Genomic DNA, 57,671 nt, shown 5'->3' with positions numbered 1-57,671 from the left:
CTTCAAGATATTTTCCAAGAATGGAAACCCTATTAAATAATCAGCTTCAAACAACCTGGGAAGTTCTTCCAAATGTTGCGAGAGATATGGATTTTGTTGTAACCGTGAGAGATAATAATCCTCTGGGTGGTCAGAGTGAACAGGATCTTGTGAGCTTATCCGTTGTCGCAGGTACAGGGCCATTTAAGGTGACATCTCAGGATCAGGACGGAATTGTATGGAACCTGGGCGATACAGAAACAATAACCTGGGATGTTGCAGGTACTGATGCCAATGGTGTTGATGCCGCTGAAGTTGATATTCTGGTATCTACTAATGGCGGTATCTCATTCGATCAAGTGTTATTGGCCAACACGCCCAATGATGGTTCAGAGGATATCACAGTACCTGCCGGGATAGTTGGTTCCAATTGCAGATTGATGGTCAGAGCCTCAGACAATATTTTCTTTGCTCTAAATGAAAAGTTTTTTAATATTAATGCTACCTGTCAATTTGCAGAAGAAACATCAAATACGAGTATACCCGATGGTTCTGGTTTTGTGGGGCCTAGTCCTGGTACGCCGGGAGAATCTACTATTTCAATGTCACAGGATGATATAGTTTCCAGTTTATCGGTTCAGGTTCAACTATCGCATACAAATTTTCAGGATATTGACATTGAACTTGAAGGACCCGGAGGTCAGGTAGTAAAGCTTTGGAGCAGAGACCTTTGTAATACGGAAGAAATAAATTTGACTTTTGATGACGGAGGTATTCCACTATATGTATCAAATTGTGACGATACCCTTACAGGTTTCTTTGAGCCTGTAGAATCACTCTCTGCCTTTGAAGGCACAGAGACAGATGGTACCTGGACCTTAAGAGTTACAGACTTCTTCATAGGTAATACGGGAACTATAGAGTACTGGGCCCTTGATATTTGCTCTGCAACAACCTTAGACAATCAAATCTTTGAACAGGATTTCTTTAGCGTCTATCCTAATCCGGCTACAGATGTCTTAAATATAGATTTTGTTGATAGTTCTAACGCAAATATTCAATTGATAGATTTGAATGGACGTTTGATCAGGCAAACCAGTAAAAATAATAACAACAATACTTTTAGCCTAGGTGTAAGCGATCTGAATACTGGTATTTACTTTGTAAAAGTTATTCAGAATGGTTCAGAACTCGTTAAGAAAGTGATTGTGAAATAATAGTGAGGATTATATATTTTATAAAAGCCTGTAGGAGTTTATCCCTACACGCTTTTTTATATTAAAGTTTTTTTGAATTTATTTTATGAAATTCAGTATAGCTTTATTGAGTTCATCGGAATGGGTAAAAGACAATCCGTGTGGACCACCTTCAATGAGCTCTAATTGACAATTTTCTATTATATCGCAAGCTTTCTTTCCTGATACCTCGAAAGGTACTATGGCATCATCATCACCGTGTATTACTAAGCTTGGGATGTCAAATGATTTTAGATCTTCCCGAAAGTCTGTTTTTCCAAAAGCATCTACACAATCCAAAGTACCTTTTAGAGAAGCCTGCATAGCGATACTCCAGTTTAGCTCAACCTGAGCTAAGCCTACTTTGTCATTTAATTTTTCAAAGTTGACAAAGTTTTTTCCAAAACTTTTAAAGAAGTCTGCCCTGTCTTTGCTTATGCCTCCTTTCATGCCATCAAATACAGATGCATCTACAGCGTTTTTGTTGTTATCTGTCTCTAATAGAAACGGGGTAACAGCACTAATTAAAATAGCCTTGCTTACATTATCTGCTCCATATTTTCCGATATATCTTGCAACTTCGCCACCACCCATAGAAAATCCTGCCAGAATAATATTTTTTAATTCGAGTTGGTCGATTATATCTTTGAGATCGCTAGCCATTGTGTTGTAGTCATAGCCTGTAAAGGGTTTTGAACTTTGACCAAAACCTCTTCGATCATAAGCTATAACCCGAAAACCGGCATTGACTAAAGCATTGATTTGTGTATCCCACATCCTGTGGCTTAATGGCCATCCGTGAATTAAAATTACAGGTTGACCAGAACCGTAATCTTCGTAATACAATTCAATACTGTTGCTATTTTCTTTTGAGTTTGTTTTGATAAATCCCATAATTATTTTTGATACAATTTATATAAAATCGAAGAGGATTAAAATATAAACATCGGATTTAACAATTTTTTCAAATCAAAGCGCATTAGACGATTGTTTTTCAAAAAACTCTTATTTTAGCTTTAAATTCTACAACTTTGAAAAAGGTACTACAATTCCTATATAAGAATCAAGCCAATATTTATAAAATATCTTTGGTGGTCTTAACCGTATTCTTGATAGTCTATTTTTTTCCTAAAGGCTATAAATTTAAATACGATATAGATAAAAACACACCTTGGCCTTACGAGAATCTCTATGCCCAATTTGATTATTCCATATTGAAATCTAATGAAGAGTTAAAAGAAGAACGTGATGATATTGTAAAAAACCATTCTCCATACTACGAATTTGATCAGAATATTTACAGAAATGCAAAAAAAAGTTTTTCCTCTGATATCAAGAATATATTACCAGATTCTTTAGAGCAATATAATCCTAAGAGAGTCAAACAATTTGTCAAGAAGACTTTTGATGATTTATATCAATTTGGTCTTCGAATAGATGAAGATCGTTTTCCCGAAGACAAAGTCGTTATTTTAAAAAAGGGACCTAAAGTAGAAGAGGTTTTACTTTCGGCCATTTATAAACAAGACGATCTTAAAAATTATATTAATGCTGCTGTCGAAAACAGTCCATACAAAGACCTAAAAGAAAATATTATGGAGCTGTTTTTTAAAAACACAGAAGTCAACGTGTTTTATAATGCAGAATTAACAGAGAAAAGCTTAAATCAGAAATTAGACAATATATCTCAAACACGTGGCACGGTCAAAAAAGGAAGCAAAATCATTAGTAAAGGTGAAATTGTAGATTCTGATAAATACCAAAAATTAGTTTCATTAAAAGCTGAATACGAAAGCCAAGACTGGGATGATAGTTCGTTAAATACTGTCATTGTAGGCTACGTATTACTCGTATCATTAGCTTTTTTAATGTTATTATTATTTATCAAAAAATATAGAGAAGATATATATGAAGACAATAATAAAATTACATTTATCTTTTTTAATATTCTTTTTATAGTTGGATTATCTTTAGTTGTGTTACATTTTAATCCTGACTATGTCTATGTGGTTCCTATATGTATTTTGCCCTTGACACTAAAGGCATTTTTTGATCCGCGTTTAGGTTTGTTTACTCACGTTATCACTGTATTGATCTTAGGATTTATTGTGCCAAATAGTTTTGAATATATGTTCTTACAAATTATTGCTGGTATTGTAACTATTTTGACGGTGTCTGAACTTTACAAAAGGGCAAATCTTTTTATATCAGTATTTCAAATTACCCTGGTTTACCTAGTGTCTTACTTAGCTTTTAATTTGATTCAAGAAGGAAGTATATATGAAATAGAGGGTCAAAAATTTATATTATTCTTGCTTTCCGGTGTTGGATTATTGTTTGTCCAACCCTTAATTTACAGCTATGAAAAAGTATTTGGTTTAATATCTGATCTTTCTCTTTTAGAGTTGTCTGATACCAATTCTAAAATTTTAAAACAATTAGCTGAAACTGCGCCAGGCACATTTCACCATTCTTTAAATGTAGCTAACCTAGCAGAGGCCTCTGCAAATGAGATTGGAGCCAATGCGCTTTTGGTTAGGGTTGGCGCATTATATCATGATATTGGTAAGATGAAACAACCTACCTATTTTAGTGAAAACCAGAAAACTTCGGTTTCAGCACATGATGAGCTAGAACCCTTAGAGAGTGCCAGAATTATAATAAACCATAGAGCTTATGGTATTGAAATGGCAAAAAAACAAAAACTACCGGACAGAATTATTGACTTTATCAGGACCCATCACGGCACTTCCTTGGTGTATTATTTTTATAAAAACCAACAAGAAATTGACGGGGAATCTGCAGATGAAAACAATTTTAGATATCCGGGGCCAAAACCTTTCAATAAAGAAACGGCGATATTGATGATGTGTGATAGTGTCGAGGCGGCCAGTAAAAGTTTAAAAGAACCTAACACCAAAATCATAAATAGCTTTGTCGAAAAAATTATAGATAAACAAGTAGAAGATCGTCAATTTTTAAATGCGGATATTACTTTTAGAGAAATTGAACAAATCAAGAAAATACTAAAAGGGAAATTGAAAAATATTTACCATTTAAGAGTAGAATATCCTGAATAAAACCAACGATTATGGCAAAATTAATTAAACTTTATCAAGACAATCCATCTCAGAAACACATCCAAGAGATTGTGAAAGTGCTGAAGGATGACGGACTCATAATATATCCTACGGATACCGTTTATGGCTTAGGTTGTGATATCAATAGCAAAAAAGCTCTTGAAAAAATTGCTCGAATCAAACAAATTAAACTCGAAAAAGCTAATTTGTCTTTTGTATGTGATAGTCTAAGTAATTTATCAGAATATGTCTCGCAAATCAACTCAAACACGTTTAAGATTTTAAAAAGAAACTTGCCTGGACCATATACTTTTATACTCCCAGGAAATAACAATCTACCTAAAGTTTTTAAAAAGAAAAAAACCGTTGGCATTCGTGTACCGGATCACAGCATTAGCTTAGAGATTGTAAAAGCCCTTGGCAATCCAATAGTATCAACATCTATAAAAGATGACGATGATGTGATTGAATATACTACCGACCCAAGTTTGATTTTAGAAAAGTGGGACAAGTTGGTTGATATAGTGGTGGATTGTGGCTATGGAGATAATGTACCCTCTACAGTTATAGATCTCACTGCTGATGAGCCATTATTAGTAAGAGAAGGAAAAGGTTCTATTGAAATTTAGGCTGTTGTCTAGCGAGCTTCAGGTCAAAGTTTTAATTTCTGAAATCATTTTTTTTGCCAGGTTTTTTGCTTCTTCTTGAGATAGGGCTTCTGTGTATATCCTAATGATGGGCTCGGTGTTTGATTTTCTTAAATGAACCCAAGAATTCTCAAAATCTATTTTAACCCCATCTATAGTATTGAGATTTTCTTTTTCATACATTTTCTCCACCTTTTTTAATACGCGGTCAACATCTATTTGTGGGGTTAATTGGATTTTTTCTTTTGCCATAAAATAACTTGGGTAAGTTTTTCTTAAATCTGAAACTTTCATTTGCTTTTGGCTTAAGTGGGATAAAAATAAAGCTAAACCTACTAAACTATCTCTGCCATAATGTAAGTCAGGATAAATTATTCCGCCGTTACCTTCGCCACCAATAACTGCATTGGTGTCTTTCATTGTTTTTACCACATTAACTTCTCCAACAGCACTTGCTGTATATTGGCTACCATGTTTTTCAGTAACATCCCTAAGAGCTCTAGAGGATGATAAGTTACTTACAGTATTGCCTTGACGTCTTGACAGTATATAGTCTGCTACTGTAACAAGTGTGTATTCTTCACCATACATTTCTCCTTTTTCATCCATAAATGCTAACCTGTCTACATCTGGATCTACGGCTATGCCAAAGTCAGCATTATTTTTAATCACAGATTTGGATAAATCTGTTAAATGTTTTTTTAGTGGTTCTGGATTATGCGGAAATTCGCCCGTTGGATCGCAGAATAATTTAATGACTTCAACATTTAGTTTTTCTAAAAGTGGTACAATTGAAATTCCACCTGTCGAATTAACTGCATCTAAAACAACTTTAAACTTTTGTTGTTTTATTTTTTCAACTAAAACATCTTCTAATTTCAGGATTTCCTGGATGTGTAAATCAATATAAGAATTATGATTTGATCTATTGCCAAGATTTTGTACTTCAGAAAAGTTATAACCTCCTGTTTCTACTAAATTGAGGATGTCTTTGCCGTCCTTATCGTTTAAAAATTCGCCTTTTTCATTAAGTAATTTTAAAGCATTCCACTGTACGGGATTGTGACTAGCTGTAACAATGATGCCACCATCTGCATGTTCGAGTTTTACGGCCATCTCTACAGTAGGCGTAGTTGACAATTCAAGGCTTACGACATCTATTCCTAGACCTATTAAACTGTTAATGACAAGTTCTTGAATCATTTTACCTGAGGGTCTGGCATCACGACCAATTACAACTTTGTAAGTTTCTTTTTTACGGTAAGATTTTAGCCAAGTACCGTAGGCTGAAGCAAATTTTACAGTATCGATTGGGGTTAAGTTGTCACCCACGTTACCGCCAATGGTTCCTCTAATTCCTGAAATAGATTTGATGAGCGTCATACATTAAATTTAAAAAATGATATATGTCAAAACTTAACCAAAAATACATAATTTATAAGGATGAAACCTATTTTTTGTTCTACTTTTAAGTTATGAATTATTTAGCTCACATATATCTTTCAGGATTCAACGATGATATTAAAATTGGTAATTTTATAGCAGATTTTATATACGGGAATCAGTATCAAAAATTCCCAACCGATATTAAAAAAGGGATTATTCTACACCGTGCTATTGATACTTACACCGATTCACATTATATTTTTAGACTAAGTAAAAAGCGTTTATTTCCTAGCTTTAGACATTATAGTAGTGTTATTGTAGATATGTTTTATGATCATTTTTTAGCTAAAAATTTCAACACTTATTCTGATCAAGACTTAAATCAATTTGCAGAGTCATTTTATGAAATTTTATATCAAAAAATGGATGATTTACCTGAAAAAGTCCACCAAATATATCCTGTAATGGTTAAATACAATTGGTTAGTTAGATATCAATACATTAATGATCTAAAACATATACTCCGTCAAATGAACAAAAAAACCAAGTTTCCCACACGTCTTGATGATTCTGTAGTTTTACTGATAGAGCATTACGATAGCTTTGAAACTGAATTCTTTGACTTTTTTGATGATATAATAAAAGAACAATCAAAAATGCTAAAAGCTTTAGATATCAATTAAATAAAGGTTAATGCTAAAGCTGAATGTAAGAAAAGAATTATTAAAATATATCTTTGGATAAAAAAGTTATGTTTGGACTATTTAAGAAAAAATCAAAATTAGATCAGCTCAGAGACCAATATGCAAAACTTCAAAAGGAAGCTTTTGATTTGTCTAAAACCAATAGGCAACTTGCAGATCAAAAAACCGCAAAAGCTGAAGAAGTTGCTAAAGAAATAGAAAAATTAAAGCAAGAAGAGGATTAAACCCGCATTATCTCTACAAGTAAAGTTCTCAATATATCACCGTCTTTAACTTGTGTAGTGTTTATCCCTTTGCTCTGTGCATCGGCGTTTCGTATTAAATCTATGGCTCGTGTAGTATCTTTCATACTATAATTCTGTGAAGCATAGATATAGTCTTTTACAAAATAAGGTGGAACACCCAAAACTTTTGCGGCATGAGACTCACTTTTATTATTCAGCGCATGATAAGTCAATACTTTATTAAAGAAGCTAAACATAAGACCTAAGCTTAAAACGAGCGGATGATTTTTAGAATTTTGGGTAAAATACTTAGCTATCTTTTGAGCTTTAAATTCATCTTTTAAACCAATGGCATTTATTAGTTCAAAATTATTGTAGTCTTTGCTGATACCGACATGTTCTTCGATATGTTCAGGTTTTATAATTGAAGAAACCGGTAAAATTTGTTTGAGTTTTTCTAATTCTTTATGAATATTAGAAATATTATTACCAAGAAATTCTAATAACATTTTAGAGGCTTTTGGCTCTATACTATAATCAGACTTCCTTAAGCTGTTATTCATCCATCTAATGACATGCTTTTCGTAAATCCGACCAGTTTGATAAAATTCATATTTCTTTTTTATAGTTTTAAACACCTTTTTTCGTCCATCTACTTTTTTGTGTTTAAAACACAATACCAATATAGTTGTGGATTGCGGATTTTCTACATAAGTTTCAAGCTTTTCAAGGTTTTTAAGTTGTTGAGCTTCTCTGACAATAATCACTTGATATTCAGCCATCATAGGATATCGTTTGGCAGTATTGATTAATTCTTCAACATCTGTATCTTTGCCATATAAGATGGTTTGATTAAACGCTTTTTGTTCTGGAGTCAGTACATTTTGCTCAATGTAATTGGATATTAAATCTACAAAATAGGTTTCATCCACGCCAATTAGTACATATATTGGTTTGTAATCCTTTTGTTGAAGACGTTTTAGTAAAGCCTCAGCGTTTTCCATATTATTCAGATTAAACCATGCAATTTAAACATTATAAAAGAATGCAAAATCTTAATTTTCCAAAATATGAATTTAGGTATCAAAAACACAGTGGTAAAATTAAGATTTATTCACGTTTAAGAAAAAAATTTATCGTTCTAACACCTGAAGAGTGGGTGAGACAACATTGTGTTAACTTTCTTATCGAAGACAAAGGTTGCTCTATATCCTTAATGAATGAAGAAAAAAAAGTAGAAATTAACGGTATGTCTAAGCGCTATGATATCGTGGTATATGAACCTCAGGGCGATATTAATTTGATAGTAGAGTGCAAATCTCCTGAAGTTAATATCAATCAAGAGACTTTTGACCAGATAGCGCGATACAATTTAAGTTTAAATGCAAAGTATTTAATGCTAACCAATGGATTAAATCACTACTTTTGCCAACTCGATTATGAAAACCAAACCTATATTTTTCTCAAGGAGTTTCCAAACATCAACTAAATTTTGAGTATTGCTGTCGTTATATTAAATTGGAATGGTAAAAAACTACTTGAAACTTTTTTACCCAGTGTAGTTAAATATTCAAAAGAAGCTCAAATTTATGTTGTAGATAACGCTTCGACAGACGACTCATTGTCTTTTTTAAACACCAAATATCCCAACATTAAAACCATATCTAATACTTATAATGCAGGATATGCCGGTGGATATAATCAAGGCTTAAAACATATCAAAGAAGACATCTATATTTTGCTTAACAATGATGTTTTAGTGAGCAAAAATTGGTTAAATCCGATTATTAAAACTTTTAAAAACCAAAAGGATGTAGCTATTGTACAGCCTAAAATACTGGATTACAATAAACCGGAATATTTCGAGTATGCTGGTGCAGCTGGTGGATTTTTAGACCTTTGGGCTTATCCATATTGCAGAGGTAGAATATTTGATACCTTAGAGAGAGATAACGGTCAGTATGATGAGGATGTACATATTTTTTGGGCGAGCGGTGCCTGTTTGGCAATTAAACGTAAAGTATTTTGGGCTATTGGTGCTTTTGACGAAAAGTATTTTGCACACCAAGAAGAAATCGACTTATGTTGGCGGGCTTATAATCATGGATTTAAAGCATGGTATACTCACCTTTCCTGTGTTTATCATCTAGGAGGAGGCACTTTAAATGCTTTTCAACCTCAAAAAACATTTCTAAATTTTAGAAATTCAATTTTTAATATTGCAAAAAACATGACATCTCCCTGGTTTGTTTTAATTGTACTGGGTCGCTTAATCCTGGATGCCTTGGCTTGTGTGAGATTTCTGTTTAAAGGTCAATTTAGGCATATTGGTGCAGTCTTAAGAGCACACTTATCTTTTTACAAACACAGCCCTAAAATAATTAAGAAGCGAAAAAAACATTTTAAAAACCTAAAATATTACTCTATTTTTTCAATTGTTTTTGAATATTTCATTTTAGGAAAAAAACAATATGACAAATTGATATAGTTCACACTAAATTAATGTTAATCCTCCGTACGCATTAGCCTTATTTAATTATTTTTGTTGATTATTCATCCTAAAATATTAGAATTTATGAGAATTTTTGTTAGCTTAATTATGTTATCCATTGTTTTAACATCTTGTGTTTCCAAGAAAAAATTTGCTGAAGTTGAGAATAAGTATAAAGATACTAAAGCCATGCTTGATAACACGGCGATGAAATTAAATGTCTGTCAAGACGAGAAAAAGTCCATGAAAGCCTCTTATGAAGATCAGATTAAAACACTTAAACAAACTAATGCTGCTTTAATTAATACACAAGGCGATTTAACTACATTGACACAAAAGGGTGCAGAAAACTTAGAGAAGACACTTGAAAGTATGAAGGAAAAAGACCTTCAAATCAAAACTATGCGCGATGCTATAAATCGAAAAGACAGCGTTACTCTAGCATTAGTTACAAGTCTCAAAAGTGCAGTAGGTAATATGGACGATGAAGACATCCAAATCAATGTCGAAAAAGGCGTTGTATTTGTATCTATTTCTGACAAACTATTATTTGGTAGTGGTCAATATCAACTTACAGAGCGCGCAAAAGAAGTCTTAGGTAAAGTTGCTAAAGTCATCAAAGCTAAACCAGATTTTGAATTTATGGTTGAAGGACATACTGATAATGTGCCTATTTCTAGAGAATGTTTTGAAGATAATTGGGATTTAAGTACAAAAAGAGCAACATCTGTCGTACGAGTACTTCAAAATGAATATGAGGTAGATCCAAGCCGAATGGTAGCAGCCGGAAGAGGAGAATATATCCCATTAGAATCTAATGATGACAAATTAGGAAGAGCTAGAAACAGACGTACAAAGATAATCGTATTACCAAAACTTGATCAGTTTTATAATATGATAGAACAAGGCATGAAAAAACTTTAAAAAATTCCTATATACCAAAACCTCAGTTCACTGAGGTTTTTTTATGCCGTTATGTCAGGTGTTGATATATAAATTTATGTTTCTTTGAAATAATCTTAGCTTAACAATAGCGTGGCTTAAGAGGTATCTAACTCCTGTGTTAATCAAATTTATTATTGAATTACCCCACAATGCACAATCATTGTGGTTAATTGTTTAAATATTTAAAATAAAAATATGAAAGTACTTGTTATTGGTGCCGGAAACATGGGTTTAACCTATTCTGAAGGTATGGCACAATCTTCTTTACTCAATAGGCGTAAGCTGATGATTCACGATGTGTCTAAAGAAACCATTGAATTGCTCAGAAAAGAAGAACAATTTGACGTTTATGAAAAAATTGAAGATTGTCTGCCTAATGCTGACATCGTTTTTATTGCGGTAAAACCCTATCACTGTGAAGATTTATTTGAGAAAATCAAACCTCATCTAAACGACCAGCAAATTTTTGTATCCCTCATGGCTGGCGTAACAATCAATAAAATTCAAGACTTGCTAGGTGTCAGTAAAGTGGTGAGGACAATGCCCAATTTACCTGCTAAAGTTGGTAAAGGTGTCACATCATTTACAGAATCAGATACAGTCTCTCGCGTAGAACTTTTAATGGTTCGAAACCTATTAGATACTACTGGAGAGTCTATTCATGTTAAAGATGAAGACTTTATCAATAAGTCTACTGGAATTTCCGGAAGTGGTCCAGCCTACATTTTCTATTTTATGCAATCTATGCTTGAAGCAGCAAAAAAAATGGGCTTTTCTGATAACGATTCAAAAGTCCTGGTAAGCAGTACTTTTGAAGGCGCAGTCACTCTTTTTAATGATTCCGACCTTACACCCGAAACATGGATGGATAGAGTAGCCTCAAAAGGAGGTACAACTCGAGCTGCACTTGACTCAATGGATGACAACAATGTAAAAGAACTTATTAAAGATGCCGCTTATGCCGCTTTTAACAGAGCTGTAGAATTAGGCGAATAAAAATCACAATTATGTTTAAAAAGAGAATTGTTGTAAAAGTTGGTACCAATGTGATGACAAATAGAAATAATCGTATCGTTGGTCCAATACTTAAAAACTTAGTCAGACAAATTGCTTATCTTTATGAGCGGGATATCATTACAATATTAGTATCTTCGGGTTCAGCTATTGCCGGTAAAGAAGTTTTGGGTAGAAGTGATGAAGAAAATCCTTCTGTTAGACGACAAATTTATTCATCAGTAGGTCAACCCAGAATGATGCGTCATTATTACACGATGTTTCACGATTATGGTATGCGATGTGCTCAAGTTTTGGCGACCAAAAGAGATTTTGCTCCTGGTAAATACCGTCAAAACATGATTAATTGTTATGAAGGGCTTTTAAAAGAAGGCATTATTCCAATTGCAAATGAAGATGATGCTGTATCTCTATCTATGTCTATGTTTACAGATAATGATGAACTAGCAAGTCTAGTTGCAGATTTGGTAAACGCAGATACCATGATTATGCTCACAGATATTGATGGCTTATATACCGGACATCCAAAACACGATAGTTCAAAACTTTTAAACGAAGTAAAAGTCCACGAAAATGTTGAAAAATACGTTCAGGAGTCTGAAAAAGGTGAAGGCGAAGGTCGTGGTGGTATGGAGTCCAAATTAAGGATTGCTAAGGAAACTGCCTGTAAAAATATACCAACTTATATTGCTAATGGTAAAGATGAAGACATCATTTTAGATATTTTAAATGGCAAAAAAGTTGGCACTAAATTTTCTGTTTAATTAAATACAATACAAATTATGAAATTATTAGATACCAAAACTAAAAACAATGTTTTACAGTCTATGATGAATATCATAGAAGATAAACGCCAAGATATTATAAAAGCCAACAAAAAAGATTTGGAGGCATTCAATAGAGATGATCAAGCTCTATATGATCGACTTGTCGTTGACGACAAAAAAGTTGATGGCATGATACAAGCCATCAAAGAAGTGAAAGAACAAGACGACCCTGTAGGAAATGTGATTTCAGATACCACACTGGAAAGTGGTTTAAAAATTGTCAATAAAACCGATCCTTTCGGTACAATTTTAATCATTTACGAATCTCGACCAGATGTAACCATTGAAGCGGCTGTATTAGCCTTTAAAGCCAATAACAAAATATTGCTTAAAGGTGGTAAAGAGGCGGTAAACTCCAACATCATCTTAGAAGAATGTTGGCACAAAGCACTCGAAGAAAACGGCTTGTCTAAAGATTGGATAAAATTGATGCACATCAATAGGCAAGAAACACAAGAATTTTTAAGAAATCCAACTGAAAAATTAGACTTAATTGTCCCAAGAGGCGGAGAGCGTTTAATAGAATTTGTAAAAACACATGCGGCTTGCGCTGTTTTAATTAGTGGTCGTGGTAATAACTTCCTATACATATCTGAACACGCCAATTGGGAAAAAGCAGTAAAAGTAGTCGTAAATGCAAAAACAGATAAAATTTCCGGATGCAATGCTTTAGATAAGGTATTAATTAATGAAAATTTACCTGATTTTGAGGCTAAAATTGCAGACCTAGCAAATGTGATGAAAACTCATAAAGTAGAAGTTGTTACAGATGGTAAGATTTCTGATATCCTTAAAGACAAATCTAAAATCGATAATGAAGAGGTATGGTCTGAAGAGTTTTTAGCTTTAAAAATACTAATATCATCAGTCAAAAGTTTTGATGAAGCTGTAGAAAAAATTAATACCTATTCAGGTAAGCATTCCAGCGTAATTATTACTGAAGATGCAGAAGAAGCGGCTCAATTTATGGAACAAATTGATTCAGCAGCAGTTTATCACAACGCCTCGTCTCGTTTTACAGATGGCGGTCAAATGGGTGTTGGTGCTGAGTTGGCTATTTCAACAGATAAATTACACCACAGAGGACCATTAGGTCTAAAACAATTGGTCACCAACAAATATTATGTTTATGGTGATGGCCACGTGAGAGCTTAGACTCTGTTAAATTATAAGTCTAATAGCGGTCTCAAAACAGATTCTGAACTAAATTCAGAATGACAAAATGTTTTAAGACCGCTATTTTTATTTTCCCTTAAATTTAGGTTGTCGTTTATCAACAAAAGCATTGACACCTTCCTGATAATCGTCGGTTTGAGCAGAAGCAATTTGATATTTAGACTCTAAAGCGAGTTGGTTTTCTAAGCCATTTTCAAGACTTTGATTCAAGGCCTTTTTGATATAGCTCAAAGCTTTTGTGGGCATATTGGCCAGACGCTGGGCTAGTTTTTCAACTTCTTTTTCAAAGGTTTCAGAAGAATAATAGGTATAAATCATGCCCATGCGTTCAGCTTCAAAAGCATCTATTTTATCACCGAGCATGGCTAGAGCTGAAGCACGCTGAAAACCGACGAGTCTTGGGAGAAAATAAGTGCCACCGCTATCCGGAATCAGACCAATTTTACTAAAGGCTTGAATAAAACTGGCTTTTTCGCAAGCTACGACAATATCACAACACAAAGCTAAATTGGCACCAGCACCAGCAGCAACACCGTTAACTGCAGCAATCACGGGTATTTCGATGTTTCTGATACGGGTCACAATAGGGTTGTAATGTTCTTCTAGAATTTTTTTAAACCCTGGATTTTCATCAGGATTGGTCACTTCTTGTAAATCTTGACCCGCGCAAAAGGCTTTACCTTTACCAATCAAAACAATAGCTCTTGTATTTTTGTCCCTGATACAATCATCAAGATGTTTTTGAAGTGATAAGGCCATCTCACGATTAAAGCTGTTAAACTTTTCAGGACGGTTGAGGTAAAGATAAGTTATATTTTGATTTTGTGATTTTATGATGCTTGACATGAAGTAAGTTTTAGTTTTAAAAATACAAATACAACCTCAAACATGAAACTTTATGAACTCTTTTCTAAAGAATTACTTTCCTTAGCTTTCATCAATTTTTCTTTTAATTCTTCATAATTTGAGGTGACTACAGAATAAGATTTACTTTTATTTTTCAACTTAAATCGCACAGCAGTACCAAATTTTGTATTAAACAACATATCACCTTTGAGGTTATAACGCCATCCTATACCATTTATCATAGAAGGTTTGTGTAGGTCTATACTAGATTGGTCTATATCTTCAAGTTCGAATTGCTTTTTAAAAACACCAATCCCAAATTTAATCGATAAAATTTGATCAGTTAAATTTATTTTCATGTCGTAGAATAGGAGGAAAGCGGTTAAAATTAAAATTGCATTTAAATAAATAAAAAATACTGGCATTTTGTCACTCTTGTCGTTTGTGATGTTATCTCCAAAAAAACCAAAAGTTAAAATGATAGCTAATACAATTATACATACCACCCAAACTACAATGGTATTTTGCTTTTCATAGAAAATTGTTTTTGCCATTTTTAATTTGATTTGCTTCTCACAAAAATGGAAACAATAGCTGTGGTTATTATACCAAAGACAGGTCCAAACATTAAAGATTGAAGCATATAGTTTTGTGTATTAAAGTATTCGAGTGCCTCGGTCTTTGTCATCATTTCGATTTCGACACTTTTTTCTATAGCATTACTAAAAAAATCCGGAGAAATATATTCTACAGAAACATAAGTACTTAAGGGCGATAGTAAGCTTATCATTAAAGTTAAAATGAGCCCACTTATAAAGGCATTTTTATAACTCATCTTTCCGTTATAAAACTTTTTCTTTTTTTCCTTTAAAGCTAAAACATAAATTATAATAGCTGGAATGGCGTAGAGATTAGTATAAATAGGATGATGTTCAATATATTCATGATGCAAGCCGGTTATTTTCTCGAGATAAATCCACAACAGACTCATTAAAATAAAGATGATAGTCCACTTAAATTCGGTTTTAATTTTAAACATGTTGGTTGGTTTCAAAAATTAATATTTAAATATAAGATATTTTTCTTATTGCTTCATACAACACTATTTTCTAAAATAATATCTTTGCGCTCAAAATCACCTTTATGTCTATTATTGAAAGCATTGTCATTGCTATTATAGAAGGCTTAACAGAATTTTTACCTGTTTCTTCTACAGGCCATATGATTTTAACTAAGGCCGCATTAGGTATTACCGAAGACGGTGGTTTTGTAGACACATTTATAGTATCGATTCAAATCGGTGCGATTTTGGCTATTGTTGGATTGTATTACAAGCGTTTTTTACAAGGTATCACCATTTATATAAAATTGATGGCAGCTTTTATTCCAACAGCTATTATAGGGTTATTGGCTTATGATGTTATTAAAAGTTACCTTTTTAATCCAACAGTAGTTGCCTTGGCTTTAATCATTGGTGGTGTTATACTGATACTTATAGACAAAAAAGTAGTTACCAAAGAAACACAAGTTGTTGATTTAAGTCGGATTCCTATAAAAAATGCGGTTTTTATAGGCTTGTTTCAGTGTTTGTCAATGGTTCCGGGAACATCACGAGCCGCAGCGACTATTGTTGGTGGTGTGTTTAATAAATTTAATAAAACCCAAGCCACAGAGTTTTCATTTTTGTTGGCTGTCCCAACTATGATTGCGGCAACAGGTTACGATTTGTATAAAACGCCAGTTTCTTTTACGAGTTATGAAATTTTAGTCTTATGCATTGGTGTGATAGTAGCCTTTATCAGTGCTTTTATAGCAGTTAAAATATTTATCAAGTTAGTCGCGGCTTATGGGTTTAAGCATTATGGGTTTTATAGAATTGGAATTGGTATTATTTTTTTACTAGTAAGTTGGGTCATGGGTGTAGATTTAGGGATTTAATCACTTTGTATCTAAAACAATTTGTCGTGTGGTCATTAACCATACCAACTGCTTGCATAAACGCATAACAAGTGGTTGAGCCTAAAAATTTAAACCCATTTTTCTTTAAATCTTTGCTCATTATATTAGAAACTTCAGTCTTAGCAGGGACATCAGATGAAGATTTGAAAGCATTCTGGATAGGTTGATGGTTTACAAAACTCCATAAAAATTCAGTAAGACTTCCGTATTTATTCTGAATGTCTAAAACACAATTGGCATTATTGATAAAGGCTTTGATTTTTAGTCGATTTCTTATGATACCTTTATCTTGAAGCAGTTCTTCGACTTTTTTATCTGAGAAACTTGCGACTTTCACAATGTCAAAATTTTGAAAAGCTTTTTTGTAATTTTTTCTTTTTTGTAAAACGGTCAACCAGCTTAAACCGGCTTGCGCACTTTCTAAGCATAGCATTTCAAATAATTTTTGATCGTCATACACCGGAACACCCCATTCTGTGTCGTGGTAATGTTCTTCTAGAGAATGTTTTGTAGCCCACTGACAGCGGGTTAAGTTTGGCTTTGCTTTCAATACTTCTATTTATAGAATTCAAACTATCTTTGACTCAAATTTAATGTTTTAAAACTATGTCCACGGAAATTCCGAAAAAAATGTTGTCTTTAGATCCTTTTTCACAATGGCTAGGTGTTGAAATTTTAGACGTCAAATTAGGCTATTGCAAATTAGGATTGCGTATTCGACAAGAAATGCTCAATTCTATGCAAAAAGCTCACGGAGGCATAACTTACGCTTTGGCCGATACGGCCTTTGGTTTTGCTTCTAACACCCACGGACGATTTTCAGTTTCTATTGAAACTTCTATTAATCACATTGAAGCTTTGCACGAGGGAGACTATATCATTGCCGAAACTCAATTGGATATCAATAAAAATAAACTGGGTTTTAATTACGTCAACATCACTTGTCAAGATAAAATCGTTGCTATTTTTAAAGGTGTGGTTTACCGCACTTCTAAAGCATGGCAGGCTGAATAATCTAATCTGTTATACGTTCTAAATACAAAAGAAAAGCATAATCTCTAGCCGTTTCTTTTAAACTTTCAAAACGCCCTGAAGCACCACTATGTCCGGCTTCCATATTGGTATGAAACCACAATACATTGTTATCGGTTTTTAGATCTCGAAGTTTGGCGACCCATTTTGCAGGCTCCCAATATTGCACTTGCGAGTCGTGTAAGCCCGTTGTAATAAACATGTTGGGATAATCTTGTTTTTGCACATTATCATATGGTGAGTAGGATTTGATATACTCATAATACTCTTTTGTATTAGGATTACCCCATTCATCGTATTCGCCAGTTGTCAATGGGATACTTTCGTCCAGCATTGTTGTGACGACATCCACAAAAGGGACTTGGGCTACAATACCGTTGTATAATTCTGGAGCCATATTAGCTACCGCACCCATTAGTAATCCACCGGCTGAGCCACCCATAGCATATAAATGTTCGGGTGAGGTATAATTTTCTTTAATTAAGTGTTTTGAAACAGCAATAAAATCTGTAAACGTGTTCTTTTTATTAAATAGCTTACCATCTTCATACCATTCTCTGCCTAAATATTCACCACCGCGAATATGTGCCAAAGCAAACACAAATCCACGATCTAGTAAAGACAATCGGCTATAAGAAAAATAAGGATCTATGGTTGCACCATAACTGCCATAGCCATATTGAAGTAATGGATTTTGACCATCGCGTTGCAAGCCTTTTTTATAAATAATAGAGATTGGAATTTTTGTGCCATCATCTGCGGTTGCCCAAAGTCGCTTAGTTTCATAATCGTTTTGATTAAAATTGGGGTCTTGTACAGTTTTTTGTTTTAAAATGGTTAACTGCTTGTTTGTCATATCATAACGCATCACTGAAGGCGGAACGTTCAATGACGTAAAGGTAAACCTTAATTTATCTGTGTCAAACTCTAAATTAGCACTAGTGCCAACCGTATAAGTTTCACTCTCAAATGGAATAAAATAGTCGGTTTGTTCATTCCAAGACATCACATGGAGTTTGCTTAACCCGTTATGACGTTCAGTAGTCACCAAGTATTTTTTAAAAATATCGATATTTTCTAACAATACATTGTCACGATGTGGAATTTCGGTTGTCCAGTGATCTAATGATGTATCATCAACAGGGGTTTTCATCAACTTAAAGTTAGTGGCTTTATCATGATTGGTTAAAATGTAAAAGGCATCATCAAAATGTGCTATATTATACTCTAATCCGCTTTGTCTGGGTGTAAAGTTTATAAACTTGCCATCAGGTTTATCTGCATTCAATATGCGGTAATCATCGGTTGTAGTACTACTTGAGCCTATAATGATGTATTGTTGAGACTTACTTTTATAGACATAAGTATTAAACGTTTCGTCTGTTTCTTCATAAATGAGAACATCATTCTCGGGCGAAGTCCCAAGCTGGTGCTTGTATATTTGATAAGACCTTAAAGTTTGAGGATGTTTTCTAGTATAAAATACGGTCTTGTTATCATTAGCCCATGCACTACTACCCGTGACATTTTTAATTTCATCTGATAAAATTTCACGGGTTTTTAAATTTTTAAATTTTATGGTATATTGTCTTCGTCCGACGGTATCTATAGCATAAGCTGCAATTTGATTATTTGGACTCACATTTAAGCCACCTAGGTTGTAGTAAGAATGTCCTTTAGCCAATTGATTGACATTAAAAAGCACTTCCTCCTCAGCATTTAAAGTCTCTTTTTTTCTTGTATAAATGGGATAATCTTGACCCGTCTCATATTTTGTAATGTACCAATAGCCATTAAATTTATAAGGCACACTTTCATCGTCTTCTTTAATTTTAGATTTTATTTCGCTAAACAAACTATCCTGTAATGGTTTGAGTTCAGAAGCTTTAGTTTTGTAATATGCATTTTCTGCTTCAAGGTATTGAATCACTTCTGGGTTTTCGCGTTCGTTTAACCAATAATAGGGATCAATGCGTTTATCCCCGTGTTTGATGAGTGTAGTGTCTTTTTTGGGTGCTTTTGGAACTTGAGTTGAGGTTTGCAATTCATTTGTGTTTTTACAAGAGCTTGCAAAAATAATACAACAGAGATAAAGTAGTATTTGATTTTTCATAAGATTAAGTGTATTAGATCACAAGATAATCATATCCATTTAATTCTTAAAAGCATTAGCGGAATCTTTGGTTGTAAAACTTACAAAAGCTTATGGCTTTTGACGTTTGTCTAAACTAAAAAACAATGGTTTTAAGCTTGTTGTAAACCAAAACAGCAATAATACTAACTTAGAGCTTGACATTGAGTAAGTTATACTGTTTGATACGTGATTTTAATAAATGCAAGATAAAATATATTCCGAAGTATATAATACCTCGACAAATTCGGACAATTGTTTAAATTGAAAATTTTAATAACTTTAAACGATATATTATATGAAAAAATAAAGAAGAAAACCCGCCTATCCCGGCGGGCAGGTTCACATCAGAATTTAAGTCAAAAGTAGTCTTAAAGGCTTTAAAAGAGCGTTATAGTTTATTGGAACTAGCAGAGCGTTTTGAATTGCACCCAAAAAAAATAGTCAATGAAGTGTAAGCTTGCAGAAGCAAGAGTTTTAGAAAAATCAAAGGATGTAACTGTAATATGTCCAAACCGTAGTGAGGTAATAGATATTACCGAAATGATGAGGCATCAATTAAAAGTTTAGAAGGTAAAATAGAAAGTTTTGAAGAGGCTAATAACTTATTAGATATTTATTTTGAACGTAAACCAGGTGAGCTTGATTATTAATAAGGTTTTAATAGGTTTTGCCTCATAGTTAATTTTTGCACCTTTAAATTTATATCTACAATCATTTGATTCAACGTCTAAAACTCTTAATAAAAAAGTAATACAAGGCTACATATAATTTGTTATGTTTTTAGTAGATTGTTTTAATAGTTATAACATTTGTAATTACTTTTACACTATTAAGTAAAATTAATCAATCATTTAATGAAAAACATACTGGTTATTATACTGTTCTTTTACTTTCAAATTTGCTTCTCGCAAATCAAGAAACTTAATATAGATAGCATAGCCAATTATATACTTACTCAGAAACAAATTAACAGCTCCAATTTAAATCCAAACCAAGAAGAGGCTTATTATATGGCGTATAAAAAAATGAGCCCTTCTGAACAATTTGAAAGACTGCTTGAGATTTCTAAGCAGCTAAAATTCAAAAAAAATTACAAAAAATCTATTGAAGTTTTAAATTTTGCTTTAAAGCATTACCCCTACCCATCTTCTAAAATAAATACTTTGCATCTATTAAAAGCGTCCAACTTCAATGCTCTTGGTCTCTACGATAGTGTAAGTTTCTATTTAGATAAAGTAAAAACGTTTTCAACGTTCCAGCAGGAGTTATCTTATAAAAACCTTAAAGCTGACCTTCTAACTAATCGAGGCAATCATGTGGAGTCTATAAAAATCTATCTAGAGCTTCTAGATGACCAACGGAAAATGAGTGAAACAAAATTACTCAGTATATCAAAAAGCCTGGGTGTAGCCTACCTTAAAATTCAGAATTTTGAAAAAGCAAAATTCTATTTTAAAAAATTGCTTAATCATGAAAAAGATACAAATACTATATATAGAGCAGAAGATCATATCAACCTTGCTGTATGTTACAAAGAGCAAGATTCTTTAGATAAAGCAGGGTTTCATTATTTAAAAAGTCTTGCCATTGCTAAGGCAAATGATAATGATTTTTTAAGCGCTCAGGTTTTTAGCAACCTTGGTAACCTCGAAGTTCGAAAAAAGAATTTTGTAAAGGCTGAAGATTATATCGATATGTCTCTCCAAATTTGTAAAAAACATGAATTAAAGATAGGCATCATTATTAACAAAGTTAACCTGAGTAATCTTTACATCCAAAAAGGAGACTACAAAGAAGCCTATAAAATAATCAACAAAATAGATGTGGATTTTGTGAATAAAAGCGCACCAGATTTAAAAACTGAATTTTATAAAAATCGAAGTCTTATTTATGAACAGTTTAATGATACTGAATCAGCATTGGTAGATTATAAATATTATATAAAATTAATCGACAGTGCTTATAGTAGAGAAAGTCTTTATAAAATTAAAAACATCGAGCTAGAAAGCTTCGAAAAGCAAAAGCTAAAAGAAATTGAAATTTTAGAAAATTCCATTAAAGACAAACAGACAAGGCAGGTTTACTTGTTGATATTAATCTTTTTCTTGATGCTAATTTTAACACTCTCCTACTTTGTATTCAAATTAAATATAAGAAAAAAAACACTTAAAAATAAAGTCTTATCTCAACAAGTTGAACTAAAGAACAAAGAAGTTTTAGCCATGGTACTAAAACATAACCAATATAAAGAAGCAAGAAAAAAATATGTTCAAGAAATAAATCAGTTAATTAATAATAACTCAAACAGAGAAAAAATAAAAAAATATTTAAAATCAATAGACTATGAAAACAACCACTTCAACTGGAATGAATTTGATATCTACTTTAAAGAAACACACAAATCTTTTTTTGATAATCTAATAGAAAAGTACCCAGAGCTTACTACTAACGAATTACGAATCTGTGCTTTATTAAAATTAAATATGAATTCTAAAGAAATTTCAAACCTTACTAGCCGATCTAGAGGTTCTATAGACAATATAAGAAGTAGTATAAGAAAAAAAATGCAGTTGGAACCAGATCAAAATTTGAGTGTTTATCTAAATAGTTTTGATAATTAAGTGTTTGTTCCTAAAACATGAGAAAATTATGAGATGAGTATGAGATTAATATGAGCTATTTTTATTCTGAAAAATAACCTTAGGTAATACTTTTGTTTAAAAATTTAAACTTCAAGTTTATCGTTATGATTTCACTTTACTTAAAATTAATTAGCACTCTAAATTGTGCTTTTAAATTAACAAAAAACAATCAGCGTTCCAATCTTTTTATGAACCTGATACTTTTTGCTTTTCTACCTTTTTTTGGCTTTGGACAAGCAACAACCCAAACGAACGAAGATAATTACGTACTTGTTGCCCTGAAGTCAGGCACTAACAGTACCTGGACAGTCCCGGCCGGTGTAGAAAAAATAGACTACCTTATCGTTGGTGGTGGAGGTGGTTACGGAAATCGAGGCGGTGGTGGCGCAGGTGCTTTTTATGAAGCAACTGATGTGTCTGTCACCCCAGGAGCATCCATTAACTACACTATTGGTGCTGGAGGTGCTTCTGGTAATTCTACTTCAGCTGGCAGTAATGGTGGACATACCACATTTAATGGCATCACAGCCTACGGCGGTGGTGGTGGAACGGCTACAGAGCAATATAATTTAGGTAGTTCAGACATGTCTAACCGACCGGTCTATAAATCTTCTTTCACAAACGGTGAAGGTGGTTCTGGCGGAGGCGGCATGGCTTCTCCAAAACATAATTGGAATGGTAGATCAGATGGTGGCTCGGGATCAGAGATTACCAACTTAGGCTCCGATGATCGGGGTGGTCTTGGCGGAGATGCAGGAACAGCAGGATCCAACTTATTTAGAAATAAGGGTGGAGACTCACAAAGTATCTTTTTTGTATTTGGTGATAATACAGGTAGAAGTTTTTGGATTGGCGCTGGTGGCGGAGGAGCCGGAGAGCCCGGGCGAGATGTTGCCTGGGTTGGTAATGGAGAATTTCAAAATGGTGTTATATCAAGTGATGGTTCAGTAATCACCTTAACCAGTGCTAACGGAACAGCAGGATTCGTGCCAGGTGCAGGAGGTAAAGGTAAAGCATCTACGCTATTATCTGCGACGAGCGCCAACGAACTTGGAATTGGTCAAGTTGATGGAACAGAAGTATATTTCGCTGGTGGTGGAGGTGCCAGAGCTAATTATAATTCATCAGGATTAAACCTCAACCAATTGACTAAAAGAGATTTGGTTGGATCGCCTGGTCTCGGCTCTGTCGGTGCTAACACTGGTGGTGGCGGTACCTCTGCACCAGGAAAAGATGGTGTGGTTTTAATTCGTTATCTGGCCCCGCCTTCAAATCTAAAAATTGCTCCTCGTACATCAGATTTTGATTTAAGTTGGACGGCTCCTAATAATGCAACAGGCCTTACCGGTTACGAGTACTCAACAGACAATGGAAGCAGTTGGACTGCAACAGGCTCTACATCTAATACCACTACAGTAGCTCCGGGTGATGTATGTAGTACCTATACTTTTCTAGTACGTGCAGTTTATGGTTCAAATAAATCAGCTGCAGCTAGTGTTACGGGGAAGGGTTGCAATGACATCACCATTGTGGCCTCAGGTGGTGCGGATGAAGATTCAGGCTGGTCCGCAGTAAATGGCATCATCGCTGCCACACAAGATGTCTCTATCAACGCATCCGATGTAGAGAGCTACTTAACCAGTGGTGATTTAACGATTGAAGCAGTCAATATCACAGTTGATGCCACTGTGAGTACCTCAAGTTCAAATAACTTCACGCTTGAAGCCACAAACGATGTGTTGCTAAACGAGTCCCTCACTTTCACTGCGGCAGCAGGCACGCTCACCATTAAATCTGGGCGTCATATTCGCTTAGGTACTGAGGCAGATGTAACGTCTACCACTGCCGCTCTAAACGCTCAATTTTGGGCTGATACAGATCAAGATGCAGACGGCATTGTTTACATTGAAAGTGAAAGCATCGATACCAATGGTGGCCATCTGACGTTTGGTGAAAATGGTCAAACAGCTAGTGTTGGTGGTGAGACTATATTAGTTGGTGGAGACGTTTTCTTTCAGAGATCCACGTCAGTACAAACCTTAACTACGAGTGGTGGCGCAGTGAATATCTATGGCGAAACAATTGTTGCCAATACAAATGGCTTAACAATAGATAGTGGTAATGGCAATGTTACCCTGCACGGCTTGCTGAATTCGGGCAACCAATATTCATTTACATCCACTGTTGATAATTACAGATGGACTAGTGCACGCGTTGATGCAAAAAACGGTACTGGTGGTGGTAGTACTTTAAATGATAGCTACTTGGTCACCATTACATCGCGACTCGAAAACTCAATCGCAGGTCTCACTGCAAACTATCAATCTGCCTGGATTGGAGCCTATCGCGACCGAAATACAAATATAGGAAGTAACGATACCTTTTGGTACTGGGCTGACGGACCAGAAGCAAATCAACATTTCTACACGCAGAGCAACGGTAGCACCGTTGCAGGTTATTACTCTAATTTTATGAGTGGTGAGCCTAACGGTACAGGCACTAGTGGCGAGTCTTTTGGGCAGTTTTTTGGTGCAGAGGGCTTTTGGAATGACCTTAAGGATACTGGTGGTAGTGGAGAATTCACAATTAAGGGATATGTAAGTGAAAGCAATCTTGCCCCATCGCCGGTTGTTATTAATGCTGGTTCGGGTGATGTTTACTTTGGTGGTGGTGTGGGTACGGCTAAAGAGCTGGCTTCTCTGAATGTGACCTCAAGCGCCACGACCGTAATAGGTAATGGCTTGGTGACCACTGGGGCGCAAACCTTCAGCAGTTCACTGACGGTCAACAGCGCTGGTTCAACGGAGCAGGTCAGGATTGCCGCGGGTAGTGGTAACGATATTTCTGCTGGTGGTGATATCGAAATCTTTGGTAAACAAATCGACCTTGGCGCCGACTTGAATACAAGTATGGCAAACGGAAATATCTTGCTGCAAGCGCCCACGCTGATTGATGCCTTAGGTGCTCACCGCATTTTAAACGCTGGCTCGGGGAACATTACGTTAACAACTGATGAGGTTGAAAGTGGAGTTAACACGCCTAATCGTTTGATAATTGAGACAACAGGTACCTTTACTTTAGAACCGTCTTCCACCGCTTGGCCCTCAAGTTTTGTAGTGGGCACTTTCTTTAATTTTGATGGTGCTGTCAGTTCAGGGAATTTTGTTGGTGCAAGCGGAGTGCCAGAGTCTGCTTGGTTACAGATTAACTCGATCGCGTCATTGGGCGGGTTAACCCTCGGCCGTGCTGGAAGTACGAGCGGTATTGCTATAGATTCGCCTATACTTATATCTGGACCGATCTCAGTCTTTGGAAGCGTTATCACGGTGAAAGAAAATCTAACATCAACAGCCACATCTGGCTCTGGAATTAGTATAACCGGCCAGCGCATTTTTCAAGTAAATGGTATTGATGTCACAACATCTGGTGCAGATATCAGCTATACAGCGGTAAATTTTGTTTCCACTGCAGCAGAAGAAGATCTAATATCGCTAGATGGAAGTGGTGCTAATCGTGCTCTTGTTAATGCCAACGGCGGAAACATAATTTTGACGGCCAATTATGCAACTGGTGGTACAGCCGGAAATTCGGAACGCTCTATAAGATTAATGTCAGCTGATCTTATGACCTCTGGAGCAGGAGAAATTAGCTTAACTGGTGATGCAACCAATAGCGGTAACACCACTCAAACTGCTTGGGGAATGCAAGCAGATGATGCAAGAATTATTACCGATGCAGGCAATATTACCATGACCATGACTGGTGGTGCAGTCAGTAGCAATTCTAGAGGATTGGCTTTAGACGGGCAGAATATGCAGCTATTATCTTCTTCAGGAACCATAACCGTTCGTGATATACAAGCTGCCGACTTGACTGGGAATTATAACGGCCTCTACCTTCGACCTAATGCAGCCAACACTATCCTTTTTGGTGCTGATGGCTCAGAAGTAGCTAGTAGTAGCTCAGATATTATCATCGAAGCCGACCGTATCACTTTTGATGAGCAACCTACACGATTTAACACAAGTGGAACGCTAAGCATCCGACCTGTTGGTGCTAGTTTTGAGGCGAATATAAACACGGCCAATGTAAATGTGGAAAGTACGGCTACGGGCTTAACCATTGGTAAACCAGGAAGTGATGATACCAAAACGACCATCGGTAGAGACCATTCCATAAACGGACCAATACATATTTACAGTTATGATATAGATATTGATGCGAAGTTAGAAGCTGTTAATGACCAAATTTTACTTTCATCCGCAGGGGCTTATAATACAGAGGGTACGCTTGAACTGTTAGCGAATGCTAATTTGATAGCAGATGAATTGCTTATTCGTAATTTTCATCGTGCTTATGTAGGTTTTAATTCATCTGTAAATTTTGTAGGTGATGTTTCTGTCAATAAACTGGCGAGTGATGGTGCTGATTGGTTATTTGTTAATAACACTAAGGCATTGTCTATTGAGACTATAGCTGGTGTAAATGGTGTGAGCACTTCAGGATTCACACGTGTCTATACCGAATCAGGTGATTTAACGCTTAATGCACCACTATCATCTACTCTTTCCGGTTCGACTGCGGTTCGACTGTACGCTGATCGAGACGAAGTAGCTGGAGAAACTGGCGATGGCCACATTAAAATCACCAACACTGGTGAAGTAAATATAGAATCTGACGCGCGTGCCCTATTCTATTCAGGAAATAAAGTAAACAGTACAGGGCTTATTGATGAAATAGGTGGTATAGCAAATTCCCGTACGTCAATAGATGCAACTTCAGACTTAAACAGCATCAACCCTGCTTTAGGCAATACTGGTAAGTATGCATTGTTGAGGGTGGCCGAAGGCACTGGAGACTTTACCATTGTCGCTTCGGGTGGCGATGCCATTAATTCCACATGGGCATTTGATAATGGTATTTTAACAACTATTGATAGTCCGGTAAATGTAAACGCCTCAGACGTGGAGGATTATTTAGCTACGGGAGATTTAACGATTGAAGCGGGCAATATCACGGTCGATGCCGCTGTGAGTAGTTCTTCGGGTAATTCATTGGCTCTCATGGCTGAAAATGAAATTAATTTAGAAGCCAATTTAACCACAACAAACAACGGCGATATTTCGCTTTACACAGATAACGCCTTGGGAGGTTTAAGTACCCCTAGAACATTAACTGCAGCTGGAGCATTTAAATACATTCCTAATGGAAGCGCTTTTGCTTCAGACGTCACTTACCCTATTACCAACTTAACCGTAACAAGTTCAGGTTTAACCATTGGAAAACCTGGTAATAACAAAGACATCACCATCAATACTGAAATTTCAGGTGATGCAGGAGTCGAATTATATGGAAATGAATTGAACATTAATGACAATATTAATGTAACCAACACGGGTAACCTTATTTTTGATGGTGTTGCGACCATTAAAGCAGGAAAACATATAGCATCAGGAGGTAATTTTACACACGATGGAGACTTAGTATTCAAATCTGATGCTGCTAATGGCGATTCGTATCTTGGGGAAATAGGTGGAAATTACACAAAAGTAGCAGGCACCGTAATTTCAGAAAAATACTACCCTGCTAAACGTGCCTTTAGAATGGTATCAAGCTCGGTAACTGGTGGAAGTATCTTTGATAACTGGCAAAATGCAGGTGTAAATGATGCAGGAATTGGCACGCATATTACGGGAGAGCAAGGAACAGTAGGTAATTATAATGCTACTACTGGAATTGATTATACCCAATCTGGAGCTCCTTCTTTATTCAGTTTTAGTGCTGGTTGGAATGCAGTTACAAATACCAAAACTACCGATTTAGAAGTAGGCGTACCTTACCGATTAATGGTTCGTGGCGACCGAAATGTTGATTTGAATGATAACGAAGCAACACCTAGTGAAACTATTCTTAAATCTATTGGAGATTTAGAAGTAGGAACTGAAAACATCACCTTCCCTAGCGCAACGGCAGGCAGCAATACCTTTGCTTTTATTGCGAATCCTTATCAATCGAGGATTGATGTGAGTGAGGTTCTTGCTGCCAATAGCAGTAAAGCTGATGATACTAAACTTTGGGTGTGGGACCCGATGATTAACACGCGTGGTGGTTTTGTAACTATTGATCAATTTTCTTCAGGAAATGGAACGGCAACACCTTTTGTTGCTGGAGAAAATTCTTCAGCCACTAAATTCATTGAACCTGGACAAGCGTTCTTTATTCAGTTATCAGGTTCAGATTCTAATATTTCTTTTACTGAGAGTGTGAAAGATGTAAGTAACCTAAGCCAATCACCTGAAAGCTTAAGTCAACAACCACAGTTGTTATTCAATCTTCATAATGAAGACCAAGAAGTCATCGATGCCATTCGTTTACGTTTTTCTCCTGATGGTAATAATGACATAGATCAATTAGACATATCTAAACTAGGAAATATGGATGAAAATCTGGCTTCAGTTAATGGCAACAGTTTATTTACTATTCAAAAAAGAAGCTTGCCAGAGACTGATGAAGAGATTTCTTTGTTTACCAACAACTGGCGTAATGAGAATTATAGCTTTAGCGCCAATTTAAATAACTTAGAGGCTACCGATGTGTACTTAGTAGATCACTACTTAGGGACAGAAACTTTAATTAGTAATGGCACAGCTTACAGCTTTAGTGTAGATGCCAATATAAGTGAATCGGTAAGCAGTTTACGTTTTGCATTAAGGTTTGATAATGAGACAATGGGTGTAGAAGAACAAGAAAAGCAATTGTTTAGTCTCTATCCAAACCCAGCCAAAGATATCGTGAACATACAAACAAGTTTACCGCTGGGTAGCCAAGCCACCGTAGAGGTATATAATATGTTAGGGCAATTGGTGATAAGCCAAACCCAGACCATAAGTCATACAAGTATAGGTATAGGCGTAGATGCTTTAGAGGCCGGCGTGTATTTAGTAAAACTTACTGGTCAAGACGGCTATAGCCAAACCCAAGAATTGATAAAGGAATAATAATAGAAATTTATACGCCTGTTCATTTTATAGAACTTAAAATGAACAGGCTATAGTATAAGATTAAAACCGATGAAAAAAACAGGATTGATGAAAAAAATAGTATTTGTATTGCTTTTAGTAATAGTTTTTATGCCCGAAGTAAACGGCCAAAGTATAGATGATGCATTTGGTTTTGAAGAAAATGTAAACGATGTGCCTATCAACTTTCTTATTCCTGTAGCTTTAATTATTGGCGCTTATTTAGGAATTAAGAAAGTGAAAAAGTAAATTGTCCTTAAGCGGTTATTAAGTTTAAAACATTCTAGACCTATTTTATTTTATAACTTTTTGATTGTGAAATAAAATAAGATTCATCCTTTTGTTTATAATTTGTTAAGGTTTTGTTGTTGCAAGAAATAATTATGCGAATTCACACATTTTTTTTAGTTTGCGAATCGTTAAATTAAATCTACAATTTTGAAAATTAATTTTATCTACGTATTTTTATTATGCTCTTCGTTTGTTATTGGACAAACTTTAACAATTAGTGATGAGGGCGAAACAGGAACATCAGGAACCAATTGGAGTATCACCAATAATACATTATCCACTACAGGGACTGCGAGTATTCAAGCGTCGGTTATAGAGTCTGCCTTAGTAGATGGAGATTTTATAGTTGAAGCGAGTACAATTAATTTGGATGAGGCTATTGTTAGTACTTCGAGTAATCAAATATTAATTAAGGCTAACGAATCAATTAACTTGTCTGCCAATATCAACACGAGTGGTGGCAATGGTCATATCATATTAGAAGGGCAAAGTAGTATAAGAGCACTGGGTGCAAACCGAATGCTGAACAGTGGCTCAGGCAATATAACCTTAACTACAAATAATCTTAGCAGTACAGATCAATATATGATCATAGAAAGTACTGGTGCCTTTACGTTGCAACCCTATGGAACGGCTTTTTCTGATTATGGAAATCAGATGGATATTGATGGAACTATAACCAATGATACATTCTCAGGATCGGCTGATGCAAGTGGTCTTCGTATTAATAATATAAGTCAGCTGACGGGATTAAATTTTGGTAAAGAAGGAAATACTACTGGCTTTACGATCTCAAATGATTGGATCATAAATGGTCCTATATCTTTTATTGGAGATAATATGAATGTACAAGCAGGTGGTGGTTTAACATCTACTGCAGATAATGGAGATATTTTAATTAAAGTCAACAATAATATAGACATTGAAGCAGATAGAAGTCTAGTTACCAATAATGGTAATATCATATTTTGGACCAATCCAGCCGCATCCAACATTTCTGGACACATTAAGCTAAGTAGTGGTGTTACACTCAACACTGCCAATGGCAGCACCACTTCCGATCTTTCTGGTGGTGGGGATATCATTCTAGCAGGAGGTCAAGACACTGACAATGATGGTTTACCTGACGGATTTGCCAAAACGACCAGCACCTATGGGATACAGCTTGATACTGGCGTTAAACTCCACTCCGGCGGTGGCGATGTGATATTAAGAGGAGAAACTTACGACACAAGTAACAATCGTCATGGGATTTTCCAAACTGGAGATTTAACTGTTAATTCGGGTACTGGCTCTATTTTAATGGAGGCCAAGAACCGAGAAAGCTACGGGAGTTGGCCACTACAATTAGGTAGTGGCACAGTCAGTAATTTATCATTGGTATCTGCTAAACCATCAGACAATGCTATTACCATAAAAAGTACAGGTGGTCGCTACGGTATCGACCTGGGTAGTACCTCGGGATCGACTATGCAATTATTAGCCACTGGTGGTGGGGATATTTTGGTCACTACGAAATATCAAATTCAAATTAGTGATGATTATACCTTCCAGACCAATAATGGTAACATAGTGTTTTGGACCAATCCAGCCGCATCCAACATTTCTGGACACATTAAGCTAAGTAGTGGTGTTACACTCAACACTGCCAATGGCAGCACCACTTCCGATCTTTCTGGTGGTGGGGATATCATTCTAGCAGGAGGTCAAGACACTGACAATGATGGTTTACCTGACGGATTTGCCAAAACGACCAGCACCTATGGGATACAGCTTGATACTGGCGTTAAACTCCACTCCGGCGGTGGCGATGTGATATTAAGAGGAGAAACTTACGACACAAGTAACAATCGTCATGGGATTTTCCAAACTGGAGATTTAACTGTTAATTCGGGTACTGGCTCTATTTTAATGGAGGCCAAGAACCGAGAAAGCTACGGGAGTTGGCCACTACAATTAGGTAGTGGCACAGTCAGTAATTTATCATTGGTATCTGCTAAACCATCAGACAATGCTATTACCATAAAAAGTACAGGTGGTCGCTACGGTATCGACCTGGGTAGTACCTCGGGATCGACTATGCAATTATTAGCCACTGGTGGTGGGGATATTCTTTTGACGGCAGATCATGAAATACAAACGACCGATGATTATCAATTTGAAACCAAAGGAAATGGTCAAATTACTTTTAAGAGTGTAGATGAAATCTCACTCGGTCAGAATAATCAGCTACAAACTGATAATGCTGATATCGTCTTGTGGACTAATCCGACTGCATCAAACAATGCCACGGGTTACATTAAATTAAGTAGTGATGTCACGCTTAACACTGCAAATGGAAGCATTGCTTCCGATCTTTCTGGTGGTGGCAACATCATTTTAGCTGGTGGTGCAGATACTAACAATGATGACTTTCCTGATGGATTTGCCAAAACGACCAGCACCTATGGTATACAGCTTGATACTGGCGTTAAACTCCACTCCGGCGGTGGCGATGTGATATTAAGAGGAGAAACTTACGACACAAATACCAATCGTCATGGGATTTTCCAAACTGGAGATTTAACTGTTAATTCGGGTACTGGCTCTATTTTAATGGAGGCCAAGAACCGAGAAAGCTACGGGAATTGGCCACTCCAATTAGGTAGTGGCACGGTCAGTAATTTATCTTTGGTATCTGCCAAATCGACGGGCAATGCCATCACTTTAAAAAGTTCAGATGGTCGTGCTAGTTTGGGTACTTATCTGAGAGGCACTGCAGGAGCAACCATGCAACTGCTTGCTACAGGTGGTGGTGACATTGTCGTTACCGCAAAGCGAGACGTTAAGACTACTGATGACTACACCTTCCAGACCAACGGTGGAGATATTGTGATGTGGCCTAACAATACAGGCGCCAACCGTGGTCGCTTATACATAGGTGACAACAACATTTTTAATTCCATTGGCGGACAGACCGATCAGACCACAGGTGGTGGGGATATCATTTTTGCAGGGGGGACAGATGATGGAAATAACCGTCCATCAGGTTACGCTAGAAATGATAATAAAGATCAAGGCATTTACATTAGGAGTGGTTTGGAAGTTTATTCTGGTGGTGGGGATATCACCTTCAAAGGAAGTACAAACGAATACAATAGAAGCTCAATCCGAGGGATTGAATTCATTGGTGATCTCACTATCTATTCTGGTGAGGGTATTATCGAGTTTGATGGCAAAGTCCTTCGTACTAATGGTGCTTCAGGCTATGGTATTGAGTTCGCAGATGGTACATCAAACTCAGTCTCAGTCACCTCCGACAAAGCTGATGGCGATGCCATCACCATCAATGGTAATAACACCCCACATAATGTTGGAATCTATTTTGGAGCTACCACCAGCGGACTCTTTGAAGCTACAAGCGGTGGAAATATAATGGTCACCACCGCCAAGGGCATTCAGACCACAGATGACTACACCTTCCAGACCAACGGTGGAGATATTGTGATGTGGCCCAACAATACAGGCGCCAACCGTGGTCGCTTATACATAGATGACAACAACATTTTTAATTCGATTGGAGGACAAACAGACCAAGCCACAGGTGGTGGGAATATCATTTTTGCAGGGGGGACAGATGATGGAAATAACCGTCCATCGGGCTACGCCCGCAATGACACCCGTGATCAGGGTATTTATGTTAGGAGTGGCTTGGAGGTTTATTCTGGTGGTGGGGATATCACCTTCAAAGGCAGTACAAACGAATACAATAGAAGCTCAATCCGAGGGATTGAATTCATTGGTGATCTCACTATCTATTCTGGTGAGGGTATTATCGAGTTTGATGGCAAAATCCTTCGTACTAATGGTGCTTCTGGCTACGGTATTGAGTTCGCAGATGGTACATCAAACTCAGTCTCAGTCATCTCCGACAAAGCTGATGGCGATGCCATCACCATCAATGGTAATAACACCCCACATAATGTTGGAATCTATTTTGGAGCTACCACCAGCGGACTTTTTGAAGCGACTAGTGGTGGAAATATTGTGGTTACCACCGCCAGGGGAATTCAAACACGCGATGGCTACACCTTTCAAACCAACGATGCTGATTTGGTATTTTGGGCGGATAGGGATGCCAATGGAGATGGTCGGATTTATACTCAAAACTCCATCCTGTTCAACAGTGCAGGAGGCTCAATTGATCAAGCTGCCGGTGGTGGAAATATTATACTGGCAGGAGGTTTGGATGATGGAGCAAATGGAGGTACTGCCAATGACGGTATTCCTGATGGCTTTGCCTATGACCGAACCTGGCGTGGAGTTAATCTGGGTGATGGCGCACAAATGTATTCAGGTGGTGGGGATGTGACGATTAGAGGGCGAACCTATTCCACAAGCAATACTTATGGCATACAGCAAAACAACGACCTGCTCATTAACTCGGGGCAAGGCAAAATCACCTTGCATGGAAAAACCCGAACTACGCACGATGGAGATGCGGTTTTGCTAGCCAATAATGGTACCACTGATGGCTTTTCTTTGGTGTCAGACAAAGCCTCTGGAACAGCGATTGAAATCATTGGTGAAGCGCACTCCTATGGTGTGATATCCAATTCCACTGGCTCGAAAATCATTGAGGCTACAGGCGGCGGTGATGTGCTGATTGATGGCCAAACACCAAGTGCTGGTTATGGTGTTTATTTGAGAGATTTTGATATCTTGGCTGTCGATGGTAAAATTACTGTAGATGGCTATTCTACAGGTATTTATTTATATGACTTGAATTTTGGTCAATTGGATAATACTTTAATTACAGCTTCAGATGTTAATGTAATGCTTAGGTCAGATCGATTTAATACTAATGGCACATCAGCCATCGTAACTACAGGTGAAGTGAACATAGAGCCTCATAGTAATAGTTTTGATAACCAATTTACCTATCCTATATCAAATGTTTCTTTGTCTTCTAGTGTAACAGCTTTAACGATAGGTAAACTTTCAAATGTAGAAGATATAGAAGTTGTAGAACCAACCACTATTAATGGGCCTATTTCAATTTTTGGTAAAGACATTAATATTAACGACAATTTAGCAAATACCTCTGGAAAGCTTACTATAACTTCTAGTGGCACAGTAGGGCAGAGTGCTGCTATCACTACTAATCACTTCGTCATGAACGGCTCAGGAGATTTTAACTTACAAAATAATGCTAATGATTTTGGAACTATTTCAGGCGGTGATGAAAGTAATCCGCTTGGTGATATAATTATACGAAACGCTACTTCAACTGGGATCGGCTACAACACTACAGATGGCCTATATTCCAACGGAATAATTTTAATAGAAACTGAAAATGGAGACCTTGTAGTGTCGGAAAATATTACTACCACATCTGCTTCTACTGATGCTATCATCTTAAATGCAGGTCGCTCGGCCTCAGTTGGTTCGATGGGTGGTGGTGATATTATTGTAAGTGGATCGCCCGTTATTAGTTTTGGTTCAGGTGGTCAGGCAAAATTTTTTAGTGGCACAGAACTAGATAGTACAGGACTAAGCACCTTAGTTGGCGGATCTAACAATACCATATTTGGTTTCGATGAGACTTCAGACCTTTCAAACGAGGGCTTAGTAACTAATCAATCTTATGCTATTTATCGTTTAGCTTTGAGGGATTTAACAATTGTACCATCAGGCGGAGATACTGAAAATAGCACTTGGAGATTTGATATCAGTAGTCGAGCCATAAGTACAATCTCTGATTCATCTGACCCAGTAAATGTAAATGCTTCAGTACTTGAGAATCATTTAATAAATGGAGAGTTAAGTATTAATGCCAAAACAATTATAGTAAATTCAGATATAACGAACTCAACAGGAAATTCATTATTATTTAGAGCCAAAGAATCTATTGAACTAGAATCAGACCATAAACTTGAAACTACAAATGGAGATGTTGTTTTCGAAGCAGGGAACTACTTAACAAGCATAAGTAAAATTACATTTAATAATAATGTTGAAATTGATGCAGGAAGTGCTGATGTACTTTTACGGAGTGATCATTTAGTTGTTGATACTAATGGTTCTGCAAGTTCAATTAACACTTCAGGAACTTTAACAATAGAACCATCAAGTAATAGTTTTGGCGAGGCTTTTAGCTTTCCTATTCCCAATTTAAATGTAGCCAATACGATAGAAGGGCTTAATATCGGTAAACCCTCCAACACAAGTCAAGTTACATTTAATAATGATGTAAGCATAAACGGTCCAATTACCACTTATGGTGGCACGATAAATTTAGAAGCCAATTTAACCACAACAAACAATGGCGATATTTCGCTTTACACAGATAACGCTTTAGGTGGTTTAAGTACCTCTAGAACACTAACCGCAGCTGGAGCGTTTAAATACATTCCTGGAGGAACTGCTTTTACAGCAGATGTAAGCTACCCGATTACCAACTTAACCGCCACAAGCACAGGATTAACTATTGGAAAATCTGGAAACGATAAAGACATCACCATCAATACTGAAATTTCAGGTGATGCAGGGGTCGAATTATATGGAAATGAATTGAATATTAATGACAATATTGACGTAACCAACACGGGGAATCTTACTTTAGAGGGTGTTGCGACCATTAAAGCAGGAAAATACATAGCCTCCGACGGTAATTTTACGCACGATGGAGACTTAGTATTCAAATCTGATGCTTCCAATGGCGATTCATATCTTGGGGAAATAGGAGGCACTTATACCAAAACATCAGGTACCGTAATTTCTGAAAAATACTACCCCGCCAAACGTGCCTTTAGAATGGTAGCAAGCCCGGTAGATGGTGAAAGCATCTTTGCTAACTGGCAGAATGGCGGTGTAAATGACACAGGAATAGGGACGCATATTACGGGAGAGCAAGGAACAGTAGGTAATTATAATGCTACTACTGGAATTGATTATACCCAATCTGGAGCTCATTCTTTATTTAGTTTTAGTGCAACCAATGGTTGGGAAGCGATTACCAACACCAAAAATACCGATTTAGAAGTAGGAAAGCCTTACCGATTAATGGTCCGTGGTGACCGAACTGTTGATTTAACTGATAATGATGCTACTCCCACTACTACGACCTTAATCTCAACTGGCGATTTAGAAGTAGGAAATACAAACATCACCTTCCCTAGCGCAACTGCTGGAAGTACAACTTATGCTTTTATAGCTAATCCTTACCAAAGTAAGATAGATGTAAGTGAGGTTCTTGCTGCAAATACCAACACAGATAACACTAAACTTTGGGTTTGGGATCCAATGGTAAACAATCGAGGCGCCTTTGTTTTAATCGATGAATTATCAGGCAATGGCACAACAACACCATCAAGTACAGCTACAAAGTTTATTGAACCCGGGCAAGCTTTCTTTATAGAGTTGAATGGTTCAGATTCAGAACTAACATTTACTGAAAGTGAAAAAGCTGTAAGTAGTTTAAGCCAATCACCTGAAAGCTTAAGTCAACAACCACAGTTGTTATTCAATCTTCATGATGAAGACCAAGAAGTCATCGATGCCATTCGTTTACGTTTTTCTCCTGATGGTAATAATGACATAGATCAATTAGACATATCTAAACTAGGAAATATGGATGAAAATCTGGCTTCAGTTAATGGCAACAGTTTATTTACTATTCAAAAAAGAAGCTTGCCAGAGACTGATGAAGAGATTTCTTTGTTTACCAACAACTGGCGTAATGAGAATTATAGCTTTAGCGCCAATTTAAATAACTTAGAAGCTACCGATGTGTACTTAGTAGATCACTACTTAGGGACAGAAACTTTAATTAGTAATGGCACAGCTTACAGCTTTAGTGTAGATGCCAACATAAGTGAATCGGTAAACAATTTGCGCTTTGCGTTGAAGTTTGATAACGAAACCATGGGTATCGATGAACAAGAAAACAGCTTCTTTAGTCTCTATCCAAACCCAGCTAAAGATATCGTGAATATACAAACAAGTTTACCGCTGGGCAGCCAAGCCACCGTAGAGGTATATAATATGTTAGGGCAATTGGTCATTAGCCAAACCCAGGCCATAAGTTATACAAGTTTACATATAGGCGTAAATGCTTTAGAGGCCGGCGTGTATTTAGTAAAACTCACAGACCAAGACGGCTATAGCCAAACCCAAGAATTGATAAAGGAATAATAATAGAAATTTATACGCCTGTTCATTTTATAGAACTTAAAATGAACAGGCTATAGTATAAGATCAAAACCGATGAAAAAAACAGGATTGATGAAAAAAATAGTATTTGTATTGCTTTTAGCAATAGTTTTTATGCCCGAGGTAAACGCCCAAGGTATAGATGATGCGTTTGGTTTTGAAGAAAACGTAGATGATGCACCAGAAGCTCCGATTAACATGCTGGTTTATATAGGTTTAATAGCAGGAAGTTATCTGGGTATTAAAAAGCTTAAGTGAAGGTAGTATTAGAAAAAAATTGAAGCTCGATACAACTCAAAATTTAAGTTTTTATCTAAATTCTTTTGATAATTAAGTGTTTGTTCCTAAAACATAAGGAAAATATGAGATGAGTATAAGATTAATATGAGTTGTTTTTATTCTGAAAAATATTTTTAAACAATAGTTTTGTTAAAAATTTAAGCACAAGCATTATTGTTATGATTTCACTCTACCTCGAATTATTTAGCACTTTTAATTTTGTTTTTAAATTACCAAAAAACAATCAATGCTCTACCCGTTTAATGAGCTTGATACTTTTCGCTTTTCTACCTTTTTTTGGTTTTGGGCAAACAACAACTCAGACAAACGAAGAAAACTATGTGCTTGTAGCCCTGAAGTCAGGTAGTGGAATATGGACAGTTCCAGCCTGTGTAGAAAAAATAGACCAAACCAACAAAGCAATCGACCAAATGGTTTACGAGTTGTATGGCTTAACAGATGAAGAAATCGCCATCGTAGAAGGAGCAACTTAATTACAAAATTTAAATGATGATTCACGAGTACCGCTTTAAAAAACAAAAATGAGACAAGATAAATAAGAATTGTAGAAGAATCCTAATAAAGATAGGTATTTTTAAGGATAGAACATATCAAAAAAAATAACAGTCAAGCCTTAACTTCAAGGAATTATTCCTCAACTTCAAGGGATCGTTCTTCAACTTCAAGGGGTCATGCCCCCTTGGTATTAAATGAAGTTTAAATCGACCAAATATTTGTATGTTGTTAATTAGAGTTGGTAAGATACGTTAAAACCAATTAGGTTGTATATGTAATCAAAGTATGGCTTAACTGAGTTTAACCAATAATTTTTGCTAAATTCAAGTATAAATATGAGGAAGAATATGATGAAATTCAGCAAAAAATTGATGCTTCTGGTTTTTCGAGTTCTAACCCTGAAAAAGCGATAAAAAAAAGTAACAAAATTCAGCTCTAATTTTTGTGATATTTGGGATTCGACTAAATTGGTTAATAAAGTAAAATTGCAATATTTGTTGTTTCCAGAGGGAATGGGTTATGACAAGTCAAATGACAATGTTCTAACCCCAAAATTAAATTTGTTATTTTCTGTAACCTCAATGATAACTGGGGTTATGAAGGATTGTAAAAAGGGAGAACTTGTCGATTTTGACAAGTTCTCCGCTTTGGTGACCCTGGAGGGATTCAAACCCCCAACCGTTGGAGCCGAAATCCAGTGCTCTATTCAGTTGAGCTACAGGGCCTAATTTTGTTTTTTAAATATTCCCTACCTATACCAGATTTAAAATATTTTTCTCTATCTATTGCTTCTTTTTCTTCTGAAAACACTTCAAAATACACTAACTTCCAAGTTTTGAATCCTTTTGTAGATTTAGTTTTTCCAGCGTTATGTTGTTCAATTCTATTATTTAAATCTTTGGTATATCCTTTATATAATCTACCGTCTACTTCACTTCTCAAAACATAAACATAATATTTCATATCAAATTGTTGCTCCCTGCCTGCCGGCAGGCAGGTATTCAGTTGAGCTACAGGGCCTAATTTTGTTTTTTAAATATTCCCTACCTATACCAGATTTAAAATATTTTTCTCTATCTATTGCTTCTTTTTCTTCTGAAAACACTTCAAAATACACTAACTTCCAAGTTTTGAATCCTTTTGTAGATTTAGTTTTTCCAGCGTTATGTTGTTCAATTCTATTATTTAAATCTTTGGTATATCCTTTATATAATCTACCGTCTACTTCACTTCTCAAAACATAAACATAATATTTCATATCAAATTGTTGCTCCCTGCCTGCCGGCAGGCAGGTATTCAGTTGAGCTACATGGCCGATAAGTTTTGCAAAATTAAAAAGAATTATTCCTTTTAAGAAGATAAGCTGATTTTATTTTTTAAGTACAAGGTCTTAAATCTAAGTCAACTCCTGTTTCACAATTTTAGATATCACGGCACCTTCAGCTTTTCCAGCCATTTGTTTAGTGGCAATACCCATCACTTTTCCCATATCTTTCATACTGCTAGCACCAGTTTGCTCTATAATTTTTTTGACTTCTTTAGCAATGGCCTCTTCACTCATTTGCTCTGGTAAAAAATCTTCAAGTATTTTAACTTCATTGAGCTCTTCTTCAGCCAAATCTTCTCGGTTTTGCTCTTTGTAGAGTTGAGCAGAGTCCTTGCGTTGCTTAACCAGTTTTTGAATGAGTTTTAACTCTTCAGCTTCAGTCATTTCACCACTAAAATCCCCACTGGTTTTGGCTTTTAAAATTTCACTTTTAATAGAACGCAATGAGGATAATGCAACGCTGTCTTTTGCTTTCATAGCCACTTTCATCTTGTCCATCACTTGTTTTTCTAAACTCATAATTTCAAATTTTTGACAAAAATACTAAAATATTACTCAGGTTATACAAGCGTGTAACTTGAGTTACATAAAACAGCTTGAATATGTTTTATTTTTATAAAAATTTAAGTCCAATGAAATATCTCATGCTTTTGCTAGCTATAAGTCTCTTGTCTTGTAAATCTGATAAAACATCAAAGTCAGATTACAACACGCTTAATTCAAAAAACCCATTAAGCGAAAAGGAAGCATCTCAAGCTTTCGAAACAATGAAAACCCAATGCTATACCTGTCATAATCCTGAAACAGAGCACGACAATAGGATTGCCCCACCTATGATAGCCGTAAAAATGCATTATTTAGATGAAGACACAACAGAAGAGGAGTTTGTCCAATCCATTTTAAACTTTGTCAACAAACCTACCGAGGAGAAGTCTAAAATGAAAGGCGCTGTTAAACGTTTTGGAGTAATGCCTTATCAAAAATATAATGAAGCAGAGATCAAAGCCATTGCTTCGTATATGTATAACTATAAACTGGAAAAACCCGATTGGTTTGATGAGCATATCAAAGATGAAGGAATGAACGCATTTCAACAGAAAGGCAAAAAACTTCATCAACAAAAAAGAAAAGGACCAAAACAAAAAGGATTGGACATCGCTATGGCCACCAAAAAAGAATTGGGTAAAAACCTCATGAAAGCCATAAATGAAAAAGGTCCGGCAGACGCTGTTGAATTTTGCAACCTTAAAGCTATACCTATCACTTCCCAAAAGGAAGAACAATTTAATGCTAAAATCAAACGTGCATCTGACAAACCGAGAAACCCCAATAACTTGGCAACTGCTCACGAAGAAACTCATATTAATACTTTTAAAGAAATGATAGCTCAAGGGGAAAGTCCTGAACCCATTGTAGAAAAAAACAAGGAGAGTTTTAATTTTTACTACCCTATTGTAACCAATACTATGTGTCTTAAATGCCATGGCGAGGTTGGTAAAACCATAAACGCTGAAACCTACAAAACGATAAAGCTTAAATATCCAGAAGACCGAGCAATCGGTTACGAGGTTAACCAAGTCAGAGGTATTTGGCATATTGAATTTCAAAAAAATAATCCATAAATCGACGTTGACGCTTTTAATTTTATATTTGCTAAAAATTAGGCGTTAATGGATTATTTGTTACTGTTTCTGGGCATTAGCTTATTAGTTATCGGAGGTGAATTTCTCGTAAGGTCTTCAGTTTCAATTTCATTAAAGCTTAATATTTCCAAAATGATTGTGGGCTTAACTGTAGTATCTTTTGCCACATCAGTGCCTGAATTGTTTGTCAGTATTGTTGCCGCGATCGAAGGTAAACCCGATTTTGCCATAGGCAATGTTGTGGGGTCTAATATTGCTAATATTGGTTTAGTTCTGGGTGTAACAGCTATTATTCACAAACTCTCAACAGACAGGGATTTTAATCGGTTTTATTGGCCGATTATGATGTTATTTTCTATTTTTCTCTACTATTTTTTATCTACTGAGCAAATTTTATCCGCCTTTGAAGGCTTGATGTTACTTGTTGGCTTAGTATTGTATTTGTTATTTTTAGTGATCAGAACCCGGACCAAGAAAGATATTATTGTAGAAGATGTAGATGTGAGTCTTAAATCAACGAGTTATTTTAAAGTGCTCATTTGGCTTGCATTAGGTATCCTTGGTTTATATTACGGTTCCGAATGGTTAGTTAGTGGTGCTACGGGTATCGCACTAGATTTTGGTGTCAGTGACAGGATTATATCTTTAACGATGGTGGCGCTCGGGACCAGTATTCCAGAACTAGCCGCGTCTGTTATGGCAGCCATAAAAAAAGAAAAAGATTTGTCTTTAGGAAACCTAATTGGGTCAAATATATTCAATATAGGAAGCGTCTTGGGGATAACCGCCTTGCTTCATCCCTTAGCTCTAGAGTCTCCTAAAATGTTAAGTTCAGACCTGATCTGGATGCTCGCTTTTGCATTTATTTTAATGCCCTTAGCTTTACTCATACCGCAACGTTTTTACATCAATAGACTCAAGGGTTTTATTTTATTGATAGGCTATATGGTTTTTATATTTATGGCGTTTTTCAAATCATAATTTCTTTTTGGGGCTTTCTCCCGCGCGTGCGGGAGCCGGGCTTTCGGCAGTCGTCCCGCTTGTTGCGGGGGCTCCAACAATGCCTCAATCCCTAAGCCGAACGACAAACGTTTAAAATTAATTTTAATAAAAATGCCACTTTGTCATAATTATTAAATTGGTATTTGTTTTGGTCGATTAGATTAAATTCAATTCAAAAAAAATTTAGAATGGCAAATGGTAATATTAATGTATCAGTAGAAAATATTTTTCCACTGATTAAAAAATTTCTTTACAGCGATCACGAAATTTTCCTTAGAGAACTTATCTCTAATGCAACTGATGCAACTCAAAAGCTTAAACACTTAACTCGAATTGGTGAAGCCAAGATTGATATCGGTAACCCACAAATTGAAGTCAAGATTGATAAAGATAATAAGACACTTCACATTATTGATCAGGGTGTCGGTATGTCAGAAGAAGAAGTCAAAAAGTATATCAACGAAGTGGCATTCTCTGGTGCAGAAGAATTTTTAGAAAAATATAAAGACAAAGATTCTAAAGACGCAGGTATTATAGGTCACTTTGGTCTTGGGTTTTATTCAGCCTTTATGGTAGCCAATAAGGTTGAAATCTTGACAAAATCATGGAAAGACGCCCCTGCTGTTCATTGGACATGCGAAGGGACAACAGCGTTTACACTTGAAGAAACCGACAAAAAGACTGATCGCGGGACCGAAATAATTTTACATATCAATGATGATGACAAAGAGTTTTTAGAAGACAATAGAATTTCAGAATTGTTGAATAAATACAACAAATTTATGCCCGTTCCAATTAAATTTGGAACCAAAGAAAAAGAACTCCCTAAGTCAGAAGATGCCAAAGACGATGAAGAGCCTAAAAAAGTGGCTGTTGATAATATTATCAACAACACTGACCCTGCATGGACAAAACAACCCGCTGACCTTGACGAAAAAGACTATAAAAATTTCTACAGAGAGCTTTACCCCATGCAGTTTGAGGAACCTCTGTTTCATATTCACCTTAATGTAGATTACCCTTTTAATTTGACAGGTATTCTCTATTTCCCCAAAATGACACAGGAAATAGCCGCTCAAAAAGATAAAATTCAACTCTACCAAAATCAAGTTTTTGTTACCGACAATGTCGAAGGAATTGTGCCTGAATTTTTAACCATGCTTCGCGGTGTGATTGATTCGCCTGATATTCCTTTAAACGTTTCACGATCTTATTTACAAGCCGATGGTGCTGTAAAGAAAATATCAAGCTATATTTCTAGAAAAGTCGCCGATAAACTCAAATCACTTTTTAACAATAGCCGAGAAGATTTTGAGCAAAAATGGAACGACATCAAAGTTGTGATAGAATACGGTATGCTCACAGAAGATAAGTTCTTTGAAAAAGCGCAAAAATTTGCACTTTACCCAACAGTAGACGGCAACTACCATACCTTTGACGAACTCAAAGAAAAAATAGAAAAAAATCAAACAGACAAAGACGATAAGTTAGTCGTACTTTACGCGTCAGACAAAGAAGCCCAGCATACTTATATACAATCTGCAAAAGACAAAGGTTATGAAGTATTGCTTTTAGATTCACCTATCGTTGCACACCTCATTCAAAAACTAGAAACAGAAAAAGACAATAAAGTATCTTTTGTTCGAGTAGACAGTGATCATATCGATAATCTTATCAAAAAAGATGAAGATAAGGTGTCTAAACTAGATGATGAGCAAAAAGAAACTCTGAAGAAGGAATTTGAAGAAGTGGTTTCTAAAGATAAATATACCATTCAATTGGAAGATGCCGACTCTGATGCCATGCCAATTATGATTACACAGCCAGAATTTATGCGACGTATGAAAGAAATGCAACAAACCGGCGGTGGCGGTGGCATGTTTGGTATGGGTAATATGCCGGAAATGTATAATTTGGTAGTCAATACCAATCATCCATTGATTGAAAATATATTGAATACCAAAACCAAAAAGAAAAAGCAGCGCTTGATCAACCAGTCATTAGACTTAGCTTTATTGTCTCAAAATTTACTCAAGGGTGAAGCAATGACAAAATTCATTAAGCGCAGTTTTGACATGGTTAAATAATTGAAATACGCTTTAATTAAAAGTCAATATCTTTTGTAGATATTGGCTTTTTTTGTTTATATGAGTGATTAAATAAACCTATTTTTGTCTTTTCAACCTAAATTAGATATTTAAAATTCCTAATAATCTTATGATGGTATAAAAATTATAAAAGAACCCGTAGTGCATTATAAAAAAAGTTGTGCAAGCTACTGAAAAGTAGTATATTGTATTGAAAACCAAATCACTACAATCATGCACAACTTTGAAGTAAGTTACAAATTAATTTTAATTAATTAATGAAAATCACAAATAAAGATGAATTTTATTTTAAACCTGTCAAAACCAAGTTATCTGATATTGAACTGATTAGCTTAGTAATTTTAGCTGAATTCAAGTCAATTGATCCTGAACATCAACTTTTTAGAGAGTTGAAAGATACTGCACTTGAAAATAAAATTGAGAGAAGTGTTTACAATAGAAGGAAAAGAAAACGCTTTCCATATTTAGAAGAAATTAGATTGAAAATGACTGAAAAATTTAACGAGTTTAAGAACTATTTTGTTGTCGATAGTATGCCACTTGAAGTTTGTAAATTATCTCGTTCATCACGAAGTAAGATATGTAAAGAACAAGATCATGCACGCCCAAATAAAGGCTATTGTGCTTCACAAAACTTACATTTTTATGGTTACAAGCTTCATGCTGTCTGTTCCATAGACGGTGTTTTTCAAAGTTTCGACCTAAGCCCTGCTTCGGTTCATGATATTCATTATTTGAAAGACATAAAAGATCAAATGACTGATCGTGTGATTCTTGGAGACAAAGGGTATTTGTCTCAAAACGTTCAAATTGATCTATTTGATCAAGCTAATATTGAGCTGGAAACACCAAAACGAAAAAATCAAAAAGATTATCAGCCTCAGTTTTATCAATTTAAAAAATACAGAAAACGAATTGAGACTTTATTTTCACAATTATGCGACCAGTTTAAGATCAGACGAAACTATGCTAAGTCTTTTGATGGATTTAGAGCAAGGGTCTTAGCTAAAATAACTACATTGACAACGATACAATATTTGAATAAATTTGTATTTAACAGAAATAACAATAATTTAAAAATCAATCTCATTTAGATTATGCACCACGGGTTATATATCGTTTAAAGTTAATAAATTTTCAACTTAACAAGTGGTCCGAATTTGTAGGGGTATTATATCAGCTCTATTGATGGCAATCTTCTTTATAAATAAATAGCTTTAGACTTCTAAACAACATCTTTTTAAATAAAAATTAAAAAGTTTTTTTAATGATGATATATTAATGTTTAATTACTACTAAATCAGGGTTTAGCTTAATGACTTTATAGCGTTTATCCTCTTTACTTTTTTTAATGATAAACAAGGCTTTAGTACGGTCACCTAAATATGGTATCAATTGATCATGTAAATCATTAAATAGAACTTTGCGTGTTCTCTTTAACGCATCATAATTTCCTTTATAACCAAGTTGAATCATTAAATCAGAAAATTCAATATAATTAGGATGTTGCGCTAAGTACAGTAAAAGGTCTACTTGTTCTTTTTTTAGTTGATCAAGATGTTTACCTTTAAGTTTTATAGACTTGTTGCGAAGATTTATTTTTAATTTATTTAAATTTTTATAGCCTTTAACACCTATAAAACCAAATACGATAAAAGCTAATAATGCCCCAATATAAATCGCCAATTCAGTATAGCTTTTAAAATCAGTTTTGTATAGAGCATGAGTAGTTAGTGTTTTCTGGACAAGGTCTTGGCTATTAATTGTTAAATAATATAATCTCTCATTACCTGAATTTGTAGTTGCTATTGTATAAGATTGTTCTTCAGGATTGTAATAAAGTATTTTACTCTTAGTGTGGAATTGAGGTGATAATTCGACTTCGCTGAGTGTGTTGGCCTTAAAGTTAATCAGTTTTGCTGGTTCATCAATTTTAGTTAAAAGCAATGTATGGTTGTTGAGGGAGTTAAGATTATAACTTGTCAAGTCTGATTTTGTAGAATATACAGAATTAAAATCTTCGAGAAGACCAAGTTTTTCTAGGCTAAACTGATTTAAATCTAACACATAAACAGCCTCGTCTATGTGTTCAGTTAGATTTGGACTCTTAAAATTTAAATTTATAAAGTAGAGTTGGTCACCAATCACTTGAAAAACATTAGTCGTAATAAATTCTGGAATATCACCTGATGTTTCGACTAAAAACCATTCTCTCGCTTTAAAATCATAGCGCGTCAAGATATTTTTTCTAGTAAATAGGCCGTAGCCACCTAATAAGTAAATTTGGTTATCATGCACAAAATGTACTGAGTAATATTGGTTTTTATGGGTAAAAGACTTATCGTGTCGGGTAAAACTTTGGTTGCTATACTCAACCACCACACCTCCAGCGAAATCGTAAAGATAAGTTTTACCATGTATATGTGCTACACCCATAACGGCTAAGCTAGAATCATCTAAATCAAGCTTGGGAATCTGTTTAAGTTGAAGATCTAAACCATAAACATAAGTAGAATCGTTTAATATAGTAATAGGCTGTTGGGTTTCATGATCCCAAAAAGTGGTTCGCTTAGGTGAATATTTTAAATCTTGAGCAGATAAATATAAACCCATTAAAAACAGCCCCATCGTTAAATAAATTCTCATAGTAAATTTAATTATTGCTTTAACATTAATTCACATAAAAATGATACAAATGCCTTGTTGTAACTGGAGAAAATCACACTACGAAAAAAAATGATTATTATATTATCGCAATATTACACAAATTAGGTCAATAATTAAAGTATTAAATAAAAATCAGTAATAACTTATAACTATATGAACAACAAATACATATAATATTTTTTTTAAATATAATTTGACCTTTATATAAATTTGAATTGTTAGTTAACAAAATTGAAACCTAGCTTAAATTAAAGCTCGTCTAATAATTCATCTATTTGGTTTTTCTACTTAGCCAATCAAAACGTCTTGCTTCTTGCAAGGCGTTTTTTCTTTATTTTTTAAAATCAAACCATATCAGGCTTTTAAACTTATGATAAGTTTTTCAAGATATATTTATATGAATTTTAGCACTTATTTTTTATCTAAAACCGCAAAAACCATAAAGATTTTGTTTTAAAAATAGAGGACAAATGCGGAAAAACCATAAAAAAAATCATGAATTAAGCCCTAAAACAATAAAAATTTATTAGATATATAAATTACTGATAAACAATTAAATACAACTAAATATAGATGTTTAAAAATACGGGTGCCTACGGTTACCCGTATTTTTTTTGAATATAATTTGACTTTAATGTAGGTTTGAATCATTAGTTAACAAAAATATAAAATGAAATAGTGGTTCGATTTTGTCGATGTACTTTATATGCCGCTGATCATTTTATTTTAAAGCTTACATGTTGCACTTATAACTTTAACTTAGAAGTTTATACAAAAAGTGGAGTCCAGAACCCACTATAAAAAACGGGGCGGATTCTGAAAAGCCTTACGAGTAGGGAAATTTAAATTATAAACAATGAAAAAAATAATTTTAAGAGGAATAATAATTGTTTCCTCTGTGTTAATGGCAGGATGTTCTCAGGAAGCACAAAAGCCAGAAGAGATAAAAGTTTCTGAATTGAACACACCCTGTGACTACTTGACTGCTATTATGAGTCACGGCAATGAAATGCTTAAAATACTTGGTAATCCAAATTTTAGCAATTTAGAATACAAAAAAAAAAGAACTATTTTTAGAGGTTTAAGCCAGGTTGAGCGCGAACGTCTTTTTCTATTATATAGAAGTGTTCAAAATATGGGTAGAGCATTCAAAATAAATGATTTTGATGAAGATGATATGAAGGAATGTGAAGGCTATAAAGATTTTATTTTGTTAGATGATAAATTAGATGGACTAGAAAGATTTCTAGATTAATCAAAATCTAAAATAAGAATTTATGAAAAAAGCAAGTTTAATTTTTAGCCTATTTGTAATAGCTTTGATGATGTTATCAGGTTGTGGAGAGTCTGTTAAAGAATCACACATCGGGAAACAAGTATGGATGACAGAAAACCTGAACGTGGACAAATTCCGAAATGGTGACCCTATTCCACACGCAAAAACTATTGATGAATGGAAAGTAGCGGGTTCTAATAAAGAACCAGCCTGGTGTTATTACGACAATGATCCAGCAAATAGTGAAAAATACGGAAAGTTATACAATTGGTACGCAGTGAATGACCCTAGAGGTTTGGCTCCAGAAGGATGGAAGATCCCTTCAAATGAAGATTGGAATCGTTTAACTGAATTTTTAGGAGGAATGGCAGGAAAGAAGATGAAATCTACTGAATTTTGGGCTGATTATGACGGAGAATCAGGCAACGGAACCAACGAAAGCGGTTTTTCAGGTCTTCCTGGCGGTTTCCGTAGCAGGAGTGGGAGGTTCAACTACATTAGTAATGACGGTTTCTGGTGGAGTTCTACAGAGAACGATACAAACAATGCCTGGAACCGCTACCTGTATTATGGCAGTGGCGATTTCTTCAGGAACGGCAGCAACTTTAAGGAAGAAGGGTTGTCTGTCCGTTGCATAAAATCATTAGAAAAGAAAATTAGTTCATCTTCATTTTCAACAACAGTAACTTTTAATGAAGCAGAAATTTTTATGCAAAAAAGGTGTAATGATATAAACCAAACTTTAATGAGAAAACATGTTACCAATTTTAATGGTACAAAAATGTACATGTTTTTATCGGTTGCTAGAGATGGTAATGTTTGTATTAGTTCTATTTCTGAAAATAAGCTTGAAGTGATTGCTGCTGATTGTGGTCCATCAGAAATTAAAATTCAACAATGGAACGCCTTATAATTAAAACTAGATGGTCAACGACAATGTAAAGAAAAACTATAAAAGATATAATCAAAAAAAAACCAAAACGACCATTGCTTGGCGTATTTGTAATTTTTTTGGTTTTGTTGTTATTTATGCTTTAAGCTTAACATCTTGCTAAACATTTAAAAAAAGTGGAGACCAGAAACCACTTGAAAAAACGGGGCGTAATCTGAAAAGCCTTATGAGTAGGAAAATTTAAATTATAAAATTATGGCACAATATGAAGTAGAGTATAAGATGAAAGGTCAATCAAGACAAAAAGTTATCGTTAATGCTTCCGGATACCAAGCAGCTAGAGAAACTGTAAAGTCTATGATGGGACCAAATTGTGAAAATATTACTGGTTGCAAAATGATTCACTAATTTTAATTTCTAAAAGACATCAATTGATGTCTTTTAGTTTTTTATAATGTTAAAAAACAATAATAATATTAAATTGTTTGGGTAATTAACATTCTTAATTTTATTTAAAATGGACAGAAGTTGGTTGCATTTCATTGTGTTACATCTTTCTGTGTTGACCTCTTTTTTGTTAATGAGTTATTAAATATTATTTCTTTTCTCTGTTAGTAATTTACTCTAAAATAAAACTAATTAAATAAGAAAATATGAGGATCAAGAATTTTGAAAAATTTATTTTGTTGAATATGCTAACCAAGCAGGATGGAATAAAAAGAAAAAGAAACATCTTATGTATTAGTTTAAATCACATAGGCTCAGCCTTAAGTCAACGGCTAATGTAGTTTAGTCTTTTGAGATAATCACTCATAATAGGATGTTTTATGTCTCATCAGGGCAAATTAAATAAAATCTATTGGATAATATGGTAATTTTGAAAGTACAAAAGTTTATAATAAAAAGCAGTAATCCTTCGTAGTTTATAATGAAAATTAAAATGATAAAAATTTGAAAATCAATTTAAAAAACCTAATCGTCTTAATTGTCCTTCTATTGGGCTTATCTAGCTGTAGTGAGATAGATGTATATGACGAGTCTGTTATCGTCAATAATGCACTTAATAATGATGAGGATGAGCCTTTGATTACTCAAGATATCACCGTTTCTTATGTAACATCTATAGATAATGGTTTAGATAACAATACCCTTAGACTTTTGGTCAATCTTTCTCCTAATATAGACCTTGAGGCAATTATTGATCTTGGTTTGGTGTATAGCGAAGAACAAAACCCTAATCTATCGGATACTAAGGTGAGTGCAACAAGCATACAAGAATCTAACACAATTGATGTTGAACAACTTATAGAAGGACAAACCTATTATTTTAGAGCTTACATGATTACAAATCAAGGTGTGTTTTATTCTTCTGATGAAGTAGCAGCCACTGTTCCTGAGACCGATTGTACAATCATACCCGAGGACAATCATATTAACGAGTGGTATTATTTAATTGAACCTGAGCAGAATGTTTATAACGCCTCAGATATTTATCAAATCACCGTGTTATCACCTGCTAATTTTAATTTCTCAAATCAATATGAAATTTATCTCTATGTTAATGAAGATGAAATCGAATATATCTGTAATGGTCTCGACTTTGAGAGCTTTTATAACAATGAAGGGATACTTACTTACACCTACAATTACGGAATTCCAGAAAACTTAACACCATCAAGTTGCTACACGATGAGAATAATACCTGCAGCTTGGAGTAACGAAGACGACACTGCGGTATCAAATTCTTTTATGATTTTACAATAATTAATCTTTAAAACTTAAACTATTAAATAACAACTTATGAAACGAATAATTTTAATTTTAACAGCCTCGGTATTTCTTTTTTCTTGCGGATCAAAAGTAAAGTATGTCAAAGAAACTGGCGCTACAGAACTAAAAGAACCCTTTAAAGCTAAAAATTTTCAAGACACAGACACTGAATTTTACTCTATCAGAAATTCAGTAGGCACAAACCTTAACGCTATAAAAGCAGAATCCTTAGCTGCTGCACAAGCAGATTTTTCTCAACGTATTGTAGTAGCGTTAAAGTCTATAGCTGAGCTTAAACTCACCAATAAAGATGAAGCATCTACTAGTGATTTCAACTTGAAGTTAAATGGAATTGGTAATAACTCTATCAAAAAGATAAAAATTGTAGATTCTAAAATCTATACCAGAGGAGCAAATAAAGGGAGTACAAGTACTAAATATGATTATTGGGCGGTGTATAAAGTAGAACTTGCCGAAGTGGTTAAACTGGCAAATAGCTCTAATTTAGGCTTTGAGGTTACTGCCGAGGATTTTTAATATGGAGAAAAAAATCGCTTTGTTTTTTATACTCTTGAGTGGTTATACCTTTGCTCAGGGTATAAATGACTGTCAGTTTAATGAACGTTTTGAAGAAGATCATTATTTCTATTCGAGCCCTCCAAGTGAAAATTTATCAACTAGTGAACTCCGCAAAAAATTAGTCAGTTCCATATTTAGCCTTATTAGAACGGAGTCTAAACTTGAACTTACAAATGTAGATGGAGAAAGCACAAGTGATTTTTCACAACTCTCAATTGTAAAAGCAGAGGCTTTTTTGATTAATCCTAGTCAATGTCAAAAAGATGATGGAACAGTAGTTATTTATATTAGTAAGTCTGTGTTTAATTCATCATTTATAGCTGAATACTCATCAAAGGTAGTATTGTTAAAACGGAGAATCAATAGCTTGTTATTATCTGATTTAAGAAGAGAGTCCTCATTTTTAAAAGAAGATATCATCAATATTAAGAAGGAGTTTGAAAGATTGAAGTTTTTCTTACCCTTTGCAAATTCTATTTCAGATGTAACTTATGATAGTGAAATTGATTCTATATATGAGTCCTTAACAGAGCTTGAAATTTTCTCACTTTCAATTGAAGACCGCATTTTAAAAATAGAAAGTGACTACCTGGTAATGGACTGTAAAGAGGCTCTTCAACAGGTAAGTTCTATATCTTCGGTTGAACTGACTAAAAAACAACGCAGAAGACTTAAAAATCTAAGGAAAAACATAGAAGTGTCTTGTAGGTTAGCCTATAAAAAAGATTTAAAGTTAGCTAAAGAAGAGTCTAGTTTATTTAACAATCTTGAATTTGCAGTTTATTTACAATCTTACCCAATTAATACCTCAAGTGAATTGCCTGATTCTAATGAATTCACACTGGATTCTCCATTTTTAGCTGGTCGTTTAAACTATTTTATTGGGATATCAAACTCCGGTTTAAGATTGGGGCCGTACCTAAGGTACTTTTATCTAGGAGGAGCTATTTTAAGTGATGAGGACAAAAGTGTAGATTTTTCAGATAGCTTTTCTGATGCTGGACTTACACTTCGTTACGAATTTATTAAAAACTTCCTCCAATTTGAGATAAGTGTAGGGCGATCTCTTAATGAAATAAATCCATTAGCCATTACCGGTAGTGAACCCTTTAACTTTATTAACATATCACCAGGTCTAATTTTAGGAACTTCCAAAAAGTTGTCTTTTATGTTTGGTATTGATTATTTGGCTGCAGATGACAACTCTAATTATAAATACGTCACAGCAAAACTAGGGCTAAACTATAATATAGAATTTAAAAAAATCAACAAAAACGAGAAGAAAAATTTAAAGGGCAAGTATGAAATTAAAGATTAGCGCATTATTTCTATTTATTGTTTTAGGGTCTTGCTCAGTCCAGCAAAAGCAGATTAATCAAACATCTAAAGAAGTTCAATTGCCCTTTAGTAAAAAGGATTACCCTGATACAAACGAGTCGTTTTACGTTATTTCTAATGCTATAGGCACTAACTTAAACGCCGTTAAGTCTCAAGCTTTGGCAGATGCGCAATTTAATTTAGCCCAACGAGCTATTAGTGTTATTGAATCTCACTTAACTTCAGAGTTGTCTAATGCTAATGAGCTTTCAAACAGTAAAACAAGGCTAAATTCAGTATCTAAATCAAATGTGTTCGCAAATAAAATTGCCCTTATAGATTCAAAATCTTTTATTAAGGATAATGGCAAATATGAATACTGGGCTGTATTTTCTGTCGATTTAGATGAAGTAACTAAGATTATCAATAAAAAAGCTAATTTAAATTTAAAGAAGGATTTTTATAAATCAGCCATAGATAAGGACTTTCAGCTTAGTGTAAAGGAGAAAAAAAATCCTAGAGAAGATGAAATTTCTAAAAGCACTTTAAATGAATCAGATCTAGCAGACAAAATTATTACGGAGTCTAAAAAATATATTGGAGTACCTTATGTATGGGGTGGAGAAAACCCAGAGACTGGCTTTGATTGCTCAGGTTATGTGCAATGGGTGTTGAATGAATCTTTAGGACTTTATATACCCAGAACATCAAAACAACAGTATAACTTTTTTAAATCCAAAATTGCTAAAAACCTTAAGTCTATAAAGTCTGGAGATATTTTGTTTTTTAAAACCATAAGTTCTCCTGTATCCCATGTTGGTATTGCTATAAATGATAAATCGTTTATACATGCCCCTAATTCAGATAGTAAAATACGTATTGACGAGTTAGAAGGATATTGGACGAATAGATTTGTGGCTGGATATGCGGTTAGCCCTTGATGTTTGTTCAAAAGTTAAACCAGCTTGAATTATCAGCAAGTGCAGCACCTCTAAAGATTAATGTTATAGATTTAGCCGCTGGTAATTACTTTATAAGGCTAACTACCCAAGAGCAGTCAAGTATCGTTAAACGTTTTATTAAGCGCTAAACTAATTCTATAACCCTAAGTTTGTTTTTTTGTCTAGCCAATCAAAACGTCTTGTCTTTTGCAAGGCGTTTTTTCTTTATATTTAAAACCAAACCATATCAGGCTTTTAAACTTATGATAAGTTTTTCAAGATATATTTATATAAATTTTAGCACTTCTTTTTATCTAAAACAGCAAAAAACATAAAGTTTTGTGGTTTAAAAATAGAGTATATCACAGAAAAAACCATAAAAAAGCCATGAATTAAGCCCTAAAACAATAAAAATTTATTAGATATATAAATTACTGATAAACAATTAAATACAACTAAATATAGATGTTTAAAAATACGGGTGCCTACGGTTACCCGTATTTTTTTTGAATATGACTTGATTTTAATATATGTTTAATCATTGATTAACAAAATTTGAAATGAAATAGTGGTTCGATTTTGTCGATGTATTTTATATACCGCTGATCATTTTATTTTAAAACTTACATGTTGCACTTATAACTTGAACTTAGATAAACTTAAAAAATAAAACTAAAATTTAAAAAACCAATGAAAGTAATAAAATCAATAACAATTTTAGGAATAATCACAATTATCACGTCTATGTTGACAAGTTGTAATGACGGTAATATATATACTGGAACTTGGTCTTCTTTATATGGAGAGGGAAACCTACACAATAATTATTCACATTCAATATTTATTGAATTAAACCCAAACGGAAGCTTAAAAGCATACGAGAGAGATACTAGCGGCTCTGGTGTTAATTCATGTGCGTCACAAGGGAATTATTCCATTTCTAATAATGAAATCACAGTATCTGGTGTAACTAATTCTAATTGTCCCTGGATGAGTAAAGTTAATGGAACATATTACAGTAGTGAAAATTCAGAGTATTATATCCTTAAGAATAATTATTTAAAAGTTTTAAAAGAAAAGTAGGTAACTAAAATAAGTTTAAATAAAAGTGGGGTCCAGAACCCACTCAAAAAAACGGGGCGTAATCTGAAAAGCCTTATGGGTAGGGAAATTAAAATTATAAAATTATGAAAGACAAATTTGAAAATTTAAAAGACAATTTTATAAACGCTTCAAACCAAAATAATAGGTCAACAGTAGAGCTATGTATAACGGAACTTTCGTCTGGTAACTTTCCAAAGGCTATAGATTTAAGTGAGGAATTAATCAAGAAAGACATCAACGATTCTGTTGGTTGGGCAACAAAAGCATTATCTCAAGCTCATTTATTTGATTATAATAATAATCTATTTTTCCTTAAATCTTCTCATACATCTTTGGAAGAATTTAGAGCTAAAACTTCATTATCCTCAAAGGAAATAATGACAGTTGAATCAATTTTTATTACAACCGTTCTTGACAGAACAATAGACCTGGTTACTGAAAGAGTTAAAGAGGTTATTGAATTAAGACGCAAAGCAATGGCTGAAAAAGCTAAAGCTAGTGCTGCTGCAATTGGTGCAGCCATGAGTGCTTATGCTGGAAGTCAATCAAAATCAGACGTTGGAAAAATACTCGGTTATGGCGGTGCTATTGCAGGTACTGCTGCCAGCACTCACTTTAATTCTAACGCTGAGCTTTTAAATAATGCTTCAAAAGGTGTTTTTGGTGTTGCAGTGGCGAATATTTCAATGACTGTTGGTAGTGCAATGACACTCAAAAGAAATTTAAATGACCTCGATTTTGCTTTACGTGAGGAGGCAACTATGGTACTTAAAAACTGGGTTAATACTCTAGCTTTCCTCTACCAACAAGTGATAGAAAATCTACTTGTTTATGCTGAAGAACTGAAAAAACAAAATCCATTTACAAAAGCTTACCGAAAAGCATCAATCAATTTGGTAAATGCACCAGAAGCTACTCAATTTGTCTACTTATCAAAAATTCTGGGAATTGAAAATTCAATTCCACAATTCAAAGAACTTGAAGCCAATATGCTTAAATTAAAAAAAATAGATGAAAATGAAATTAAATCAGCTGTAAATAAAATGCATTTTATAGCATTAAGTATTATTGCTTTGATGTTCATTTTGATGGTAATTGGTATTGAAGCTGGCGCAATTTTTTTATTTCCTATAGGCCTTTTTACATATTCATTATTTATCTTTAAACCATTAGGTAAAGCTGGGGAATTAAAACAATCTGTAAAGGAGTTTGTAGATAGAATGAAAAACTTTAAAGTATCAAGCGATAAAATTATAGTTGAAAATATGATACCTCAAGACAAATCTTTAGACTAAAAAAATGGGACGTAAACAGAAATGCCTTTTAAATGTAAGCTTCCCTTAATTAGAACTGTTTATTATTCCAATACTGTTACAAATTTATTATTTTTAATTAAAAATTAATTATCGCATATTTCACTGGTGGAATTTATTCAAACACAGGTGACTTGTCAAAATTTGTCATGGCTCAATTTGACGACAGAGAAAAACTACTTACGATGACTCAGAATAAAACTTTTGAGGTTAATAAAAATTTAGTAATAGCCTTAGGTTGGCATATTGTCAAACAACCAAATAGAGATCAGCTTTTATGGCATAATGGTGGTACAGGTGATTACACTTCATCAATTGCTATTGATTTAAAAAATCAGAAAGCGGTGATCATTTTATCCAATGTTTCTGCTTTTCATCCTAGACAATCAAATATTGACAAACTAACTTTCGAGATACTGAAAGACTTATAAGCATGGATTTAAGCCTTTTTTTGGTGTTTCCAACGCCTATGAGACCAGAAATAATATTCAGGTCGTTTATAATTTGAGCTTCGAGTTGATTAAAGTATAAATCTGTAATTTCAAAATCTTGATGGGTTTTGGCTTTTGTGGTTAATGTAATGAGCTCCACCTCATAAAAACCGCGTTTTACCTTGTCAATTTACATATAACACATATTGTGGTCTAAACGCTTGGCCAAAACTTCAGCCCCGACAAAAACAGGTGTTTCAACGCCCAAAAAAGTTGTCCAGTGCTTTATATTTTGAGCTTTTGGCGACTGGTCAGCTATCATACCATATATGGCTTTTTGGTGGTGTATCTTATTTTTAAACATCACCTTGGGCAAATCATTTTTATCGATCATTTCCACACCAAATCGCCCGAGCTCTACTTCAGCAGCGTTGCCGGCATGGATAACTTCTACCGAGCGGAGGGCTTCTCTGTGCGTTGCCTCAAGGATTAACCCTGTGGAATACCGCAGGGCGGTAGCTGTGCAACAGCTATTCCACAGGGTTGACACTTTTTACCCTGAGCGAAGCTTTAGCGGAGTCGAAGAGTGATTAGCGGAGCGATTTGATTGATTTTTACACTGAGCGATAGCCGAAGTGTGACACTTTATCCTGCCATTCCGCTTTTTCAGCGGATGGCAGGA

At 34.9% G+C, this 57,671-nt stretch carries 47 protein-coding genes, 1 tRNA gene and 1 pseudogene (1 of these 49 running past the window's edge); 35 read left to right on the top strand and 14 right to left on the bottom strand.

Features of this window, described 5'->3' with window-relative positions; genetic code table 11:
• Positions 1–1,196, top strand: the 3' portion of a protein-coding gene (locus FCN74_RS07525; protein WP_138931988.1) for a zinc-dependent metalloprotease. The gene continues 1,480 nt to the left of window position 1, outside the view; the window shows 1,196 of its 2,676 coding nt (coding positions 1,481–2,676); its start codon lies beyond the left edge, outside the window; it ends in the stop codon at positions 1,194–1,196.
• Positions 1,197–1,274: 78 nt separating this feature from the next.
• Here FCN74_RS07525 and FCN74_RS07520 read toward each other — a convergent pair whose 3' ends face one another.
• A complete protein-coding gene (locus FCN74_RS07520; RefSeq protein ID WP_138931987.1) occupies positions 1,275–2,108 on the bottom strand; it encodes an alpha/beta fold hydrolase in 834 nt (277 codons plus the stop codon).
• 137 nt (positions 2,109–2,245) lie between these two features.
• Between FCN74_RS07520 and FCN74_RS07515 the strand changes: the two genes are divergently transcribed.
• Positions 2,246–4,294 carry an HD family phosphohydrolase gene (locus tag FCN74_RS07515; protein ID WP_138931986.1) on the top strand — a complete coding sequence of 683 codons (2,049 nt, stop codon included), beginning with the start codon at positions 2,246–2,248 and terminating at the stop codon, positions 4,292–4,294.
• A gap of 11 nt (positions 4,295–4,305) precedes the next feature.
• Positions 4,306–4,923: an L-threonylcarbamoyladenylate synthase gene (locus tag FCN74_RS07510; RefSeq protein WP_138931985.1), complete on the top strand. Its 618-nt coding sequence runs from the start codon at positions 4,306–4,308 to the stop codon at positions 4,921–4,923.
• An 18-nt stretch (positions 4,924–4,941) separates the two neighbouring features.
• Here FCN74_RS07510 and glmM read toward each other — a convergent pair whose 3' ends face one another.
• On the bottom strand, positions 4,942–6,324 hold the full coding sequence (gene glmM / locus FCN74_RS07505; RefSeq protein ID WP_138931984.1) for a phosphoglucosamine mutase: 1,383 nt from the start codon (positions 6,322–6,324) through the stop codon (positions 4,942–4,944).
• A gap of 92 nt (positions 6,325–6,416) precedes the next feature.
• Between glmM and FCN74_RS07500 the strand changes: the two genes are divergently transcribed.
• Positions 6,417–7,010, top strand: coding sequence for an acyl carrier protein phosphodiesterase (locus FCN74_RS07500; RefSeq protein ID WP_138931983.1), 594 nt, complete (start codon positions 6,417–6,419; stop codon positions 7,008–7,010).
• Positions 7,011–7,063: 53 nt separating this feature from the next.
• The gene (locus FCN74_RS07495; protein WP_317128776.1) at positions 7,064–7,255 is read left to right on the top strand and encodes a Lacal_2735 family protein; all 192 of its coding nucleotides are present in this window, start codon (positions 7,064–7,066) and stop codon (positions 7,253–7,255) included.
• Here the strand turns inward: FCN74_RS07495 and holA are convergent.
• Positions 7,252–8,259, bottom strand: coding sequence for a DNA polymerase III subunit delta (gene holA, locus FCN74_RS07490; RefSeq protein ID WP_138931982.1), 1,008 nt, complete (start codon positions 8,257–8,259; stop codon positions 7,252–7,254). The genes FCN74_RS07495 and holA overlap by 4 nt on opposite strands.
• Positions 8,260–8,300: 41 nt before the next feature.
• On the opposite strand from holA, the gene FCN74_RS07485 reads away from it, so the two are divergent.
• The 6 genes from FCN74_RS07485 (at position 8,301) to FCN74_RS07460 (ending at position 13,687) form a co-directional block, all read left to right on the top strand.
• Complete coding sequence (locus FCN74_RS07485) at positions 8,301–8,744, top strand: type I restriction enzyme HsdR N-terminal domain-containing protein (RefSeq protein WP_138932400.1); 444 nt, start codon at positions 8,301–8,303, stop codon at positions 8,742–8,744.
• A gap of 3 nt (positions 8,745–8,747) precedes the next feature.
• Positions 8,748–9,743: a glycosyltransferase family 2 protein gene (locus tag FCN74_RS07480; RefSeq protein ID WP_138931981.1), complete on the top strand. Its 996-nt coding sequence runs from the start codon at positions 8,748–8,750 to the stop codon at positions 9,741–9,743.
• An 87-nt stretch (positions 9,744–9,830) separates the two neighbouring features.
• Positions 9,831–10,670 carry an OmpA/MotB family protein gene (locus FCN74_RS07475; RefSeq protein WP_138931980.1) on the top strand — a complete coding sequence of 280 codons (840 nt, stop codon included), beginning with the start codon at positions 9,831–9,833 and terminating at the stop codon, positions 10,668–10,670.
• A gap of 216 nt (positions 10,671–10,886) precedes the next feature.
• Positions 10,887–11,687 (top strand): pyrroline-5-carboxylate reductase, encoded by an 801-nt coding sequence (gene proC / locus FCN74_RS07470; protein ID WP_138931979.1) that lies wholly within the window; start codon positions 10,887–10,889, stop codon positions 11,685–11,687.
• Between the two features lie 11 nt (positions 11,688–11,698).
• On the top strand, positions 11,699–12,469 hold the full coding sequence (proB, locus tag FCN74_RS07465) for a glutamate 5-kinase (RefSeq protein ID WP_138931978.1): 771 nt from the start codon (positions 11,699–11,701) through the stop codon (positions 12,467–12,469).
• Between the two features lie 18 nt (positions 12,470–12,487).
• Entirely contained in the window at positions 12,488–13,687 is a 1,200-nt protein-coding gene (locus FCN74_RS07460) for a glutamate-5-semialdehyde dehydrogenase (RefSeq protein WP_138931977.1), read from the top strand.
• A gap of 87 nt (positions 13,688–13,774) precedes the next feature.
• On the opposite strand, the gene FCN74_RS07455 is transcribed toward FCN74_RS07460, so the two are convergent.
• The 3 genes from FCN74_RS07455 to FCN74_RS07445 are packed head-to-tail and all read right to left on the bottom strand — an operon-like array spanning position 13,775 to position 15,593.
• Positions 13,775–14,554: an enoyl-CoA hydratase-related protein gene (locus FCN74_RS07455; RefSeq protein WP_138931976.1), complete on the bottom strand. Its 780-nt coding sequence runs from the start codon at positions 14,552–14,554 to the stop codon at positions 13,775–13,777.
• 50 nt (positions 14,555–14,604) lie between these two features.
• Complete coding sequence (locus tag FCN74_RS07450) at positions 14,605–15,108, bottom strand: hypothetical protein (RefSeq protein WP_138931975.1); 504 nt, start codon at positions 15,106–15,108, stop codon at positions 14,605–14,607.
• A gap of 2 nt (positions 15,109–15,110) precedes the next feature.
• Entirely contained in the window at positions 15,111–15,593 is a 483-nt protein-coding gene (locus tag FCN74_RS07445) for a DUF4199 domain-containing protein (RefSeq protein ID WP_138931974.1), read from the bottom strand.
• A 104-nt stretch (positions 15,594–15,697) separates the two neighbouring features.
• Between FCN74_RS07445 and FCN74_RS07440 the strand changes: the two genes are divergently transcribed.
• Positions 15,698–16,492, top strand: coding sequence for an undecaprenyl-diphosphate phosphatase (locus FCN74_RS07440; RefSeq protein ID WP_138931973.1), 795 nt, complete (start codon positions 15,698–15,700; stop codon positions 16,490–16,492).
• Here the strand turns inward: FCN74_RS07440 and FCN74_RS07435 are convergent.
• Positions 16,467–17,063 carry a DNA-3-methyladenine glycosylase I gene (locus FCN74_RS07435; protein ID WP_138931972.1) on the bottom strand — a complete coding sequence of 199 codons (597 nt, stop codon included), beginning with the start codon at positions 17,061–17,063 and terminating at the stop codon, positions 16,467–16,469. The genes FCN74_RS07440 and FCN74_RS07435 overlap by 26 nt on opposite strands.
• 56 nt (positions 17,064–17,119) lie before the next feature.
• On the opposite strand from FCN74_RS07435, the gene FCN74_RS07430 reads away from it, so the two are divergent.
• Positions 17,120–17,527: a PaaI family thioesterase gene (locus tag FCN74_RS07430; RefSeq protein WP_138931971.1), complete on the top strand. Its 408-nt coding sequence runs from the start codon at positions 17,120–17,122 to the stop codon at positions 17,525–17,527.
• Position 17,528: 1 nt separating this feature from the next.
• Here FCN74_RS07430 and FCN74_RS07425 read toward each other — a convergent pair whose 3' ends face one another.
• Positions 17,529–19,658 (bottom strand): S9 family peptidase, encoded by a 2,130-nt coding sequence (locus FCN74_RS07425; protein WP_138931970.1) that lies wholly within the window; start codon positions 19,656–19,658, stop codon positions 17,529–17,531.
• Positions 19,659–20,123: 465 nt separating this feature from the next.
• On the opposite strand from FCN74_RS07425, the gene FCN74_RS12290 reads away from it, so the two are divergent.
• From FCN74_RS12290 to FCN74_RS12125, 7 genes are all read left to right on the top strand, one after another.
• A complete protein-coding gene (locus FCN74_RS12290) occupies positions 20,124–20,246 on the top strand; it encodes a hypothetical protein (protein WP_262710028.1) in 123 nt (40 codons plus the stop codon).
• Between the two features lie 287 nt (positions 20,247–20,533).
• On the top strand, positions 20,534–22,300 hold the full coding sequence (locus FCN74_RS07420) for a tetratricopeptide repeat protein (protein WP_138931969.1): 1,767 nt from the start codon (positions 20,534–20,536) through the stop codon (positions 22,298–22,300).
• 209 nt (positions 22,301–22,509) lie between these two features.
• The gene (locus tag FCN74_RS07415; protein ID WP_171047140.1) at positions 22,510–29,319 is read left to right on the top strand and encodes a T9SS type A sorting domain-containing protein; all 6,810 of its coding nucleotides are present in this window, start codon (positions 22,510–22,512) and stop codon (positions 29,317–29,319) included.
• 72 nt (positions 29,320–29,391) lie between these two features.
• Positions 29,392–29,589, top strand: coding sequence for a hypothetical protein (locus FCN74_RS07410; protein WP_138931967.1), 198 nt, complete (start codon positions 29,392–29,394; stop codon positions 29,587–29,589).
• Between the two features lie 189 nt (positions 29,590–29,778).
• The gene (locus FCN74_RS07405) at positions 29,779–37,806 is read left to right on the top strand and encodes a T9SS type A sorting domain-containing protein (RefSeq protein WP_138931966.1); all 8,028 of its coding nucleotides are present in this window, start codon (positions 29,779–29,781) and stop codon (positions 37,804–37,806) included.
• A 72-nt stretch (positions 37,807–37,878) separates the two neighbouring features.
• Positions 37,879–38,082: a hypothetical protein gene (locus FCN74_RS07400; protein ID WP_138931965.1), complete on the top strand. Its 204-nt coding sequence runs from the start codon at positions 37,879–37,881 to the stop codon at positions 38,080–38,082.
• Positions 38,083–38,366: 284 nt separating this feature from the next.
• Positions 38,367–38,597: a hypothetical protein gene (locus tag FCN74_RS12125; protein ID WP_212751767.1), complete on the top strand. Its 231-nt coding sequence runs from the start codon at positions 38,367–38,369 to the stop codon at positions 38,595–38,597.
• A 670-nt stretch (positions 38,598–39,267) separates the two neighbouring features.
• Here FCN74_RS12125 and FCN74_RS07390 read toward each other — a convergent pair.
• The 4 genes from FCN74_RS07390 to FCN74_RS07375 form a co-directional block, all read right to left on the bottom strand.
• Positions 39,268–39,344: transfer RNA gene (locus FCN74_RS07390), tRNA-Arg, on the bottom strand.
• Positions 39,322–39,582, bottom strand: a complete 261-nt coding sequence (locus tag FCN74_RS07385; protein ID WP_138931964.1) for a GIY-YIG nuclease family protein — start codon at positions 39,580–39,582, stop codon at positions 39,322–39,324. The genes FCN74_RS07390 and FCN74_RS07385 overlap by 23 nt, the downstream gene beginning before the upstream one ends.
• A 1-nt stretch (position 39,583) precedes the next feature.
• On the bottom strand, positions 39,584–39,877 hold the full coding sequence (locus tag FCN74_RS07380; protein ID WP_138931963.1) for a GIY-YIG nuclease family protein: 294 nt from the start codon (positions 39,875–39,877) through the stop codon (positions 39,584–39,586).
• Positions 39,878–40,015: 138 nt separating this feature from the next.
• The gene (locus tag FCN74_RS07375) at positions 40,016–40,465 is read right to left on the bottom strand and encodes a GatB/YqeY domain-containing protein (protein WP_138931962.1); all 450 of its coding nucleotides are present in this window, start codon (positions 40,463–40,465) and stop codon (positions 40,016–40,018) included.
• A 113-nt stretch (positions 40,466–40,578) separates the two neighbouring features.
• Between FCN74_RS07375 and FCN74_RS07370 the strand changes: the two genes are divergently transcribed.
• The 4 genes and pseudogenes from FCN74_RS07370 to FCN74_RS07355 all read left to right on the top strand — a co-directional run bounded on the left by FCN74_RS07370 (position 40,579) and on the right by FCN74_RS07355 (position 45,793).
• Positions 40,579–41,568: a Tll0287-like domain-containing protein gene (locus tag FCN74_RS07370; RefSeq protein WP_171047139.1), complete on the top strand. Its 990-nt coding sequence runs from the start codon at positions 40,579–40,581 to the stop codon at positions 41,566–41,568.
• A 48-nt stretch (positions 41,569–41,616) separates the two neighbouring features.
• A complete protein-coding gene (locus FCN74_RS07365) occupies positions 41,617–42,570 on the top strand; it encodes a calcium/sodium antiporter (RefSeq protein ID WP_138931960.1) in 954 nt (317 codons plus the stop codon).
• A 209-nt stretch (positions 42,571–42,779) separates the two neighbouring features.
• Positions 42,780–44,678 (top strand): molecular chaperone HtpG, encoded by a 1,899-nt coding sequence (gene htpG, locus FCN74_RS07360; protein WP_138931959.1) that lies wholly within the window; start codon positions 42,780–42,782, stop codon positions 44,676–44,678.
• Positions 44,679–44,912: 234 nt separating this feature from the next.
• Positions 44,913–45,793: pseudogene (locus tag FCN74_RS07355) on the top strand (IS982 family transposase).
• A 184-nt stretch (positions 45,794–45,977) separates the two neighbouring features.
• On the opposite strand, the gene FCN74_RS07350 reads toward FCN74_RS07355, so the two are convergent.
• Entirely contained in the window at positions 45,978–47,345 is a 1,368-nt protein-coding gene (locus tag FCN74_RS07350; RefSeq protein WP_138931957.1) for a hypothetical protein, read from the bottom strand.
• An 877-nt stretch (positions 47,346–48,222) separates the two neighbouring features.
• Here FCN74_RS07350 and FCN74_RS07345 point away from each other — a divergent pair.
• The 11 genes from FCN74_RS07345 (at position 48,223) to FCN74_RS07300 (ending at position 56,989) form a co-directional block, all read left to right on the top strand.
• The gene (locus tag FCN74_RS07345; RefSeq protein ID WP_138931956.1) at positions 48,223–48,621 is read left to right on the top strand and encodes a hypothetical protein; all 399 of its coding nucleotides are present in this window, start codon (positions 48,223–48,225) and stop codon (positions 48,619–48,621) included.
• Between the two features lie 22 nt (positions 48,622–48,643).
• Positions 48,644–49,555, top strand: coding sequence for a fibrobacter succinogenes major paralogous domain-containing protein (locus FCN74_RS07340; protein WP_212751766.1), 912 nt, complete (start codon positions 48,644–48,646; stop codon positions 49,553–49,555).
• A gap of 234 nt (positions 49,556–49,789) precedes the next feature.
• Positions 49,790–49,942 carry a hypothetical protein gene (locus tag FCN74_RS12070; protein WP_171047138.1) on the top strand — a complete coding sequence of 51 codons (153 nt, stop codon included), beginning with the start codon at positions 49,790–49,792 and terminating at the stop codon, positions 49,940–49,942.
• A gap of 543 nt (positions 49,943–50,485) precedes the next feature.
• Positions 50,486–51,298, top strand: a complete 813-nt coding sequence (locus FCN74_RS07335; RefSeq protein WP_138931955.1) for a hypothetical protein — start codon at positions 50,486–50,488, stop codon at positions 51,296–51,298.
• Between the two features lie 36 nt (positions 51,299–51,334).
• Positions 51,335–51,841, top strand: coding sequence for a hypothetical protein (locus tag FCN74_RS07330; protein ID WP_138931954.1), 507 nt, complete (start codon positions 51,335–51,337; stop codon positions 51,839–51,841).
• A gap of 1 nt (position 51,842) precedes the next feature.
• Complete coding sequence (locus FCN74_RS07325) at positions 51,843–53,201, top strand: hypothetical protein (RefSeq protein WP_138931953.1); 1,359 nt, start codon at positions 51,843–51,845, stop codon at positions 53,199–53,201.
• Complete coding sequence (locus FCN74_RS07320; protein ID WP_138931952.1) at positions 53,185–54,141, top strand: C40 family peptidase; 957 nt, start codon at positions 53,185–53,187, stop codon at positions 54,139–54,141. The genes FCN74_RS07325 and FCN74_RS07320 overlap by 17 nt, the downstream gene beginning before the upstream one ends.
• Positions 54,141–54,290: a T9SS type A sorting domain-containing protein gene (locus FCN74_RS12420; protein ID WP_171047137.1), complete on the top strand. Its 150-nt coding sequence runs from the start codon at positions 54,141–54,143 to the stop codon at positions 54,288–54,290. The genes FCN74_RS07320 and FCN74_RS12420 overlap by 1 nt, the downstream gene beginning before the upstream one ends.
• 541 nt (positions 54,291–54,831) lie before the next feature.
• Positions 54,832–55,224 carry a hypothetical protein gene (locus FCN74_RS07310; protein WP_138931950.1) on the top strand — a complete coding sequence of 131 codons (393 nt, stop codon included), beginning with the start codon at positions 54,832–54,834 and terminating at the stop codon, positions 55,222–55,224.
• 104 nt (positions 55,225–55,328) lie between these two features.
• Positions 55,329–56,540: a hypothetical protein gene (locus FCN74_RS07305; RefSeq protein ID WP_138931949.1), complete on the top strand. Its 1,212-nt coding sequence runs from the start codon at positions 55,329–55,331 to the stop codon at positions 56,538–56,540.
• A gap of 107 nt (positions 56,541–56,647) precedes the next feature.
• A complete protein-coding gene (locus FCN74_RS07300) occupies positions 56,648–56,989 on the top strand; it encodes a serine hydrolase (protein ID WP_317128790.1) in 342 nt (113 codons plus the stop codon).
• A gap of 190 nt (positions 56,990–57,179) precedes the next feature.
• Here the strand turns inward: FCN74_RS07300 and FCN74_RS07295 are convergent, their stop codons facing one another.
• On the bottom strand, positions 57,180–57,539 hold the full coding sequence (locus FCN74_RS07295) for a lysophospholipid acyltransferase family protein (protein WP_138931947.1): 360 nt from the start codon (positions 57,537–57,539) through the stop codon (positions 57,180–57,182).
• Between the last annotated feature and the right edge of the window lie 132 nt (positions 57,540–57,671).

Source organism: Mesohalobacter halotolerans (genome assembly GCF_006120725.1).
GTDB classification, from domain to species: domain Bacteria; phylum Bacteroidota; class Bacteroidia; order Flavobacteriales; family Flavobacteriaceae; genus Psychroflexus; species Psychroflexus halotolerans.
The sequence above is the reverse complement of the archived record's forward strand: the minus strand, read 5'-3'. Positions and strand labels throughout refer to the sequence as shown.

What these genes read in the sequence shown, in the direction of transcription:
- FCN74_RS07520 (WP_138931987.1), bottom strand. Translation starts at nt 2,108, where the DNA reads ATGGGATTTATCAAAACAAACTCAAAAGAAAATAGCAACAGTATTGAA.
- FCN74_RS07510 (WP_138931985.1), top strand. Translation starts at nt 4,306, where the DNA reads ATGGCAAAATTAATTAAACTTTATCAAGACAATCCATCTCAGAAACAC.
- glmM (WP_138931984.1), bottom strand. Translation starts at nt 6,324, where the DNA reads ATGACGCTCATCAAATCTATTTCAGGAATTAGAGGAACCATTGGCGGT.
- FCN74_RS07500 (WP_138931983.1), top strand. Translation starts at nt 6,417, where the DNA reads ATGAATTATTTAGCTCACATATATCTTTCAGGATTCAACGATGATATT.
- holA (WP_138931982.1), bottom strand. Translation starts at nt 8,259, where the DNA reads ATGGAAAACGCTGAGGCTTTACTAAAACGTCTTCAACAAAAGGATTAC.
- FCN74_RS07485 (WP_138932400.1), top strand. Translation starts at nt 8,301, where the DNA reads ATGCAAAATCTTAATTTTCCAAAATATGAATTTAGGTATCAAAAACAC.
- FCN74_RS07475 (WP_138931980.1), top strand. Translation starts at nt 9,831, where the DNA reads ATGAGAATTTTTGTTAGCTTAATTATGTTATCCATTGTTTTAACATCT.
- proC (WP_138931979.1), top strand. Translation starts at nt 10,887, where the DNA reads ATGAAAGTACTTGTTATTGGTGCCGGAAACATGGGTTTAACCTATTCT.
- proB (WP_138931978.1), top strand. Translation starts at nt 11,699, where the DNA reads ATGTTTAAAAAGAGAATTGTTGTAAAAGTTGGTACCAATGTGATGACA.
- FCN74_RS07460 (WP_138931977.1), top strand. Translation starts at nt 12,488, where the DNA reads ATGAAATTATTAGATACCAAAACTAAAAACAATGTTTTACAGTCTATG.
- FCN74_RS07455 (WP_138931976.1), bottom strand. Translation starts at nt 14,554, where the DNA reads ATGTCAAGCATCATAAAATCACAAAATCAAAATATAACTTATCTTTAC.
- FCN74_RS07450 (WP_138931975.1), bottom strand. Translation starts at nt 15,108, where the DNA reads ATGGCAAAAACAATTTTCTATGAAAAGCAAAATACCATTGTAGTTTGG.
- FCN74_RS07445 (WP_138931974.1), bottom strand. Translation starts at nt 15,593, where the DNA reads ATGTTTAAAATTAAAACCGAATTTAAGTGGACTATCATCTTTATTTTA.
- FCN74_RS07440 (WP_138931973.1), top strand. Translation starts at nt 15,698, where the DNA reads ATGTCTATTATTGAAAGCATTGTCATTGCTATTATAGAAGGCTTAACA.
- FCN74_RS07430 (WP_138931971.1), top strand. Translation starts at nt 17,120, where the DNA reads ATGTCCACGGAAATTCCGAAAAAAATGTTGTCTTTAGATCCTTTTTCA.
- FCN74_RS07425 (WP_138931970.1), bottom strand. Translation starts at nt 19,658, where the DNA reads ATGAAAAATCAAATACTACTTTATCTCTGTTGTATTATTTTTGCAAGC.
- FCN74_RS12290 (WP_262710028.1), top strand. Translation starts at nt 20,124, where the DNA reads ATGAAGTGTAAGCTTGCAGAAGCAAGAGTTTTAGAAAAATCAAAGGAT.
- FCN74_RS07420 (WP_138931969.1), top strand. Translation starts at nt 20,534, where the DNA reads ATGAAAAACATACTGGTTATTATACTGTTCTTTTACTTTCAAATTTGC.
- FCN74_RS07415 (WP_171047140.1), top strand. Translation starts at nt 22,510, where the DNA reads ATGAACCTGATACTTTTTGCTTTTCTACCTTTTTTTGGCTTTGGACAA.
- FCN74_RS07410 (WP_138931967.1), top strand. Translation starts at nt 29,392, where the DNA reads ATGAAAAAAACAGGATTGATGAAAAAAATAGTATTTGTATTGCTTTTA.
- FCN74_RS07400 (WP_138931965.1), top strand. Translation starts at nt 37,879, where the DNA reads ATGAAAAAAACAGGATTGATGAAAAAAATAGTATTTGTATTGCTTTTA.
- FCN74_RS12125 (WP_212751767.1), top strand. Translation starts at nt 38,367, where the DNA reads ATGAGCTTGATACTTTTCGCTTTTCTACCTTTTTTTGGTTTTGGGCAA.
- FCN74_RS07385 (WP_138931964.1), bottom strand. Translation starts at nt 39,582, where the DNA reads ATGAAATATTATGTTTATGTTTTGAGAAGTGAAGTAGACGGTAGATTA.
- FCN74_RS07380 (WP_138931963.1), bottom strand. Translation starts at nt 39,877, where the DNA reads ATGAAATATTATGTTTATGTTTTGAGAAGTGAAGTAGACGGTAGATTA.
- FCN74_RS07375 (WP_138931962.1), bottom strand. Translation starts at nt 40,465, where the DNA reads ATGAGTTTAGAAAAACAAGTGATGGACAAGATGAAAGTGGCTATGAAA.
- FCN74_RS07370 (WP_171047139.1), top strand. Translation starts at nt 40,579, where the DNA reads ATGAAATATCTCATGCTTTTGCTAGCTATAAGTCTCTTGTCTTGTAAA.
- FCN74_RS07365 (WP_138931960.1), top strand. Translation starts at nt 41,617, where the DNA reads ATGGATTATTTGTTACTGTTTCTGGGCATTAGCTTATTAGTTATCGGA.
- htpG (WP_138931959.1), top strand. Translation starts at nt 42,780, where the DNA reads ATGGCAAATGGTAATATTAATGTATCAGTAGAAAATATTTTTCCACTG.
- FCN74_RS07350 (WP_138931957.1), bottom strand. Translation starts at nt 47,345, where the DNA reads ATGAGAATTTATTTAACGATGGGGCTGTTTTTAATGGGTTTATATTTA.
- FCN74_RS07345 (WP_138931956.1), top strand. Translation starts at nt 48,223, where the DNA reads ATGAAAAAAATAATTTTAAGAGGAATAATAATTGTTTCCTCTGTGTTA.
- FCN74_RS07340 (WP_212751766.1), top strand. Translation starts at nt 48,644, where the DNA reads ATGAAAAAAGCAAGTTTAATTTTTAGCCTATTTGTAATAGCTTTGATG.
- FCN74_RS12070 (WP_171047138.1), top strand. Translation starts at nt 49,790, where the DNA reads ATGGCACAATATGAAGTAGAGTATAAGATGAAAGGTCAATCAAGACAA.
- FCN74_RS07330 (WP_138931954.1), top strand. Translation starts at nt 51,335, where the DNA reads ATGAAACGAATAATTTTAATTTTAACAGCCTCGGTATTTCTTTTTTCT.
- FCN74_RS07325 (WP_138931953.1), top strand. Translation starts at nt 51,843, where the DNA reads ATGGAGAAAAAAATCGCTTTGTTTTTTATACTCTTGAGTGGTTATACC.
- FCN74_RS07320 (WP_138931952.1), top strand. Translation starts at nt 53,185, where the DNA reads ATGAAATTAAAGATTAGCGCATTATTTCTATTTATTGTTTTAGGGTCT.
- FCN74_RS12420 (WP_171047137.1), top strand. Translation starts at nt 54,141, where the DNA reads ATGTTTGTTCAAAAGTTAAACCAGCTTGAATTATCAGCAAGTGCAGCA.
- FCN74_RS07310 (WP_138931950.1), top strand. Translation starts at nt 54,832, where the DNA reads ATGAAAGTAATAAAATCAATAACAATTTTAGGAATAATCACAATTATC.
- FCN74_RS07305 (WP_138931949.1), top strand. Translation starts at nt 55,329, where the DNA reads ATGAAAGACAAATTTGAAAATTTAAAAGACAATTTTATAAACGCTTCA.